This window comes from Alkalimarinus coralli (assembly GCF_023650515.1).
Classification (GTDB): Bacteria; Pseudomonadota; Gammaproteobacteria; order Pseudomonadales; family Oleiphilaceae; genus Alkalimarinus; species Alkalimarinus coralli.
Genome location: NZ_CP096016.1, coordinates 1,088,085 through 1,135,000, shown reverse-complemented (window position 1 = coordinate 1,135,000; position 46,916 = coordinate 1,088,085). Strand labels below are relative to the sequence as shown.

At 45.9% G+C, this 46,916-nt stretch carries 43 protein-coding genes (2 of these 43 cut by a window edge); 13 read left to right on the top strand and 30 right to left on the bottom strand.

From position 1 onward, the window contains the following. The 3 genes from purT to MY523_RS05025 form a co-directional block, all read right to left on the bottom strand. Positions 1–1,122 carry the 5' portion of a formate-dependent phosphoribosylglycinamide formyltransferase gene (gene purT / locus MY523_RS05035; RefSeq protein WP_250657715.1) on the bottom strand. 60 nt of this gene lie to the left of the window's left edge, so only the first 1,122 of its 1,182 coding nucleotides appear in the window; the start codon lies at positions 1,120–1,122; its stop codon lies off the left edge, out of view. Positions 1,123–1,191: 69 nt separating this feature from the next. After that, positions 1,192–1,377, bottom strand: a complete 186-nt coding sequence (locus tag MY523_RS05030) for a DUF1289 domain-containing protein (RefSeq protein ID WP_250657714.1) — start codon at positions 1,375–1,377, stop codon at positions 1,192–1,194. Between the two features lie 35 nt (positions 1,378–1,412). Beyond that, entirely contained in the window at positions 1,413–1,934 is a 522-nt protein-coding gene (locus MY523_RS05025; protein WP_250657713.1) for a gamma carbonic anhydrase family protein, read from the bottom strand. Positions 1,935–2,068: 134 nt separating this feature from the next. On the opposite strand from MY523_RS05025, the gene MY523_RS05020 reads away from it, so the two are divergent. Further along, positions 2,069–2,608 carry an NUDIX hydrolase gene (locus MY523_RS05020; RefSeq protein ID WP_250657712.1) on the top strand — a complete coding sequence of 180 codons (540 nt, stop codon included), beginning with the start codon at positions 2,069–2,071 and terminating at the stop codon, positions 2,606–2,608. Positions 2,609–2,622: 14 nt separating this feature from the next. Here MY523_RS05020 and MY523_RS05015 read toward each other — a convergent pair whose 3' ends face one another. Next, positions 2,623–2,934, bottom strand: a complete 312-nt coding sequence (locus MY523_RS05015; protein WP_250657711.1) for a YqfO family protein — start codon at positions 2,932–2,934, stop codon at positions 2,623–2,625. 496 nt (positions 2,935–3,430) lie between these two features. Further along, positions 3,431–7,333, bottom strand: coding sequence for a phosphoribosylformylglycinamidine synthase (gene purL, locus MY523_RS05010; protein ID WP_250658776.1), 3,903 nt, complete (start codon positions 7,331–7,333; stop codon positions 3,431–3,433). A 288-nt stretch (positions 7,334–7,621) separates the two neighbouring features. Here purL and mltF point away from each other — a divergent pair, with 288 nt between their 5' ends. Continuing rightward, positions 7,622–9,112: a membrane-bound lytic murein transglycosylase MltF gene (gene mltF, locus MY523_RS05005; protein WP_250657710.1), complete on the top strand. Its 1,491-nt coding sequence runs from the start codon at positions 7,622–7,624 to the stop codon at positions 9,110–9,112. 10 nt (positions 9,113–9,122) lie between these two features. Here the strand turns inward: mltF and MY523_RS05000 are convergent, their stop codons facing one another. Beyond that, a complete protein-coding gene (locus MY523_RS05000) occupies positions 9,123–9,614 on the bottom strand; it encodes a regulatory protein RecX (protein WP_250657709.1) in 492 nt (163 codons plus the stop codon). 258 nt (positions 9,615–9,872) lie between these two features. Between MY523_RS05000 and MY523_RS04995 the strand changes: the two genes are divergently transcribed. Next, positions 9,873–12,695 carry a DUF349 domain-containing protein gene (locus MY523_RS04995; protein WP_250657708.1) on the top strand — a complete coding sequence of 941 codons (2,823 nt, stop codon included), beginning with the start codon at positions 9,873–9,875 and terminating at the stop codon, positions 12,693–12,695. 163 nt (positions 12,696–12,858) lie between these two features. On the opposite strand, the gene MY523_RS04990 is transcribed toward MY523_RS04995, so the two are convergent. Then, positions 12,859–13,125 (bottom strand): late competence development ComFB family protein, encoded by a 267-nt coding sequence (locus MY523_RS04990; protein ID WP_250657707.1) that lies wholly within the window; start codon positions 13,123–13,125, stop codon positions 12,859–12,861. Between the two features lie 380 nt (positions 13,126–13,505). Here MY523_RS04990 and MY523_RS04985 point away from each other — a divergent pair, with 380 nt between their 5' ends. The 4 genes from MY523_RS04985 to MY523_RS04970 all read left to right on the top strand — a co-directional run bounded on the left by MY523_RS04985 (position 13,506) and on the right by MY523_RS04970 (position 20,539). After that, positions 13,506–14,714 (top strand): acetyl-CoA C-acetyltransferase, encoded by a 1,209-nt coding sequence (locus MY523_RS04985; RefSeq protein WP_250657706.1) that lies wholly within the window; start codon positions 13,506–13,508, stop codon positions 14,712–14,714. 71 nt (positions 14,715–14,785) lie between these two features. Beyond that, a complete protein-coding gene (locus MY523_RS04980) occupies positions 14,786–16,933 on the top strand; it encodes a 3-hydroxyacyl-CoA dehydrogenase NAD-binding domain-containing protein (RefSeq protein ID WP_250657705.1) in 2,148 nt (715 codons plus the stop codon). A 393-nt stretch (positions 16,934–17,326) separates the two neighbouring features. Then, the gene (locus tag MY523_RS04975; RefSeq protein ID WP_250657704.1) at positions 17,327–19,480 is read left to right on the top strand and encodes a carboxy terminal-processing peptidase; all 2,154 of its coding nucleotides are present in this window, start codon (positions 17,327–17,329) and stop codon (positions 19,478–19,480) included. Between the two features lie 198 nt (positions 19,481–19,678). Next, entirely contained in the window at positions 19,679–20,539 is an 861-nt protein-coding gene (locus MY523_RS04970) for a helix-turn-helix domain-containing protein (protein ID WP_250657703.1), read from the top strand. 47 nt (positions 20,540–20,586) lie between these two features. On the opposite strand, the gene MY523_RS04965 is transcribed toward MY523_RS04970, so the two are convergent. Both MY523_RS04965 and mtnA read right to left on the bottom strand, forming a co-directional pair. Next, positions 20,587–20,880: a hypothetical protein gene (locus tag MY523_RS04965; protein ID WP_250657702.1), complete on the bottom strand. Its 294-nt coding sequence runs from the start codon at positions 20,878–20,880 to the stop codon at positions 20,587–20,589. Between the two features lie 24 nt (positions 20,881–20,904). Then, complete coding sequence (gene mtnA, locus MY523_RS04960) at positions 20,905–21,951, bottom strand: S-methyl-5-thioribose-1-phosphate isomerase (RefSeq protein ID WP_250657701.1); 1,047 nt, start codon at positions 21,949–21,951, stop codon at positions 20,905–20,907. Positions 21,952–22,125: 174 nt separating this feature from the next. On the opposite strand from mtnA, the gene MY523_RS04955 reads away from it, so the two are divergent. The 4 genes from MY523_RS04955 to MY523_RS04940 are packed head-to-tail and all read left to right on the top strand — an operon-like array spanning position 22,126 to position 25,733. Then, positions 22,126–23,481, top strand: coding sequence for a TRZ/ATZ family hydrolase (locus MY523_RS04955; protein WP_338021736.1), 1,356 nt, complete (start codon positions 22,126–22,128; stop codon positions 23,479–23,481). Positions 23,482–23,540: 59 nt separating this feature from the next. Then, positions 23,541–24,254 carry a bifunctional 2-polyprenyl-6-hydroxyphenol methylase/3-demethylubiquinol 3-O-methyltransferase UbiG gene (gene ubiG, locus MY523_RS04950; protein ID WP_250657699.1) on the top strand — a complete coding sequence of 238 codons (714 nt, stop codon included), beginning with the start codon at positions 23,541–23,543 and terminating at the stop codon, positions 24,252–24,254. Between the two features lie 34 nt (positions 24,255–24,288). Further along, a complete protein-coding gene (locus MY523_RS04945) occupies positions 24,289–24,963 on the top strand; it encodes an HAD-IA family hydrolase (RefSeq protein ID WP_250657698.1) in 675 nt (224 codons plus the stop codon). 20 nt (positions 24,964–24,983) lie between these two features. Further along, positions 24,984–25,733: a YciK family oxidoreductase gene (locus tag MY523_RS04940; RefSeq protein WP_250657697.1), complete on the top strand. Its 750-nt coding sequence runs from the start codon at positions 24,984–24,986 to the stop codon at positions 25,731–25,733. Between the two features lie 145 nt (positions 25,734–25,878). Here the strand turns inward: MY523_RS04940 and ccmI are convergent, their stop codons facing one another. The 9 genes from ccmI to ccmA all read right to left on the bottom strand — a co-directional run bounded on the left by ccmI (position 25,879) and on the right by ccmA (position 33,283). Continuing rightward, positions 25,879–27,219 carry a c-type cytochrome biogenesis protein CcmI gene (ccmI, locus tag MY523_RS04935; RefSeq protein WP_250657696.1) on the bottom strand — a complete coding sequence of 447 codons (1,341 nt, stop codon included), beginning with the start codon at positions 27,217–27,219 and terminating at the stop codon, positions 25,879–25,881. A 3-nt stretch (positions 27,220–27,222) separates the two neighbouring features. After that, positions 27,223–27,693, bottom strand: a complete 471-nt coding sequence (locus MY523_RS04930) for a cytochrome c-type biogenesis protein (RefSeq protein ID WP_250657695.1) — start codon at positions 27,691–27,693, stop codon at positions 27,223–27,225. A 26-nt stretch (positions 27,694–27,719) separates the two neighbouring features. Continuing rightward, positions 27,720–28,256: a DsbE family thiol:disulfide interchange protein gene (locus MY523_RS04925; RefSeq protein ID WP_250657694.1), complete on the bottom strand. Its 537-nt coding sequence runs from the start codon at positions 28,254–28,256 to the stop codon at positions 27,720–27,722. A gap of 50 nt (positions 28,257–28,306) precedes the next feature. Further along, positions 28,307–30,331 (bottom strand): heme lyase CcmF/NrfE family subunit, encoded by a 2,025-nt coding sequence (locus MY523_RS04920; protein WP_250657693.1) that lies wholly within the window; start codon positions 30,329–30,331, stop codon positions 28,307–28,309. Positions 30,332–30,398: 67 nt separating this feature from the next. Continuing rightward, positions 30,399–30,875: a cytochrome c maturation protein CcmE gene (gene ccmE, locus MY523_RS04915; protein WP_250657692.1), complete on the bottom strand. Its 477-nt coding sequence runs from the start codon at positions 30,873–30,875 to the stop codon at positions 30,399–30,401. Continuing rightward, on the bottom strand, positions 30,872–31,051 hold the full coding sequence (gene ccmD, locus MY523_RS04910; protein ID WP_250657691.1) for a heme exporter protein CcmD: 180 nt from the start codon (positions 31,049–31,051) through the stop codon (positions 30,872–30,874). Before ccmD ends, ccmE begins: the two co-directional genes overlap by 4 nt. Beyond that, positions 31,048–31,794, bottom strand: a complete 747-nt coding sequence (locus MY523_RS04905; RefSeq protein ID WP_250657690.1) for a heme ABC transporter permease — start codon at positions 31,792–31,794, stop codon at positions 31,048–31,050. Before MY523_RS04905 ends, ccmD begins: the two co-directional genes overlap by 4 nt. 71 nt (positions 31,795–31,865) lie before the next feature. Continuing rightward, positions 31,866–32,573 (bottom strand): heme exporter protein CcmB, encoded by a 708-nt coding sequence (gene ccmB / locus MY523_RS04900; protein WP_370301366.1) that lies wholly within the window; start codon positions 32,571–32,573, stop codon positions 31,866–31,868. Then, a complete protein-coding gene (gene ccmA / locus MY523_RS04895) occupies positions 32,570–33,283 on the bottom strand; it encodes a cytochrome c biogenesis heme-transporting ATPase CcmA (RefSeq protein WP_250657689.1) in 714 nt (237 codons plus the stop codon). The genes ccmB and ccmA overlap by 4 nt, the downstream gene beginning before the upstream one ends. Before the next feature lie 233 nt (positions 33,284–33,516). On the opposite strand from ccmA, the gene fliK reads away from it, so the two are divergent. Together fliK and MY523_RS04885 are read left to right on the top strand one after the other, a co-directional pair. Continuing rightward, entirely contained in the window at positions 33,517–35,049 is a 1,533-nt protein-coding gene (gene fliK / locus MY523_RS04890; protein ID WP_250657688.1) for a flagellar hook-length control protein FliK, read from the top strand. A 148-nt stretch (positions 35,050–35,197) separates the two neighbouring features. After that, the gene (locus MY523_RS04885; RefSeq protein ID WP_250657687.1) at positions 35,198–35,521 is read left to right on the top strand and encodes an EscU/YscU/HrcU family type III secretion system export apparatus switch protein; all 324 of its coding nucleotides are present in this window, start codon (positions 35,198–35,200) and stop codon (positions 35,519–35,521) included. 207 nt (positions 35,522–35,728) lie between these two features. Here MY523_RS04885 and MY523_RS04880 read toward each other — a convergent pair whose 3' ends face one another. The 12 genes from MY523_RS04880 to MY523_RS04825 all read right to left on the bottom strand — a co-directional run. After that, positions 35,729–36,127 (bottom strand): DUF2802 domain-containing protein, encoded by a 399-nt coding sequence (locus MY523_RS04880; RefSeq protein WP_250657686.1) that lies wholly within the window; start codon positions 36,125–36,127, stop codon positions 35,729–35,731. Between the two features lie 37 nt (positions 36,128–36,164). After that, positions 36,165–36,653: a chemotaxis protein CheW gene (locus MY523_RS04875; RefSeq protein WP_250657685.1), complete on the bottom strand. Its 489-nt coding sequence runs from the start codon at positions 36,651–36,653 to the stop codon at positions 36,165–36,167. A gap of 257 nt (positions 36,654–36,910) precedes the next feature. Continuing rightward, complete coding sequence (locus MY523_RS04870; protein WP_250657684.1) at positions 36,911–38,098, bottom strand: chemotaxis protein CheW; 1,188 nt, start codon at positions 38,096–38,098, stop codon at positions 36,911–36,913. Then, the gene (locus MY523_RS04865; RefSeq protein WP_250657683.1) at positions 38,088–38,510 is read right to left on the bottom strand and encodes a hypothetical protein; all 423 of its coding nucleotides are present in this window, start codon (positions 38,508–38,510) and stop codon (positions 38,088–38,090) included. Before MY523_RS04865 ends, MY523_RS04870 begins: the two co-directional genes overlap by 11 nt. A gap of 182 nt (positions 38,511–38,692) precedes the next feature. Continuing rightward, positions 38,693–39,475 carry a ParA family protein gene (locus MY523_RS04860; RefSeq protein WP_250657682.1) on the bottom strand — a complete coding sequence of 261 codons (783 nt, stop codon included), beginning with the start codon at positions 39,473–39,475 and terminating at the stop codon, positions 38,693–38,695. A 261-nt stretch (positions 39,476–39,736) separates the two neighbouring features. Further along, a complete protein-coding gene (motD, locus tag MY523_RS04855) occupies positions 39,737–40,525 on the bottom strand; it encodes a flagellar motor protein MotD (protein WP_250657681.1) in 789 nt (262 codons plus the stop codon). 18 nt (positions 40,526–40,543) lie between these two features. Next, a complete protein-coding gene (locus MY523_RS04850; RefSeq protein WP_250657680.1) occupies positions 40,544–41,284 on the bottom strand; it encodes a flagellar motor protein in 741 nt (246 codons plus the stop codon). Beyond that, positions 41,284–42,516, bottom strand: a complete 1,233-nt coding sequence (locus MY523_RS04845; protein WP_250657679.1) for a protein-glutamate methylesterase/protein-glutamine glutaminase — start codon at positions 42,514–42,516, stop codon at positions 41,284–41,286. Before MY523_RS04845 ends, MY523_RS04850 begins: the two co-directional genes overlap by 1 nt. A gap of 156 nt (positions 42,517–42,672) precedes the next feature. Then, on the bottom strand, positions 42,673–44,982 hold the full coding sequence (locus MY523_RS04840) for a chemotaxis protein CheA (RefSeq protein ID WP_250657678.1): 2,310 nt from the start codon (positions 44,980–44,982) through the stop codon (positions 42,673–42,675). An 11-nt stretch (positions 44,983–44,993) separates the two neighbouring features. After that, positions 44,994–45,782 carry a protein phosphatase CheZ gene (locus tag MY523_RS04835; RefSeq protein WP_250657677.1) on the bottom strand — a complete coding sequence of 263 codons (789 nt, stop codon included), beginning with the start codon at positions 45,780–45,782 and terminating at the stop codon, positions 44,994–44,996. 14 nt (positions 45,783–45,796) lie between these two features. Then, complete coding sequence (cheY, locus tag MY523_RS04830; RefSeq protein WP_250657676.1) at positions 45,797–46,183, bottom strand: chemotaxis response regulator CheY; 387 nt, start codon at positions 46,181–46,183, stop codon at positions 45,797–45,799. A 175-nt stretch (positions 46,184–46,358) separates the two neighbouring features. Continuing rightward, positions 46,359–46,916: the 3' portion of an RNA polymerase sigma factor FliA gene (locus MY523_RS04825; RefSeq protein WP_250657675.1), read on the bottom strand. 174 nt of this gene lie beyond the right edge of the window; the window shows 558 of its 732 coding nt (coding positions 175–732); its start codon lies off the right edge, out of view; its stop codon occupies positions 46,359–46,361.

Here is a 46,916-nt window from a genome sequence, read left to right as displayed (position 1 = left end):
GCTATCTCCCTTTGCCAGCGCCACCCCCATCCGCCGCCGACCATCCAAGCCAGGCTTACCAAAAAGTCTTAGCTGCGTATCTTGTTCGACCAGAGCCCCCTCAATATTATTAAACACCGGAGAACCTGAACTTCCATCAACCAAGATAACCGATGAAGCTGATGGGCCATATTGCCTGATTACCGGTATGGGCAAACCTAGAATGGCGCGAGCATGCAGAGCAAACTCTGACAAGTCTTGTGATATCAACGTTACCAGCCCTGTATCGTGAGGCCGCGGCGAAACTTCACTGAAATAGACATCTTCGCCAGAAATGAACAACTCAACGCCAAACACACCATAACCACCCAAACTAGCAGTCACTGTTGAAGCGATTACCTTCGACTTTTCCAGCGCCACCTCATTCATAACCTGTGGTTGCCACGACTCTCTATAATCTCCATCCACTTGAACATGACCTATGGGCGAGCAATAAGAAACTCCACCACTATGCTGAATGGTTAACAGGGTTATCTCATAATCAAAGTCTACAAACCCTTCAACAATAACTTTGCCAGCACCCGCTCTACCACCCTCTTGTGCATAATCCCATGCAGACCGTATATCCGCATTGGACTTAATAACACTCTGGCCCTTTCCAGATGAGCTCATTATTGGTTTTACCACACAAGGAACGCCCACCTCATCTATAGCCGCTGTGAACTCTTCGAAGTCAGATGCAAACATATACGGAGAAGTCTTAAGGCCCAGCTCCTCAGCTGCCAGTCGGCGAATCCCCTCACGATTCATCGTGAGGTTTACCGCTTTCGCAGAGGGAACAATATTAAAGCCTTCAGACTCGAGCCTTGCTAGCTCTTCAGTCGCTATGGCTTCAATTTCAGGAACAACAAGATCCGGCTTCTCTTCAAGAATTACTTCACGCAGCTCCTTCGGAGAAAGCATATCGATAACGTATGACCGATGGGCAACCTGCATACCAGGCGCATTTTCATAACGGTCAACCGCAACCACTTCAACACCAAAGCGCTGTAGCTCTATAATGACCTCTTTGCCTAACTCGCCAGCCCCACAAAATAGAACTTTTTTCGCGCTTTTACTTAAAGGCGTACCAATTGCGACCACTGCATTCTCCTTCGTTTCAGTGCAAACAAACTATATAAGCATAGACCAATCAAAATTTAAGATAATGCTTTATATGTAGGATGATTTCTCTCTTTCTTTTACGAGTCTAAGGACTTCGTTCCTCTCACTAGCATCCATCCCTCCCCAATGAGATATTTCCAGCCCCGTTCTATAACACCCAACACATACATCATTTTCATCAAGCGCACATATACCAATACAAGGGGAAACTACTACGGACTCATCTTTAACCATACTTGCTATGCCTCAAAAAATTGCAACAGTGACCACTACCGTTTTATCAGCTGTTTATTATAACGCTCGGCATTTTGAACATAATGCACAGAGCTAGCTTCAAGAACCTTTTTTTCTATATCGGTGAGTTGCCTTCTTACCTTACCTGGGCTACCTACTACCAGAGAACCATCTGGAATCTCCATCCCCTCAGGCACCAGTGTATTGGCACCAATCAAACAGTACTTACCAATCTTCGCGCCATTTAGAACAACTGAATTAATACCAATTAAGCTAAAATCACCTACACTGCACCCATGCAGCATTACCTTATGCCCTATAGTAACACCATTGCCAATAACCAGTTTATAAGAGGCATCCGTATGTAAAACACTGCCATCCTGAATATTGCTGTTTGAGCCAATTATAATTGAGTCATTATCCGCACGTATCACAACATTAAACCAGACACTTGCACGATCACCCAACACCACAGAACCTATAAGCGTGGCATTAGGCGCAATAAAATGCCCCCCACCCTCAAAATCAACCTTTCTATCACCCAAATCATAAATCACAAAACTCTCTCCTATTGGTAATGCACTGTGCTTCTGCCAATTCTAGCAAACAACTATAGGCAAACATTCATTAAACATGACCCAGCTTTTCAATCGATATATACTAAATCAAACTAATTTTCCCGGTAATATTTATGAAGTTTTGTAGCGAGTGCGGCAGTCATTTAAGGCAAGCGATACCCAAAGGCGATAATCGGCTACGCCATATCTGCACTCATTGTGAGATAGTCCATTATCAAAACCCCAAAATTGTGGCAGGCACCCTTCCAGTATTTGATGGCAAGATACTACTATGCAAACGAGCCATTGAGCCAAGATTGGGATACTGGACTCTACCTGCCGGATTTATGGAAAATCAAGAAACAACAACAGAAGCAGCATTAAGAGAAACACTGGAGGAGGCAGAGGCCAAAGTCGAACTGGAGGGTCTTTACACAGTTATGAACGTACCTCAAATCGATCAGGTACACATATTTTTTAGAGCTCGCCTGATTAATGGCCATTTTGGTGCCGGAGATGAAACGCTCGAAACCAAACTCTTTGCTCTCGAAGACATTCCATGGGATCACATCTCATTCCCAACCGTATTTCAAACCCTCAAACATTATATAGCAGACCACCAACTTAATGATTTCCCGGTTCACGTAAAAGATATCGTAAGGAAAAAAGCATAACGTAAAGCCAGCCGTTACAACTGAATACATTCAACCACATCGAAAGCGGGCTCTTCATATGGGTGAGCCTGTCGCAGCGCCAACACAACACTTTTTACGCTCTGCTTTTCACAAACCATCTCTACTTTAAATTCGCTAACGCGCTCCAGACTACCAACCTCACCTATGAAAGGACTACTTCCCGCCATAGGTTTAAACTGGCCCTCCCCGCTCACCTGCCAGCAACACTTTTCATACGCTCCTATTCGGCCACCACCAGCATCAAACATGGCCTCTTTCACAATCTCAAGATAAGACTCAGGGACATAAAAACAGATCTTATACACGTCGGCCACCTCAACCCATTGACCTTTTGTTACACATCAAATAAGCCAGTCAGCATTGAAAACAGTTATCAACACATTCTGTGGATATCTTTGGGGATAAAACCTTGAAAAGCGACCTGAATCCCCGTAAACACTGACACCCTGTTAAATTGACGAGAATTTAACCTCAACAATATTCTTATTTATAATCAAGTGGTTAAATTTGTCAACACCACAAACATAAAAGATACTGGACAATTATTCACCCCATATATTGAAACATATAAAAATGTGCATAAATCAAAGCATCTTTATAAAAATCAAGCCTAAAAAGAGAAAAATTTGGAGAAAATTAAACCCAAAAACACCTCAATCTTTATATTTTAATCAAAACTTCACGCCATCAAGTTACATATATAATTATTCTGTAACAAATAATTACACACCAGAATTACTGCTGATAGCAAAAAAAAACCGCCTCGTGATTGAGGCGGTTTTTTAGGCATATACAGCGATTTTAATTCAACCACTTCCTGGCATTTCTAAACATCCTCATCCATGGAGCATCTTCTCCCCACTCGTTTGGATGCCAAGAATTTTGAACAGTTCGAAACACCCTTTCAGGGTGTGGCATCATTATAGACACCCTACCAGTCGCGCTGGTCACGCCAGAGAGACCTAAAGGAGAGCCATTCGGGTTTGCAGGGTATTTCTCAGTTACATTGCCACTATTATCAATATAGCGTAATGAAACTAATCCACTTGAATTAAGAGCCGAAAGCTTTTCCGAAGAAGCGAACTCTGCTCGCCCCTCGCCATGTGCCACAGCAATCGGAAGTCGAGACCCATTCATGCCCGCAAAAAATGCTGACGGGGAATCCTGAACCTCAACCATCGTCAAACGAGCCTCAAATTGCTCTGAGCGGTTTCTGACAAAGTGGGGCCACAACTCAGCCCCCGGTATCAGCTCATGTAGGTTGGAGAGCATCTGGCAACCATTGCAAACACCAAGAGCAAGCGTATCTTCTCGCTCAAAAAAGCCTGCAAACTGGTCTCTAGCTAAAGCATTAAAGAGTATTGATTTAGCCCAGCCCTCGCCAGCCCCCAAAACATCACCATACGAGAAACCACCACAAGCGACTAATGCTTTATAGTCTTGTAAGTCAACGCGACCAGATAGAATATCGCTCATGTGCACATCAACAGCGCTAAAGCCTGCCCGAGTGAACGCAGCCCCCATTTCTACCTGACCATTGACCCCCTGCTCTCTCAACACTGCAATCTTCGGTTTAACACCGGAGTTAATATAAGGCGCTGCGATATCATCGGCACAATCAAATGTTAATGTCGCGTTAAGCCCCGGATCTTCCTCGTTTGAAATTTGCTCAAACTCCTCCAGCGCACATTCAGAGTTGTCTCTAATAGACTGCATTCGATAACTCGTCTCTGCCCATACTCTCTGGTAAGAAGAGCGAGAATCACCTAATACCGTCTCACCATCGAAAAGGAAGCGTATTTGATCATCTTCGTTTAACGAACCAATAACCAATGTGTGCTCACCCAAACCGGCTGAATTAAATTGCTGGAGCACAAACTCTGTATCCTCTGCCCGCACCTGAATAACTGCTCCTAACTCTTCATTGAACAGCTCACGCGCAAAGTGCGTTTTGTCCTCTGCCAGCATATCAAGTTTTACATCTATCCCCGTATGTCCGGCAAACGCCATCTCACACAGTGTGACAAACATACCACCATCTGACCTGTCATGGTAAGCCAGAAGCTTCTCATCACTATTAAGCCCTTGTATAACAGCAAAGAAAGCCTTCAGGTCTTCTGCATCATCAAGGTCTGGGGCGACTGCTCCGACTTTTTTATAGACTTGAGCCAAGGCGGAGCCACCTAACCGGTTCTGTCCGTTTGCCAGGTCAATTAATATTAAGTCGGTATGCCCGGCATCGGTCTTTAACTGAGGTGTGACGGTTTTCCTAATATCAGCCACTGGAGCAAAACCACTGATAATTAAGGAAAGAGGCGAGGTCACCTCTTTACGGCTACCATTGTCGTCCCATACGGTTTTCATCGACATTGAGTCTTTGCCAACCGGTATCGTGATACCCAACTCAGGGCATAACTCCATACCAACAGCTTTAACTGTATCGTATAGGTTTTCATCTTCACCTGGGTGACCTGCCGCTGCCATCCAGTTCGCAGAAAGCCGAATATCTGATAGTTTTTCTATGTTCGCAGATGCGATGTTGGTAATCACTTCGCCAATTGCCATCCGCCCTGACGCCGGCGCATCAATTGTTGCAATCGGGGTTCTCTCGCCCATTGCCATAGCCTCTCCACTGTATGTATCAAATGAAGATGCAGTCACCGCAACATCTGCGACGGGAACCTGCCATGGACCAACCATCTGATCCCTGGCCACGAGCCCGGTTATTGATCTATCGCCAATAGTGATTAAGAAACTCTTGCTGGCAACACTAGGCAGTTTTAATATGCGCTCAGCCGCTTCAGAAATATCGATTTCCGTAGACTCAAAAACAGACTTGGTAAAGTTCTTTCGCTCAACACTTCGATGCATTTTAGGAGGCTTGCCAAATAGAATATCCATTGGCAAATCAACAGGATTATTGTTGAAGTGGTCATCTTTTAATCGAAGATGCATCTCTTCAGTCGCCTCACCAATAACTGCATAAGGGCATCTCTCCCTTTTGCAGATTTCGTCAAACGTATCGAGATTTTCCGGGGCAACCGCTAGCACATAGCGCTCTTGAGATTCATTGCACCAAATTGCCAGAGGCGACATACCGGGCTCATCACAAGGGATTTCTCTTAAATCAAAAACCCCGCCTCGCTCGCCATCCTTAACCAACTCAGGGAACGCATTTGAAAGCCCACCAGCACCCACATCATGAATAAACGCAACAGGGTTACCATCATCAAGTTGCCAGCATCTATCTATTACCTCCTGACAACGGCGTTCCATCTCAGGGTTTTCCCGCTGAACAGAAGCAAAATCCAGATCCTCCTGACTACTGCCTGAATCCATCGATGAGGCAGCCCCACCACCAAGACCGATCAGCATCGCTGGACCACCCAGCGCGATTAGCTTCGCTCCAACAGGAATTTCACCCTTTTCGACATGCTTAGCTTTTATATTTCCCAAACCACCAGCGATCATAATCGGCTTGTGGTATCCCTTGACCTCTTCTCCCTCAGGCCCAACAACCTTTTCTTCGAAGGTTCTAAAATAGCCGCACAGATTTGGACGCCCAAACTCATTGTTGAATGCTGCTCCACCAATGGGGCCATCGAGCATGATATTCAGAGCTGACGTAATGCGGTCAGGCTTGCCATAGTCACTTTCCCACGGCTGCTCAAAACCAGGGATTTTAAGATTAGAAACCGTAAAGCCATTAAGACCGGCTTTTGGTTTAGAGCCTTTACCGGTCGCTCCCTCATCTCTAATTTCACCACCAGAACCAGTCGAGGCACCCGAAAAAGGCGAAATTGCTGTTGGGTGGTTATGGGTTTCCACTTTCATTAAGATATGAATATCTTCTTCGTGTGCACTATATTCTTTAGTGACCGGGTCAGGATAAAAGCGCCCCGCCTTAGACCCTACGATTACTGACGCATTATCTTTATAAGCCGATAAAACGCCTTCACTATTCACCTCATAAGTGTTTCTAATCATGGCAAACAGTGATTTATCTTGCGCTTCACCATCAATATCCCAAGACGCGTTAAATATTTTGTGGCGGCAATGCTCGGAGTTTGCCTGGGCAAACATCATCAACTCTACATCTGTCGGGTTTCTTTCCAAGCCAATAAATGCGTTGGTTAAATATTCTATTTCATCATCCGCTAATGCCAGCCCTAATCTTCTATTCGCCTCTTCAAGAGCTGCCTGGCCACCCGTTAAAATATCAACCGAGCTCATAGGTTTTGGCTCAGCAACACTAAATAGCAACTCCGCTCCTGCCATTTCATAGAATACGGCTTCAGTCATGCGATCATGCAAGTAAGATGAGACGCTTTCGCGCTCAGACATATCGAGCTTTTTTGATGAACGAACATAATAGGCAATACCTCTTTCTATCCGCTTAATCTTACCGAGGCCGCAATTGTGCGCAATATCGGTTGCCTTGCTTGACCACGGTGAGATAGTGCCTGGACGAGGAACGACCAAAAACAGTAGTCCATCTGCTGCTTCAATGTCAGCCTTGGGCCCATACTTAAGAATACGATTGAGAGTATTTAGTTCTTCCGCTTTAAGCTCTTTTTCAACATCAACAAAATGCATAAATTCAGCATATACAGAATCAATAGCAGGTACCTGCGCCTTGATAGCCGACAACATTTTATTGTTACGAAAAGAAGAAAGTGCGGGTGCGCCTCGCAGTTCCAGCATCACTTGGCTTTGCCTCTTGGAAGGAGTGAAAAGAAAGTTGCGTATAATACTTGAAACAGGCCATCAGCAACAACATTGTTTTATCGAAATAGCGCCGCATCAGGAATATCCCAATAAATAGTTTTACAAAGTTTTTCACACTTACAAACTTGCACTATTGACTCTAAATCAGCTAACTGGAAATATGTACAGTTATAAAAAGGAAGGCTTATTAGTGTTAGCTCACATTTTCCTGCAGTGGAAAACGAGCTTAATAAGCCCTATAAAGCAACCAGAGAGTGTGGGTTTATGATGGCTGAAAAAATAGGGAAAGGCGTGTATACGCTCGGCTTTATGCCGCTCATATTTTCGATGCTTGTTGCTTTCTTCCTTACAGGTTGCTCGCGCCCTACAACCCTTGAAAAAATTGAGCAAGAGCAGGTGCTCCATGTTATAACCCGAAACGCTCCTGCAATTTATTTTGAGGACAAAGACGGACCTGCTGGCTTTGATTACGAAATTACCAAACTGTTTGCCGAAGAACTCGGCGTTGAGCTAAGGCTAAGAGTCGCTAGCAACTTGGGAGAGCTTCTATCCGTAATTGATCAAGGATATGCTCACTTTGCAGTGGGCGGCTTGGCTGCAACTGAGAACAGAAACGCTCGATTTGAGTACTCATCCCCTTATATGGAAGTGACCCCCAAAGTCGTATACAGGCTAGGAACATCCCGACCTAAAAAACTAGAGGATCTAGTTGGTAAAAGGGTCGTTGTTATTGCAGACAGCCACCACATAGACCTGTTAAAAAAGCTCAAAAAGGATTTACCCGAGCTAAGTTGGGAAGAATCAGAAGAGCTTGAAACCTCAGACCTGTTAAAAGAGGTCAGCGAAGGCACGATAGACTACGCCATTGTAGACTCCACTGATCTAGCGATTCACCAGGCATACTACCCCAAAGCCGCTGCCGCTTTTAGCTTGAGCGATCCGCTTAATTTCGTTTGGTATTTCCCCGCCAGTGAAGACAACTCCCTTAATCAAAAAGCCAAAGTATTCTTTGAGAAAATAAAACAGGACGGAACCCTGTTACAGCTAAAAGAGCGATATTACGGCCATCTCAATCAACTTAACTATGTCGGGGCCAGAACATTTATTCACCATATTAATAGACGTTTATCTCGCTATGAAGATACATTCAAGGCAGAAGCTGATGTCCATGAGCTGGACTGGCGTCTACTCGCTGCCATTGGTTATCAGGAATCACACTGGCGCCCAAATGCAACCTCACCCACTGGCGTGCGAGGCCTGATGATGCTAACCAGGGTGACTGCTAAAGAGCTTGGCATCAAAAACAGGCTTGACCCCAAAGCAAGTATCAAAGGCGGGGCCAAATACTTTGCAAAAATTAAAAACAGAATTCCTGAAAGAATTGGTGAGCCAGACCGAACCTGGATGGCGCTTGCATCATATAATGTAGGTTATGGACACTTGGAAGATGCTCGCATTTTGGCCCAAAAAGATGGTAAAGACCCAGACCAATGGCTGCATGTGAAAGAGTATCTGCCACTATTGCAAAAGAAAAAGTGGTACAAACAAACCAAGCATGGCTATGCAAGAGGCTCAGAGCCGGTTGTATATGTTCAAAACATTCGACGCTACTATGATGTTCTAACCTGGATGAAACAACCTCAGGTAGAAGAAGGCATTATTGCAAGTAAAGCGCCGAGTGAACAGTACAACGAAGAGCCTACAGACGACCTGATGCTCCCCGACACCCTGCAGGATATGCCACCCACTCTTTAATAAGAGCTGGCTAGATAACACTCTCCATCGCATGTGAAATCTGCTCATGGGTAAACCCCTTATTTTGCAAAAACCTCATTTGTTTAGCTTTTTGAGCAAAGTCTCGCACCTTACCATTACCAAACTTTTTCTCTCTCTGGGTCAATGCAGAGCAAAACCAATCATCCTCCGCGAGGTCAACATACTCGGCAATCAGCTTTTCCGAAATCTGACGCTCTTTAAGCTCTGAAGAGATTCTCAACGGGCCAAACCCTCTAGACTTTCGATGGTAGCAGTATGCTTCAGCAAACCTCTCATCGCTAACCAAAGCGTCAGACTCAAGCTGATCCAAAACCGCATCAATCAGAGCTTCGTCATATAACTTAAGTCGCATTTTACTCTTTAATTCATAGCGGCTGTGCTCTCGCCTCACAAGCGCCCTGATAATACTATTTTTTATTTTCAGCCGCTCATCATCGCCCTGGGATGAGCTTTCTTCAATTTCAGAACCAGGCTTGCTCACGAATCCCCCCAAAATATCTTCACGCACATATTTCGCATTTCCACAATCAGAGTTAGACTATGGCCCAAACTAATCGGCCCACTTTTATTGGGGGCTTGTTTCGACACTGAAAGCCAGCATCAGCAACCAACTTATTATGATTTAGTGTAAGCGGGTTAACGGTCGTAACTTTCAGAAAACTAAATAGATTGTTGTTTAACTAAGCCTAACAACAGTAAGGCGAAGATAAAACACAATAGTAACGGTGAAAATAATCTCATGTCTGCATTTCTTAAAAAGCTGTTTAAGCCTAAGTGGAAAAGTTCCAACGCTATTACGCGCAAAGAATATATCGCTACACTTAACCCCTCAACTGAAGAAGACAAAAATATTCTGCTTGATCTAGCAAGAAATGATTCAGACAACCAGGTAAGACGAGCGGCTATCAATAAGATCGACTCTATCAGCACGCTGCTAAACCTCTACCAAGAGCCATCAGAACTTATTAAACCAGCCGTAAAAGACCGCTTGGAAGGGTTGGCAAAATCCAATGCACTTCCAATTTACGAACTCATAACCGATGAAACGCTTTTAACTGAGCTTATTATCAACTCAGACAACGCAGAACAGTACCAGGGCGCACTCCTCAAGCTTTCCCCCTCTACCCTTGAAACCATCGCAGTCAGCGCCAAGCTGAGCCAACTCAGACTTGCAGCTGTTGAGCGGGTTGTTGAGGAAGCACATTTAGCATCCATCGAAAAACAGGCAAAAGCAAAAGATAAACGAGTCTATCAGCTCGCAAAATCAAAGCTAAAAGAGATCAAAGCCCATAAAAAACAACAGGCTGAAGTTAAAGAAAAGCAAGAGTCGGTTATCGAGTCTCTGGAAGCCCATGCAAAAAGCGAAACGGTAAAGCTCTACGGTGCGAAACTAACCTCTCTTTTAGACAGCTGGAACGATATAAGCGATGGTGCTGACGAGGCGTTGATCCGGCGGTTCGAAATCAGCAAACAAGCAAGTCTGGCAAAGGCCGCGCAATTAAAGCAGGATCAGGAGCAAGAAGCTTTAGTCAAGCAACAGTCACTGCAACAGAAAAACGAGCGGGATGAAACATTAAATATACTTGAGCAAACGGCCGAGCGGTTTAAACAAACACCCGTGGAGTCAGCAAGCGAACTTCCAGCACTTGACGCGATCATCAAGACACAAGAAACAAGATGGTTAGAGGCAACCAGAGAAAGCACCGTTGAAAAGTCGGAGCAGAAGCAATATCAACAACTGATGGGGGACTTAAAGCACTACCTTAAATCAGCACAAGCATTTATGAGTGGCAAGGATCAGTTTACTTCCCCAGAAGCCGGTGATGACCAAGCAACCCCCAACCGTCAGACAGCCTCCCACCACGAAATTCGTGCATTTATAGATAAGGTTAACTGGCCGGATGGTTTTGCCACTCCCCGGGAGCTTAAGTCACTAAGAAAATTTGCTGGCAACATTGCGGAGAAGAAAAAACAAACAATCCAGGTTTCAGACCAGCAAAAATCTCAAATTGAAGAGCAAATTACACGGCTGGAGCAACACCTTGGCAACCGGGCTTTGAAGCAGTCATCCCAAGGTTTCAAAGAACTTAACCACCTAATACACGGCCTGGACAAAGGTTTAGCATCCAATTACGCGGGAAGGCTCCAACTTCTAGGCAAACAGCTGAATGAACTTAGAGACTGGCACGGATATGCTGTAACCCCCAAACAAGCCGAACTATGCGAGCAAGCAGAGAAGTTGATTGAGCAACACCTCGCCCCCCAAGTCAAAGCCGATAAAATTAAAGCGTTGCAAGATGAATGGAAAAAGTTAGGTGGCTCTTCTGATCAGAAAATATGGCAGCGATTTAAAACAGCTTGTGACACGGCATACGCACCGTGCCGTGACTATTTTGACGAGCAGAGAACGGTCAAAAGAAACAATATAGAAAAGCGCAAAACCATTTGCACACAGCTGAGTGACTTCATATCTCAAAATGATTGGGACAATACCGACTGGAAAGCCGTTGAGAAAATTAACCGCGTCGCACGGGACGAGTGGAAAGAGTGCTACCCCGTTGAATTTAAAGAAAACAAGGCAGTACAGAAAATATTCAACGAGCTATTGGCTAAAATGGATCAATACCTCAATGATGAGCGCTCACGTAATAAAGCGCTGAAACAAGCCATTGTTGAAAAAACTCAAGCACTCGTTACCCATGAGCCACTTTCGGAAGCGATTGAACAAGCCAAATCCCTTCAGTCTGAATGGCAGAAAGTAGGCATTACACTCCATAAAGATGATAGAGCCCTATGGAAGGAGTACCGCGCAGCCTGCGATGAGATTTTTAAGCGAAGAGATGCGGAAAACGAAAGCAAGCAGCAGGCAATCAATGAGGCGATTGCACAAGCCGAGGCGATCTGTGCAGAGGCGGAACAAGCATCTAGAGATATCAATGAGAACTGCGATAAAACGCTGTCAGAGTTTCGCCAGCGTTTTAGAGGGGTCTCACCTCTTCCAAAGAAAGAGCTTGAGCGACTCAGTCAAAAACTTGAGCAGACTCTCAGCGACATTGCCTCGAACCAGGCCAAACAAAGAGTCGCGCAAGAGCACTCAACCTGGCTCGGACTTAACAAGAAATCAAAGCTAATCAGGGACGCGGCAGAAAAACTACAGTCAGGAGCGACTTTGGATAGTGCAGCGTTGTTTGCACAAGAGCTAACACCCCCTCAAAACGAGCAAATCAGTAACATTGAGCAGGTGTTGTTTGACACCTGGAAAATAGCAATATCAGCTGTTGACATAAACAGTGAATACGCCACTGCCGAACAAGCAAAAAGCCTATGCATTCAATGTGAAATTGCTGCCGAGATCGACTCACCGCAGGAAGACCAGGCGCTTCGAATGCAGCTTCAGGTCAACCGGCTGTCAGAGGGACTCAACCAAAAAGACAGCAGCAGTAAAAGAGATGAGCTGGAGAAATACTTATCTGAGTGGTTTCAACTTTGCCTCATACCCGCCGAGGTTAGAACAAACCTTGAAACCAGAGTTGATAGCGTTTTGGCCAAGGTAACGGCATAAATCTAAGGTAACGACATGAATCTAGGGTAACGGCATAAATAAAGTACCGCGCCGTAAAACGACAAGGTAAGCCGGCATATCACGCCCGGTTTACCTGCTTAGCTGAATTAGCGTTTAACTGAATCAGGTTTAACTGAATCAGGTTTAACTGACTTGGTTTTACCTACTCTCTCTGACCTTTATCAACGTAATCCAGGGCGTCTTCAACGGCTTTTTTTACTTTATCTCTCATTTCTTTTGCTTCAACCGGAGACAAATAATAGATCATATCGACTTCATGTCTTATATACCGTGGAGGAAGATGGTTCAACGCCACACAAACAACGTCCACTAAAAAGTCATCGCTATAGGATTTATCCCCCCTTAACTCAGCCAGAGTCTCGATAACCAAAGGCTCATAGTAGTTCTGAATATTATCCAAAATTGACATAAATATACCCACATCCTGATTGTTATAGCTAAAACGCTTTTGCAACAGCGGCTCTGATATGAATCTATAAAAAATATGAAAAAATAAATCCGTCAACTATAAAAGTAGTTAATTTGCTTGGATTTTCAAATGGATAAATCGCAATAGATCATTTCAATGACGCTTTTCGCTAACGTTTTTGTCAACAATCGCCATTTTTTCTGGTTTCTCGCTACTCTAAGGTAGAGCTACAACATTGTTCTCAACGCTGACACCAGTGGTTCAGGCAAGAGAGTAACAATAACGCGATGGAGGATAACAAGTCGCTCCGAATAGATAGCAGCGCGCACATAGATAACAGCGCATACTAAAACACCAGCGCAAACCAAGAGCAAACAATTATGACAAACGAAGCATTTATCTACGACGCTATTCGCACACCACGAGGTAAAGGAAAGAAAGACGGCTCTTTGCATGAAGTGAAGCCTATCACCTTGCTCTCGTCAGTTTTGTCTCAACTTCAATCGAGAAACGATCTGGATACCTCACAGATTGACGATATCGTAATGGGCTGTGTCACAGCAATCGGTGACCAGGGAGCCGATATCGCAAAAACCGCCGCACTGGTCGCGGGCTGGCATGAAAATGTCGCCGGTGTGACGCTGAATCGATTTTGTGCATCAGGGCTAGAAGCAGTCAATCTAGCCGCAATGAAAATACGTTCTGGCTGGGAAGATCTCGTGGTTGCCGGTGGCGTAGAGTCAATGTCGCGCGTACCAATGGGGTCTGATGGCGGAGCTTGGGCAATGGATCCAGCTACCAACTTGGCCACAGGTTTCATGCCACAGGGGATCGGCGCAGACTTAATCGCCACCATAGACGGTTTCAGTAGAGAAGATGTAGACCAGTTTGCGCTAAACAGCCAAAAGAAAGCCGCTTACGCTCAGGAGCAAGGCTATTTCAATCATTCAGTACTGCCTGTTTGCGATCAAAATGGTGTGACAATCCTCGATCGTGATGAGTTTATACGCCCTAATACCACGGCTGATGCGCTTGGCCAGCTTAAGCCCTCGTTTGAAATGATGGGGTCGATGGGGTTTGATAGCGTCGCAGCAAAAAAATATCACTACATCGAGCAGATAAACCACGTGCATACTCCTGGTAATTCATCAGGGATTGTTGACGGATCATCCGCAATATTGCTTGGAAGTGAAGCCAAAGGACAAGCCTTGAATTTAACACCTCGTGCGCGCGTTGTCTCAACCGCTGTCACCAGTACAGACCCGACAATAATGTTAACCGGGCCTGCCCCTGCAGCCCGAAAAGCGCTGGCTAAAGCCGGGTTAGCAATAGATGACATTGACCTGTTTGAAGTAAACGAAGCCTTTGCCGCAGTCGTCATGCGCTTCCAAAAAGAGCTTAACGTTCCAGACGAAAAAGTGAATGTTAATGGAGGGGCTATAGCTATGGGTCACCCACTCGGTGCGACCGGCGCAATGATACTGGGTACGTTATTAGATGAGCTGGAAAGGCGCCAAAAGAGATATGGACTTGCTACCTTATGTGTTGGCGGCGGAATGGGCATTGCAACCATAATCGAGCGCATATAGTCGGCACTGTATCTCAAAAAACAATATCCACCAATAAGCTCAACCCGGAACCTTATTTAGCGAGAAACGCCATGACAGCCATACGATACGAAAAAGACAGTGACGGCATATTAGTACTTACTATTGACATGCCGGGCCAATCAGCCAATACCATGAATGCTGAATTCAGAAGCGCATTGCAAACTACTGCAGAGCGGGTGACACAAGAGGTTGATTCACTCAAAGGAGTTATCATCACCTCAGCTAAAAAAACATTTTTTGCTGGGGGAGACCTGAATGAACTCATCAGCGTTGGCCCCGATCAAGCAGAACCATTTTTCCTTATGGTTCAAGCGCTGAAACAACATATGAGAACCATCGAAACACTGGGCATCCCGGTTGTTGCTGCCATCAATGGTGCCGCATTAGGTGGAGGCTGGGAAATCTGCCTTGCCTGTCACCACCGTATAGCCCTCAATGAAAAGTCAGTTCAAATCGGTCTGCCTGAAGTCACTCTTGGATTGCTCCCTGGAGGAGGCGGAATAGTAAGAACGATTCGCTTACTGGGGCTTGAGAAAGCACTGCCCTATTTAATCGAAGGAAAAAAACTCAAAGCCGAAGATGCGCTGAAGGCAGGGTTAGTTGACGCACTGGCAGATGATGTCGACGAAATGATGACCAAGGCCAAAAACTGGATACTGGACCATCCAAAATCAAAGCAACCTTGGGATATAAAAGGGTTCAAAATTCCAGGCGGAACGCCATCAAACCCAAAGGTTGCCCAAATGCTGGCTATCGCCCCTGCGATGCTAAGGAACAAAACCAAGGGGTGCTACCCCGCCCCAGAGGCCATAATGTCAGCGACGGTTGAAGGCTCCCAAGTAGACTTTGATACGGCACAGGCTATTGAGGCTCGCTATTTTACCGAGCTGGTCACCGGTCAAATCAGTAAAAATATGATCGGCACATTTTGGTTTCAACTCAATGAAATAAAAGCTGGAGCCAGTCGCCCGAACAGTATTGAAAAAAGCACGATCAAAAAATTGGGCGTGCTGGGAGCCGGTATGATGGGCGCCGGAATAGCCTATGCTGCTGCTATTAGCGGCATTGATGTCGTATTAAAAGACATTTCAGAAGAGCAGGCCGAAAAAGGAAAACAATATTCCGATACCCTGCTATCAAAACGTGTGTCACGTAAACGGATGAGTGCTGAGAAAAAGCAGCAAATTCTTGATCGCATTTTAGCAACCGATAAAGCGGACGACCTTGCTGGTTGTGACCTGATTATCGAAGCAGTATTTGAAGATAGCAAGCTTAAAGCCAACGTGACCGCTGAAGCAGAGCCTAAGCTGGCCGATGGTGGTATATTTGCGTCAAATACTTCAACCATTCCAATAAGCCAATTAGCCGAGGCTTCTGCAAAACCTGAAAACTATATCGGTCTCCATTTTTTCTCCCCAGTAGACAAAATGCAGCTGGTAGAAATTATTACCGGGGACAAAACGTCTGATGAAACACTGGCCAAAGCTTTTGATTTTGTCCTGCAGATTAACAAAACCCCCATCGTCGTAAATGATAGCCGGGGCTTTTTTACCTCTCGCGTATTCGGCACCTTCGTCAACGAAGGCATCGCCATGTTAGGGGAAGGATATAGCCCTGCCTCGATAGAGAACGCAGCTCAACTGGCAGGAATGCCCGTTGGCCCGCTAGCGCTAATAGACGAGGTTAGTTTAACATTGGTCAGGCATATCAGAGACCAATCCAAGCATGACGTAGAATCCGCAGGCGGCCATTGGGATGCTCACCCTGCCGAGGCGGTGATCGATACAATGCTAGACACCCATCAGCGAAAAGGGAAAGCAGCAGGAGAAGGTTTTTATCAATACCCGGACAAAGGCAAGAAGTATTTGTGGCCTGAGCTTGATCGCCTATTCGTAAACAAGGAAAAGGCTGTTAATGCAAACCTACAGGATCTAATTGATCGGTTTTTGTTTATCCAATCAATAGAAACAGTGCGATGCATTGAAGAAAAGGTGCTCACATCGGTCAAAGACGCGAATATCGGCAGTATCTTTGGCATCGGATATGCTCCATGGACTGGCGGGGCCATTCAGTACATTAACCAGTATGGCATTCAAGCCTTTAATCGCCGTGCGCAGGCACTATCCAATGAGCACGGTTCGCGCTTTTCACCGCCTACATTACTGGTAGATAAGGCCGAAAAGAACGAGATGTTCTAAGCCATTACAGCTAGGCTTTTCTAAGCCACTGCTTCTGTATAGCACGACCAAGTCGCTATCCATCGCTACATGCGGCTGATCAACAATCCACACTGGGAGTTGATCAGCCGCCTGCTTAGCACTCCTGCGCTTATTAAGCGATTTTCCATTCTGGCTACGAAACCCAACACGAATTAACAATAATTAATCCCAAATACGCTAGTCAGCGGGGGCCATGTACCCTACAATCGACATAACCACTATTTTAATGGGATCATTCACCGCAGAGCTAAGGCGCTCGCCTATCGTTGAAATCCCAACGTTTGACCTCATTAACGAGATATGATGAAACAATTCTTGTTAGCCCTCAGGGTCATTAAGATCATTTACAATGCGTGATACCAAATAATTATTATGATGACAAAAAAGACAGATTACCGCTTTTTCCCTTCACATAGCTTACGTACCACTTTTCTAGTTAGCGCATTGGCATTTACCTCATTGCTGACCAGCGGTTCTGCTTTTGCGTTGGCAACAAACACCGATGACTTCCAGCCTCTAATGCCCGATAAAGAGCAACAGGCAGCCAGTATTCATGTCTCCAGGCAACTACTGCTATCTCACTACCGCAAGCAGCCGATTGACCGAAACCTGTCTGAGCGCATATTCAATAAGTACTTAGATAGTTTAGACAGTCAGCGCATTTACTTTCTCGCCAGCGATATAGAAAGTTTTGAGCCCTACCGTTTCCGTTTGGATGGAGCACTAAAAACAGGCCAACTTTCGCCAGGCTTCAACATCTACAACACCTATGAGCAGCGGGTAATAGAGCGTCTCAGGTATCTTTTAACCATGCTGGATACAGGCATAGACAAACTCGATTTTGAAAAGAACGAATCACTGCTAACAGATCGTAAAGACAGCCCATGGCTAACCACCAAGGAAGAGATGGACGACCTATGGCGAAAACGACTCAAAAGTGCAGTACTTTCATTAAAATTAAGCGGTAAAACAGACAAAGAAATATTAAAAACCTTAAAAACCCGATACGAAAGCCAATTAAACAGGGTCTTACAAACCCGAAGTGAAGATGCATTCCAAGCCTACATGAATGCATTTACCGGTGTTTACGACCCTCATACAACCTATTTTTCACCTCGCACATCAGAAAACTTCAATATCAACATGAGCCTCTCTCTGGAAGGGATTGGTGCAGTGTTACAAAGTGACAATGAGTACACTAAAGTACTTCGGATGGTACCGGCCGGACCTGCTGATAAGCAAGGTCAGCTGCGACCTGCGGATCGTATTGTGGGCGTCGGCCAGGGTAAAGAAGGTGAAATTGTAGATGTTGTCGGTTGGAGGCTTGATGAGGTTGTCGACCTGATCAGAGGCCCCAAGCACTCTATTGTTCGGTTAGAAGTTATCCCAGCCGGTAACAAAGACGAAAACCAGACCAAGATCATTAATATCGTACGGGACAAGGTTAAGCTTGAAGAGCAAGCCGCACAAAGCCAGGTGATGGAAGTTGAGAAGAACGGCCAAAAACATCGTATTGGAATTATTGAGATCCCGGCCTTCTATGCTGACTTTAAAGCCATGCAGGAGGGTGATCCAAACTACAAAAGCACCACCCGCGATGTTAAAAAACTTCTTAAGGAGCTTGAGCAAGAAGGAATTGACGGCTTGGTGGTCGACCTGCGCAACAACGGCGGCGGGTCACTTCAGGAAGCAAACATGCTGACAGGCCTATTCATTGAAGAAGGCCCAACAGTGCAAATTAGAAATAGCCGTGGCGTTGACGTATTAAAAGACCCAGACCCCGAGCTGGTATACGGCGGGCCATTAGTTGTTTTGGTGAATAGAATGAGCGCTTCAGCCTCTGAAATTTTTGCTGGCGCCATTCAGGATTACGGCCGCGGAGTCGTTATGGGTAGCCAAACGTTCGGCAAAGGCACGGTTCAGTCTGTTCGTTCACTCAACCACGGCCAAATAAAAATAACCCAAGCGAAATTTTATCGAGTATCCGGCGCAAGTACACAGCATAAAGGTGTTATACCCGATATAGAGTTACCCTCGACCATCGATAAGACTGAAATTGGTGAAGATGCACTACCAGAGGCGCTACCATGGGATGCTATTGACCCAGTCGAACATACCAAATATACCTCAACCTCGGATGTTCTCAGCCAGCTGAAAGCGCGACATGAGCAGCGCTTTAACGCGACCGAAGAGTATAAGTTACTGCTCGAACAGATCGAATTTTTAAATGAAAGACGAGCAGCCACAACGCTGTCACTCAATGAAGCAGAAAGAACTAAATTGAAGACCGAGCTTGATCAAAAGCAACTTGAACTGGTCAACAAAAGCCGTGCAATAAAGGGCGAGAAGCCATTTAAATCAATAGAGGAAAAAGAAGAGCACGATGACCAACTAGCCGCCAACCCTGAAAAAGATAAAGAGCTTGATTTCATAGCAAAAGAGAGCGCTGAGGTCATACTGGATTTAATAGAATTCAACCAGCGCGTTGCAAACAGTGGCGAAAACGTAAGTTATACACTTAGGTAACACGCTCTTCAATAATACGACGGCTCCCGAGCGAGTGCATGATAGATAATTACATCCATCAAATGTAGCTCGGGAGCAAATTGACACCCTAACCTACCCACACTCCCATCTTACAGGCTAAACTAACCAGTAGTCACAGGCTTCTTTCGATTTCGACATGTCAATCCACACAACTGGTCATTAAAAGGATTAAAGCTCATGAAACAGGATAACCATGAAAAGCATAATGCGCTTGAAGAGTTTCTGGAAGACTCTTTCAACGACTCAGAAGAAGTCGATCATGGTGCCAGTATTCCTGATCAAGCGTATAAACCCACACCTGATGAGGGCACAGGAAACAGCGAAGATGATTCGGAAGATGAGGCAATAAAAAGCAAGCAAGAAAGCCGAACCAGACGAGAGCCTATTATAGACGATGAGATCGATGATGAGACCCTTATCGACAGGCTCAGCGGGCTTACCTCTTCAGCATTTAAGTTTGCCAAGCGCACGACTCAGACATCCTTCAAGGTAGGCAAAGCACTTATACACTCTCAAGACCAACTAAAGTTAATGCTGGCAGCGGGCCAATCTCTAAAAGACTTACGAGAGGTAGCAGGCCTTACCATATCCGAGGTCAACGAAGCCCTTAACCTTAAAGACAAGTCAATTCTTGAGGCAGCAGAAAACGGTACAGCAACCCTCTCTTTTGAGCTCATTTTAAGACTTTCTGCGCTACTGGCGCGTAACGACCCTATTCCCTTCATCATCAAATATACTCGCACCTATAACCCGGAAATATGGAAAATTTTAAGCGACTGGGGGCTTGGACGACTGCCTCTTCAATATGAGAGAGAGCGACAGTTTATCAATATATTCCGTGCTCATGATGAGGCCAGAAAGCTATCCGACGATGGCTACCGAAAAGTGCTGGAGTTCACTCAAAAAGCATTTGATATGTCTCTGCACTTCATAGCAGAACAGGAGAATGTCGAATTTGAAGAGAGTGAGGATAAGCCAAACAAAAAGAAACCAGATAACAGCAAAAAGTCATCTAAAAACAAGCGGCAAGAAAAGTAAAAGAGCCCGTACTTAAGGCTCTTTTAACAAACAGGTCAGCACAAATACTATTTAGGTTTTTTATGTTCAGGCTGGTCAAATTTGAGGCTGGGCAGATTTGCCTTAGCCATAATCATTAATGAAAAGCCAGTAAAGATAAAAAAGAAAAATGAGGCTAAAAAACTTGCCGTAATCGGGTCGGTTCCACCTAATTCCTGCGTCTTAATGTACAAAAAAATACCACTGATTGCCGCTAGTATATAGCTGATATAGGCGGCGTATAGTGCTACTTTTTGCATTTTGCCTTTGGGCTTAATCTCGATTGCGCTTTGGGTTTGCTCATCTTCATTCAATATATTCATTAACTACACTCGTCTATGTTGTTTTCAGCCTAATAACGCGTTCATTTTTTCCGTAGTAGGTTTTAGCACCACGCCCTGCTCTGTCACTATCGCATCGATCAGGTCGGCGGGCGTAACATCAAAAACAGGGTTAAATGCACCTACATTGTCCGGTGCCAATTGGTACTCCTTTATACACGTAACCTCTTCTCCCGCTCTCTCTTCAATAGGAATTAAGTCCCCTGAGGTCAGCGATAAGTCTACTGTACTGGAAGGCGCAACAACCATAAATTTAATACCATGAAAGCGAGCCAGAACCGCCAGGCTATAGGTTCCTATTTTATTTGCTACATCGCCATTAGCGGTTATTCTATCAGCCCCGACTACAACCCACTTCACATCCCCCTGCTTCATAATATGAGCGGCTGCTGAGTCTGCATTTAATGAAACCGGGATGCCCTCCCTCTCAAGCTCCCATGCCGTTAGGCGAGCCCCTTGAAGCCAAGGCCGAGTCTCATCGGCATAAACATGGTTTATAATACCTTCATTCCATCCCTGCCTTATGACACCTAACGCGGTGCCAAAACCACCTGTTGCAAGCGAGCCTGTATTGCAGTGAGTTAGGACGGCAAACGGGGAAGCGGACTCCGCCATTAGTTCAGCGCCTAACTTCCCCATCTTCTTGTTTGCGGCAATATCTTCAAGGTGGATTTTCTTCGACTCACTATTTAACGCCTCAAATGGGTTCTCGCTATCAGGCAGCGTAACAATTAACTTTTCCATTCGGTCTAGCGCCCAAAACAGATTTACCGCCGTTGGGCGCGAATTGGCAAGCTCTGCTATCGCTGTGGCAACATGTTCCTTCCATTTGTCCTGATGAAGTGTATAAGCAGCACTGCCGGCCAATACCACACCATAGGCGGCGCAAACACCAATAGCCGGTGCCCCTCTAACAACCATCTGTATTATGGCGTCTGCTACTTCACTTGAAGTGTGGCATGGAATGTACAACTCCTGACCAGGCAACACACGTTGATCCAGCAACTCTAGCCGACCATCCTGCCACCTTATCGCTTCAACACCGGGACTCATCAAACACCTCTACAACTGCTAATACATTTGGCTGAGCGTAGTTTACGGGGAATAGCGCGGTAATAGAACGATTAATACAAAAACAAACCTAATTCTTGTGCTGAACAAAAATCTGTCTTAAAGCCATAAGACAGATACCCTCATTCAAGGTATACTGATTAAAAATGTAACCGGATGCCCCTCACAGTTTTTATGCTTAATAATCAATCAGTAGACACCATAATAAACGCCCGTTGGGTGATTCCTGTGACCCCTCGGAACACGGTTCTTGAAAACCACAGTCTGGTCATATCCGGGCACAAAATAATAGATATACTTCCCTGCGAAAATGCCGCTGCAAAATACACTGCCAATGAGACATTCGAACTAAACACCCATGCGGTTCTGCCAGGCCTGATAAACGCCCACGGCCATAGTGCGATGAGCCTATTCAGGGGGCTGGCTGATGACCTTCCTCTGATGGAGTGGTTGAACGACCACATCTGGCCCGCCGAAGCGAAGTGGGTTAATGAAGATTTTGTTGCTGATGGCACCTTGTTGGCCATCGCAGAAATGATAAGAAGTGGTACAACCTGTTACAGCGATATGTACTTTTTCCCCAATATCAGTGCCAAAGTTGCAACGGAACACAAAATACGTACCCAGATATGCTTTCCAGTGTTAGATTTTCCTACTGCCTGGGCTCAAAACGCAGATGACTACATCCACAAGGGAATTGAACTGTTTAACCAATACCGAAACAGTGATTATGTAACTGTCGCCTTTGGGCCTCACGCACCCTACACTGTTTCAGATGCGCCTTTGAAGCAGATTGCAACACTGGCAGAGCAACTTAATGCCCAGATACAAATTCATTTGCATGAAACGGCTTTCGAGGTTCAGGAGTCAATAGAAAAAACAGGTATGAGACCGCTACAACGGCTCGCCAACTTAGGGTTGCTATCGCCTTCCTTGCAGTGTGTGCATATGACTCAGCTCAATGATGACGATATTGCCCTGCTGGCCGAAAGCAAAGCCCATGTTATTCACTGTCCTGAGTCCAACTTGAAACTAGCCAGTGGCTTTTCTCCGGTTGATAAGTTATTAAAATCAGGTATCAATGTTGCGTTGGGCACTGATGGTGCCGCCAGCAATAATGACCTTGACCTGCTTGGAGAGATGAAAACAGCCGCATTAATAGGCAAAGCTGTTTCCAGCGATGCCTCAGCGGTTAATGCGCACCAAGCATTAGAAATGGCAACAATTAATGGCGCTAAATCAATGGGGCTAGAGGACAAAATAGGCTCGCTGGAGGTCGGTAAACTGGCCGATATTATCGCGGTCGATCTTGGCTCTATCGATTGCCAGCCTGTTTATGACCCTTTATCTCACATCGTGTACGCCACCAATAGCCATCAAGTGACTCACAGTTGGATTGGTGGGGAGATACATATGAACAACCGCCAGCTTTCGATGATAGACACGCTGCATTTAACGGAGCGGGTGAGAAAATGGGCAGAAAAAATTAAAGCGGCTGATGCGGCCAATTAACCGAGCTATATCGCATTACAGTCGCAGCAAAAATTAACACGTATTAAGGTTAGATCACCATGAGCAACTCAGCATACAGAAACGTAGACAGTAACGAAATCGCAAAATTTGAAGCGTTAGCCAGCCGCTGGTGGGATAGAGAAAGTGAGTTCAAGCCGTTACACGATATCAACCCACTACGTGTTAACTATATTGATGAGCGCGCCAACCTGCCCGGCAAAAAAGTATTAGATGTTGGCTGTGGCGGAGGCATTTTGTCAGAAGGCTTATCTCAACGCGGCGCTCATGTTGATGGTATAGATATGGGGGAGGCCCCCTTGGCTGTCGCTCGATTACACGGACTTGAGTCCGGGGTCAGTGTAAACTACAGACAGATCACGGTTGAAGAGCTTGCCAGCCAGGAAGCTGGTACATACGATGTCGTCAGCTGCCTGGAAATGCTGGAACATGTTCCTGAACCCGCATCTGTTATCAAAGCCTGTTTTCAGCTGCTAAAGCCCGGTGGAAAACTCTTTCTATCAACGCTTAACCGCAACCCGAAGTCCTTTCTATTTGCTATCGTCGGTGCGGAACATATTCTAAAAATGTTGCCTAAGGGCACTCACGAATTTAAAAAGTTTATCCGTCCATCAGAGTTGGCCGGCTTCGTACGAGATGCGGGCTTTGAGCTAAATGACATCACCGGGATGACATATAACCCGATAACCAAGCGATACAAACTCGGTCGTGATGTAGATGTAAATTATTTAATGTATGCGGTAAAGCCGAGTTAACCCCTTATACATCGCTGAATAACAGGTAGAAACAGTGGCGCTAAACTTCATTCCTCAAGCAGTTTTGTTTGACCTGGACGGGACACTCTTAGATACCGCTCCCGACTTTATCCGGGTTGTAAACCAACAACGCCTAAGACACAACATGAGTACTCTGGAGCCTGATTTGATTCGGGCGACAGTATCAAATGGTGCTCGGGCGTTAATTAAGCTAGCCTTCGACCTCGACCAGGATGACAAAGCGTTTACAGATAAGCACACCGAGTTGCTGGCACTTTACGAAAGCTCGATAGCCGACGAAACTGTCTTTTTTCCGGGTATAGATCTATTTTTAAAACAGCTGGAAGAAAAATCTATACCTTGGGGCATTGTAACGAATAAGCCATCACGCTTTACCCTGCCCCTGTTGGAAAAACTAAATCTCGATCAGCGCTGCAGTGTAACCATCTGTCCTGATGATGTAGAGAACACTAAACCTCATCCAGAACCATTGTTTCTTGCTTGCGAAAAGCTCAAGTGTTCACCCGACAAATCCTTATATGTAGGTGATCATGAGCGCGACATAGAGGCGGGACGACGAGCAGGAATGACAACTATCGCTGCTCGCTATGGATACATCGATACCCCTGAACGAGTCGATGATTGGAACGCAGACCTCATTATCGATCACGGGAACGAACTCTCTGCATGGTTTGAAGCAATCAGCTAACGATAACAGGTTAAACAATTATGCAAGACTATAAAGCCCCAAAAGACCTTTTAAAAGGGAAAGTAATTCTGGTAACAGGCGCGGGAGCTGGCATCGGCCAGGCAGCAGCTAAAACTTTCGCGGCTCATGGCGCAACAGTTATTCTTCTGGGCCGAACGATAAAAAAGCTTGAAGACGTATATGATGAAATTGAAGCAGCGGGTTACCCGCAGGCAGCAATTTATCCTATGAATCTGGAGGGCGCAGTCGCAAAAGATTATGACGATATGGCTGCAACCATTGAGAAAGAGTTTGGTCGCCTTGACGGCATACTGCATAACGCCGCACTGCTCGGCAGTATTACCCCCATTGAGCAATACGATGTAGACGAATGGCTAAAGCTAATGCAAGTGAACCTGAATGCCCCTTTTATGATGACTCAGGCATTAATTTCTCTGCTTAGAGAATCTGATGATGCTTCGGTTATTTTCACCTCCTCCAGCGTAGGAAGAAAAGGCAGGGCTTATTGGGGAGCATACTCAGTGTCCAAGTTTGGAGTCGAGGGTCTGATGCAAGTGCTTGCAGACGAGCTTGATGACGAACATCACGATATTCGTGTTAACAGCATCAACCCGGGTGCGACACGCACAAATATGAGGGCGCATGCTTTTCCAGCTGAGAACCCTATTCATAACCCTCTACCCGAGGATATTATGAGCACGTATTTGTATTTAATGGGGAAAGACAGCGTTGGTGTTACCGGACAGACGTTTGATGCTCAGAAGAAGTAAATGGATTTGTCGCAGCAGTTCGGACATTAACCAGCTCATATAGGGTGTAACCTATGTCTCCGGTCTATACAACCTCGCCCCCACCTATAAATATAAATGGGTTCAAACGGTCACACTAATCTGTGTGACCGCCAACATAACTCCGCTACTTAACTTTCTCATCAATAAGAATCTTAACCACTTCACCGCCTCCCACTTTCACCGGTGACACGATTCCCTGAAGATCTCCGGGCATAGCGCCGGGCTGCCCGCTCTTGGAGACCCTTGCAACAATGCTAACTTCTTTTACCGATGAGAGCTTAGCCATTGGCCCCATTGCCATCGCATCATTCAGGCTAACCTGAACCGGTAAGTCCGCAACCGTTTGGCGGCTTGCTGCAAGTGGCATTGGAGGCCCATCGACAGCTCTAGCAAAAATAAAAATCGTATCGTCAGGGGAAACTTGCCCTGCGAAACCAGAATCCAACTCAACCAACACGTTAACTACCGCCCCCGCATCCTCAACGCCACTATTTTGCTCTGTAGCTTTTTTCTGGCCCTGCAATTGTTCGCTTTCTGGGCTCTGATACCGATCAGGCTGGGCAGGAAGCCCCATTGCTGAGCGCGCTTTATTGATCCCGGCAACAATAGCATCTCTACTCGGGTTATCTGGCTCAACTTCAAGAATACGCGCCCAGTGTTTTATTGCATCTTCATAGCGCCCACTTTCAAACGCTGCAATGCCCAATAACCCCAAGCCATTTGTTTCATCCGGGTTAATAGCAAACGCCTTATCCAATATGCTTTTTACTTGATCTGACATCTGTCCCTGTTCAGCGAAAAATTTGGCTTGAGCCGCCAAACCATAGATTGCAGATGGGTCTTGCTGCTCTTTTTCTAGCAATTCAGCCATTCGCATGAACGCGTATGATGCTTGCTCATACTTTTCAAGATTCATGCTTGAACGTGCCAACATAAACCAACCGTCGGGGTTATCCGGGTTTGCCTCAAGTTTATCCCTTAAAGCTGTGAGCAACTCTTCGATGTTTTTCTGCGGCATTCCCTCGCTAACAGCAGGAACTGAATTACCCCACTCCCGGTACTGAGCAACCCCGTCTAGTGAACCCCATTTAGCATACAGCGCATAACTCACGATCGGAATAGAAAGCAGCAGTAAACCAGTAACGCCCCATACAACAGGTGTGATCGTTACCGTTTTAGCGCGACTATTCTCGTCGTGGCTTAGCCCATCGACATCTGAAATAAGTCCTGCTTCAAGTTCGCCTTTAAGCTGCTGGTATTGAGACTCAGATAAATTGCCGGCCCGTTTTTCCGCAGAGATTTCCTCTAACCTATCCTTAAAAAAGGCAATGTTTTGTGAACGCCTATCAAGCCCGGCATCCTCATTGTTGCTGCCTTTCTTGCGATAAGCCTTAATCACCGGGTACAACACAAACCCAAACGTAAGAACAACCAAAACAACCGACACGAACCAAAAATCACTCATTGACTACTTCTCGTCTTCAGACAATATATTACTTAACTGGTTTTTTTCTTCCTGCGAAAGCGCTGAACCTTCCGTATCACTCGCCCGACGCTTTTTTCGTGCACTTATCACAACAATAACAAGGCCGAGCATAGCTATACAGGCAGGACCTAACCAAAGAAGATAAGTGGTCGTATCAAATTTGGGTTTATAGACAACAAAGTTGCCATAGCGCTCAACCATAAAATCTACAATCTGCTCTTCGTTATCACCCTCTAAGATCATACGATGAACTTCGTTACGCAAGTCTTTGGCAATCGGTGCATTTGAGTCGGCAATATTTTGGTTTTGGCACTTGGGGCAACGCAGCTCTTCAGTGAGTCGCTGATATTGTGAACGCTGTTCATCACTTTTGAATTCAAGCGTATCAGCCCCTTCATCTGCTATAGCGCTCATTGATAGCAGCAGACACAGCGACAATATAAGCTTTTTCATAAATTTAGCTCTCTTCAACTTAACCATTACCCTTCGTTTGAGTACTGCTTAACTCGCGGCTCAAGGATTTTTTTCCACACCTGATCGTCAACCACCCCAACGTGCCGATAGCGCACGATACCCTGGCTATCAACGATATATGTTTCAGGTGCACCGTATACCCCAAGATCCAGACCCAGCTTGCCCTTTTCATCATAAATATTGAACGTATAAGGGTCATCCAGCTTAATCAACCAGGCTTTTGCTGCATCCCTTTCATCTTTGTAATTCAAACCTATTACAGGTACCCCATACTCCTTGGCAATTTTCAACAGATACGGGTGCTCTACTCGGCATGATGGACACCATGTGGCCCACACGTTAAGAAGGGACACCTTTCCCTTCAAGTCTTCTTGAGAGAGAAATTTACCAGGATCCTGAAGACTGGGTAGCGTGAAAGATGGTAAGGGATCATCTATTCTGGCGGACTCAAGCTTGGTCGGGTCATTGCTCAACCCCCAAAACAAAATCACACCGATAATCGCCGCAAGAACGAGTGGAAGAAATAGTAGTGCTCGTTTCATATTAGTGTCTATACCTTTTAAAGTTCTCTAATGAGGCTTTTTGCTCTTTACTATGCCGTTCGTGGATCGCCATCGACCTTGTTATTGATCCCCCCGGCAAGTGCGGCTTCTGCTACAGGTTGTTTCTTGCGTATGCGATATCGTCTGTCACTGACAGCAATGAATCCCCCTGCCGCCATCATGAGTGCACCTAGCCACATCCAGCGAACGAAAGGCTTATAATGAACCCGAATGGCCCAAGCATCTCCATCCAGAGGCTCACCCATGGCAACGTACAGATCTCTAAAGAGTCCAGGATCAATAGCTGCCTCTGTCATCATACTACGTTGAGCGTTATACACGCGCTTTTCAGGCGATAGCGTTGCGATGCTGTCACCATCAGACCATACCGAAATGATTGCTTGGTCTGCCTCATAATTTGGGCCGATTTTATGGGTAAGCTGCTCAAACCTGAATTCATACCCAGCCACTACTACCGAGTCGCCAGGAGCTAACCTCAAGTCTCTCTCTTCCTCATAGTTTGATACCAGACAGATGCCGATAATACTTGCAGCCACCCCTAGATGACCGAGTACCATGCCAGTGTATGAGCGCCCAAGCTTGGACAACCCTTTCATGCGTCCTTGTTTGGATGAGGACTTGTTCCATACATCTTTAAGCGTTACCGCTGTTAACCAAGAGGCTATCCAAATTCCAAGAAATACGGACGCGTTAAACTCACCGGTAGATGCAAACATATAGGCTGACATAAATGGAAATAACAATGCCAACCCAGTGCTCAGTATGGCGGCCAACCACAGTTGCTTAACCAAGTGGTCGAGTTTGGTATCCTTCCAGCGGCTGACGATCCCGACTCCCATAACCGCGACCAAAACAGACACTATAGGAACAAAGAGCTTATTAAAATAAGGCGCGCCAACAGACAGTTTGCCAGCGCCAATAAAGTCCATTAACAGCGGATACAACGTGCCCAGAAATACGGTAACGGTCGCAACCATCAGGAAAACATTGTTCAACAGTAAGAATGTTTCTCTTGAAAGCAAGGTGTGCGATGCCCTGCTGCTGACTGCGGGCGCTCTGACAGCATACAGCGTTAATGCACCAACCAGTGTCACTGCAAGCAGCCCCAATATAAATGCCCCGCGAGCTGGATCAGAGGCGAAAGCATGCACGGAGGTCAAAACCCCTGAGCGGACTAGAAATGTACCTAAAAGGCTCAATGAGAACGCGATAATTGCCAACAGCACAGTCCAGCTCTTAAACACTCCACGTTTTTCGGTAACTGCTAATGAGTGCATTAACGCAGTGCCCACTAACCACGGCATAAACGAAGCGTTTTCAACCGGATCCCAGAACCACCAGCCGCCCCAACCAAGTTCGTAGTACGCCCACCAGCTACCAAGCGCAATACCTAACGTTAAAAACGCCCAGGCAACCGTTGTCCAGGGGCGAGACCAGCGCGCCCAAGCCGCATCAAGACGGCCGCTCATTAATGCAGCTAATGCAAACGCAAATGCAACGGAGAATCCAACATACCCCATATACAGCATCGGCGGATGGAGAATTAAGCCGATATCCTGTAGCAACGGGTTTAAATCTGCCCCCTCTTGAGGAAATTCGGGCAAGTAACGATTAAATGGATTAGACGTCGCCAAGATAAAAAGCGTGAAACCAACACTGATCATCCCCATGATAGAGAGCACCCGTGCAACCATATCCTGAGGCAGGTCACGACTAAATACTGCAACGGCAAAGCTCCAGCCAGCCAGAATCAAGGCCCATAAAAGTAGTGACCCTTCATGCCCTCCCCATACCGCGCTCAGCTTAAAGTAATAAGGTAGGTGAGAGTTTGAGTGGGCTGCAACATATTGCACAGAAAAGTCATCAGTGACAAAGGCATAGCCCAAACATATAAAACTAAGCATCAAGAATACAAACTGACCAGTCGCCATGGGGCGTGCAAACCCCATCCACAGCTCACTTTTTGTAAGGGTGCCGACAAGCGGAACAAATGCCTGAATAATGGCAATGGCAAATGCGAGTATTAACGCAAAATGGCCTAGCTCGGGTAACATATGTGTTTCCTGTTATTAGCGTTGTGCTTTCTTCAATATCACCGGGGAAAGACAACTGTTTAAATCATTAATAAGTCTGTTTTTCAGTGTACGATTTTACATCTTGTCCATCTGCCGTTTTGCCTGACTTATCCAAGGCATCCTGCACTTCAGGCGGCATATAATTCTCATCATGTTTTGCCAGAACTTCATCAGCCTGGAAAATACCATTTGCATCGACATTTCCCATTGCAACAATACCCTGCCCCTCTCTAAATAGGTCTGGCAGAATGCCAGTATAAGAAACCGGAATGCTGGCATTAAAATCGGTTAACTCAAACTTAACCAGCAAGCTTGACTCGTCCCTCTTGATACTTCCATCAACAACCATTCCGCCTGCTCTTATTCGAGCACCTTCAGGGGCTTCGCCATTTGCAATCTGTGTGGGGTTATAGAAAAGGTTTATATTCTCTTGCAAAGCAAATAAAACCAGACCGACAACTGAAGCAAATCCAAAGACTAGAAACAGCACCAAGATTAATCGTTGTTTACGTTTTGGGTTCATTGAGCCACTTTCTCCCGCTTAAGCCTTTGCACATGTTTCTTAACAATATCTTTTTTCTTTCTCATCGGTAATATGACATTGGCGACAAAAATCAACATCGCAACGCCGTAGGATAGCCAGACGTATAGTCCATGCCCCCCCATGGCCAAAAAATCAGAGAAATTTTCGAAGTTCATAAAGCAGCTCCTTTAGACACCAACTTCTTAACCCAGTTCGTTCGACGCTCACGCTCGAGAATCTCATTTCTGGTGCGAAGCAAAATGACCGTTGCGAAAAAACAATAAAAACCAATCATCATCACTAATAGAGGAATCCACATTTCAGCTGGCATTGCTGGCTTTTCAGTCAACTTGAACGTGGCTGGCTGGTGGAGCGTGTTCCACCACTCTACTGAATACTTGATTATCGGAATATTGACCATACCAACCAGCGCCAGAACGGCACTCGCTTTAGCGGCTGTAGCAGCGTCTTCTATCGCAGACTGCAGTGCCATAATACCAAAATATAAAAACAGCAATATTAACATTGATGTGAGTCGTGCATCCCACACCCACCAGGTTCCCCAGGTTGGCTTACCCCAAACAGCGCCTGTTAGCAGCGCCATAAATGTGAAAGACGCTCCTATTGGTGCTGCGGCTTTAACGAACATATCGGCAAGTTTCATTTTCCAAATCAAACCAATAGCACCAGCAATGGCCATCATCATAAAGCATGACTGAGCAAGAATGGCCGAGGGTACATGGATATAAATAATCCGAAAGCTATTCCCTTGTTGATAGTCTGCTGGTGCGAAGGCAAGTGCCCATATACTGCCGACAACAAGCAGAATGGCCGACGCTACAGCGAACCAGGGCAGCCATTTACCGGAAATATCATAAAACCATTTAGGGGAGCCTAGTTTGTGAAAAAAAGTCCACATCTATTATTTCTCGTACTTTAAATTAAAAATCGTATCTATTGCCGAATAACCGGGCACAACATCTGTATCAATTAATTCGACAGGCTAATTCTTAGTGCCGCAGCCGTCGCTATTGGCGACATCGTTAATGACAGCGCGAAAATCGCCCCCATCAGCGCAATATACCCATCAATAGGCAACATATTTGCCGCCGCCTGAACTGTCCCGGTGCCAAAAATTAACACAGGTATGTATAGCGGCAGAATAAGCAGCGAAATTAACACACCCCCAACCCTTAACCCAACTGTTAGTGCGGCACCAATAGCACCAACAAGACTAAGTACCGGCGTTCCCAGCAACAATGTCAGCATTAATACTTTTATGGTTTCAAATTCAAGATGCATCATAACGCCTAACATTGGCGATAAAATAAGCAGCGGAACACCCGTAACTAACCAGTGGGCAAATATTTTTGCCAATACCATAATGAACAAAGGTTGAGGTGTCAGGATAATCTGCTCTAAAGAGCCATCTTCAAAGTCTGATCTAAACAGGCTATCCAGTGATAGCAGTGTCGCCAGTAACGCAGCAACCCAAACTACCCCGGCCCCCGCTTCTTGCAAGAATGACTTTTCAGGGCTGACACCAAGAGGAAACAAGCTAACCACAATAACAAAAAAAATCATGGGGTTAACAAGGTCTTGCCGCCGACGGTAAGAGAGAGTCAAATCTCTTTTCAATACGGTGATAAATATATGGGAAACAGAAGGCGCCATTGTCGCTTGAATTTGCGTATTCATCCGACCTCTCCAACGGGTAGTTCACCGTCACACAGTGGTGCCTGAACCCCTTTCCTCTGGCCAAGCGTCAGTTTTCTAAAACCTTGCTCAAGCTGAAGCTCGTGATGAGTCGTTAGCAGCACCGCGCCACCTTTCTGAGCACGCTCTTGCAACAGCGCTTCAAGTTCTTTTACGCCCTTCTTATCGATTGCGGTGAATGCTTCATCCAGTATCCAAAGCTCATCGTTGGATAAGTAGAGTCGAGCCAGCGCAACGCGTCTGTGCTGACCCGCTGACAAATTATGGCAAGGCACATCTTCATAACCGTACAGCCCAACTTTCTCCAGGGCGTTGTGAATGTCTTGATCGGTTACACTCTGCCGCATGCCCATTAATGCTCTTAAGTTTTCAACAGGGGTCAAAATTGCCTTTACACCAGGCTTATGACCGAGATATAGCAGGTTTGATAGAAAGTCGATTCGGGTTGAGGCGATCGGTTCGCCTTTCCAGAACATGCTGCCTTCGTAAGCGCCCGACAAGCCACTCATAATTCTAAGAAGCGTCGTTTTGCCCGAGCCATTTGGGCCTTCTACCTGTACGATTTCACCGGCATTGATAGAGAAGCTCAAATCTTCAAATAACACCCGCTCATCACGCTCACAAAATAGTGATTCAGCGCGCAATAACTCTCGGCTGGTAGTATGAATAGACGCAGGTGAAACAACAGACATTAAAAACCTTCAACAACAGTGTGACTAATCAGCTTGCAACACCAATAGCCTTTTGGGGCGCACAGTATACACAAATGGAATAAACTTCCCTAATGGTTAACGCGAGCCTATTATATAGTAAGGATTTAAACAAATCCCTTGACTTAACTCACGTTAATTTGGGGCAAAGATTACAACTCGTTAAGGTTGTAGATCACCGGCTGGAACAGTAGAAACGAGGTCACAACATTTTCATGTCGATAGATGCGCCAAACAACAGAAAAGCCGATGTAACGCTGCCACCACAAACGCCATCACCCCGACCAACGGGGGGAGCAAACGCCGCATCAAGCTCAAGCCAGACATCTACAGCACCAGCTCAACCAGCGACAAACCTTGACAGCATCAACATAAAAGTCGGCCAGGCCTTACAGGCCAAGGTATTAGAAGTGATCAATGTTGTTTCAGCACGAACTGCACAAAACAGCTTTAATGTCACACTTGAAATCGGCGGAGAACGACTTGCAGTTAAGACCAGCATTCAGTTACAACCTGGCCAGGTTATCAATCTTAGCGTAAATGCCAAAGGCGAACTCATCCTTCCCAAGCCAACAAGCAGTGATACAGCGACACTCATTGCAGGCTTATCGAAGGTTCTGCCCTACCAGCAACCGGTTGGAAAAGTCATTAGCGCACTTCTGCAAAGTTTGCCTGCTATTGGCGCTGAGAATAATCAACTGAAGACGCTGCTGAACCAACTAACCACGCTATTACCAAAATCTGAAAACTTCTCCCAAGGCTCAGCAAACACCAACCAGAGCCCGGGTTTGCAACCTAACTCTGGCCAGTTAGTGAAACAAGCATTATCTCAGTCTGGTATCTTTATGGAGAACACCCTGGCCAATACTGCCAAGTCAGCGTCTCAAACCCTGGCACAAAATCAAGGCTTGCAACCCACCACGGCTCAGGCATTAACCCAAGCGGTCAAATCTGCCATTTCTTCGCCGTTGCCTTCTGCTAGCACTTCGACGGCGAATACCAGCAACGTAAGCCTTTCTGCCGCTATGCCAACAACGCTCTCAAGTCCGGCAGCAGCGATTCCACAAGGAGACTTGAAGGCCACCATTAGTCAATTAATTGACACTCTTAGTGCTTTATACTCTGCCAAGCACTCCCCATCAGGCCGCACGCCCCAATTCATGGCTGAGCCTGACCCTAGCTTGTTAGTTAGTCCGTTTAACTTTCCTGCTGCACTGGGCGGAGGAAAGTCCGCAAGCCAGCCCGAAAAAGAGTTATCGGTTGGAGACCTGCTTAAACGACTGGCAGGCGCATTAAACCGTATACAGTTTCAGCAGTTGAATAGCCTTTACCAAGCACAAACAGCCTCTTCAGAGACGACAAGTATTCAAACGTGGCAGATAGAACTCCCCTTCTTGTCGCCTCAAAATCAAGTAGATTCGGTGCAAGTAAGGATCGATCAGGAAAAGGAGAAAAGTGGTGACAAGCAGGAGTCTGAAAAGAAATCAAAATGGAAACTGTCACTGACCTTTGACTTGGAAGAACTTGGTCCAATGTTTATCCAGGTTAACCTTTCTCCGCCTACAGTTTCATCAACGATTTGGGCAGAGAATCAGCATACATTACAGTTAATTAATAAAGAAGCACATAATTTACGCGAAAGCTTTTCCGAACTGGGGCTGACTGTTGAAGAGATAACCTGTCGCCAGGGGCAACCCAACATGAAAAAGACCCGAATAGATCAGCAAATCGTTGATATAAAAGCCTGATATTTTAACCTTGCTCCACTACGTTACCTGCACAACTAACACAAAGTAACAGACAAGGTAGTAGCGGATGAAAGAATCGCTGATGAAAATGAGAGGCCACTCTTCATCGGCACCGACCAACAATGATAAAACTCAGTTCAAATAAATTATGCCAGAGTCAAAACAGAACATAACCACTGCCGTCGCGCTGAAATACGATGGAGAGGATGCGCCTACAATCTCTGCAACCGGAGAAGGCTCTGTTGCAGAGGAAATTATTAGAATCGCCAAAGAGGCTAATGTCCCTCTTTACGAGAACGCAGATTTAGTTGAACTTCTGTCAAAACTGGAGCTGGGAGAAAATATTCCCGAAGTGCTATACCGTGTCATCGCTGAAATTATTGCATTCGCGTATCACATACAAAATAAAGTACCGGAAGGTTTCAATACTGAGCGTGGCGAAATGGAGAGAAAAGAGAAGCCGATTAACTGATCAACGGTATTGATTGACAACCACGTGAGTTTTACCTCTCCTTAGTGGCAATAGTGGAATAGTGGAATAGTGGCACTTGCTGGTTAAGCAGAAACCATAGCAATATGATGGTTAAGTATTAGTTGCAACATTTGATGAGCAGAAGCCTCAGCAACGGCTATAGAGCGGGTACTGAGGTTTACATTGGTAGATTCGCTGTTTCGGGAATCAATTAACCGTGACATCACACGTCTGGCTTTTTTGACTTAATGCGGTCACCAGTTCAGCTTCTGGCCTGGAGATGCCACAACTGTTCATCAAGTCTTCGACATCGGCACCTAACTCGACCAGTCGGGTAGCCTCTGTATACGATACTCTATTGGGGTCATTTCTAACCATCTCTTCCTGACTGTTCTTCAGTTCAGCAATCTGCTTTTCGAGTACAATCAGCTTTCTGCCTACCCCCATAGAACCGCTGCCAATGGCCTGTAGTTCTTGACTAATGGCTTTTATCTGTTCGCTATATTTGGCAGCCTGTTTACTCATCGAGAACCTGAGAAAAACAACATACCCTGCCAGTAATATCGTTGATACTAAACTCAATAATGGAGCATATTGCTCTAACATCGCGTTACCCTCACTACTAGACCTTACAAGACAACGCTTATAAGGCCGACATATCTGCCCACTCTTCTTCGCTGAGCATTTTTTCAAACTCAACCAGAATAATAAGCTCGCCGTTTTTATTGCAAACGCCCTGAATAAAGCGCGCACTCTCTTCATTGCCGACGTTTGGAGCAGTCTCTACTTCTGACTGTTTCAGATAAACCACTTCTGCAACGGAATCAACCAACACCCCAACAACCTGACCCTCTATTTCCAGCACTACGATACGTGTATGGTCAGAAATATCAGACTGGCTAAGGCCAAACCGCTTGCGGGTATCGATCACGGTAACCACATTACCTCGAAGATTAATTATCCCCAATACATAATCTGGCGCTCCAGGCACCGGCGCTATCTCGGTATAACGCAGCACTTCCTGAATCTGCATGACGTTAATACCGTAGGTTTCATCGTCTAACCGGAAGGTTACATACTGGAAGATAGGATCTTCTGTTGTTTGACCACTATGCCCTGTACTAGATGCCATATTCCGAACCTCTTGATCCTATTTTAATTATCGGGTGTCAAAAAACTCTTTGCCAAACGCCATTGAAATTACCAATAGCGATGCTTGTCAAAAAATCATCACTCAAGCCATCTTAACCTTTTATTATCACATTCCATGCCAGGTTAATGACAAAAAGCTATAAATCGTTAGCTATAGTATAGCCAGAGTTTAGATAAGTGACAGAATCTTAATAGGAATAACCCGTAAAGAGTAGCAAATTCAACATGCTTAAGGGTTTATATTGGGGAGTGGTTTGTTTTCTGGGCAGTATCAAGCAAGTGGGCAACGGCCGCCACATCCATCAATGCACACATATGATCGATTACCGTACCCGCAAGCCATGGCCTTTTGCCTCGGTCGGTTCTCCATCGCACTTCTTCTGGCGAGAGGGAGAAAGACTGTGCAACAGAGTCGCAGGCCATCCCCCACTCGCTATTATCAAGCCTGATGACAAATCGATACCCCTCTTTAGCAGCCTCGTTATAACGCTCCGGCATTATCCACAGCGCAGAATCGACCACCTTGATATTTTTTTCGCCTACCGGCAACAAGCCAAGAAACCATGGGGGCCTACCCACTAGCGGTGTCAGTTCCCGATCCATAGAGTGAATCGCCCCCAGCGAAACCAAAGGCACGGCTAGTTTCAACCCTGCCACAGTAAAAATCAGACACTCAAACCGACCTTGAGCCCAGTTTGGCCGGCCATTATCCAACCAGCTATCCAAATACGCACTACGTTCCTCAGCAGCCGCTGTCGCCTGTTCAGACTCAACCGATTGCTCAGCTGCAGGCGCATTAGGGGTCGTTTTAGTTTTTTCGCTAACATCCTGAGTTTTACCAAGAGGTTCAGCCTTAGCCGTTGTCAAATTATTATCTGCAACAACGCTCTCGGTGCCAGCGTTCTTAGGGCTGCTTTCACAAGAAGTGGCAGGGGAATCGAGTTCACCGACAACCTGTTCAGGGATATTTTTGGCGACCGCCACATCAGCTTTAGTTTTAGTTTTAGTTTTAGGCAGCTCTAATGCCGGGCTCGTGCTCTGCACAGCGTCTGGTATAGCGCTAAGCATACCACTAATCGAGGGTGACTTAAGAGTCAGCGGCTCCCGGAAATCCCTCGGTACCGCTCTGGCCAGCGCTCTTTTCTTTTCCAACCGTTGCGCAGCCAGTGACGTTTCTCTGCCAGCCGTGTAATTGTGGCTGCCACTTCCGGCCATTGGTATTACTGGTTTCTGTTCACGCTGTCTGTGACCGCGACCTTCTGAGAGTTTTCTCGCGCGTTCACTGGCTAGCGCAGCTTCACGCTCTTCAGCCTCCCTTAGCTCATCCAACGGAGATGTTGATGGTAACTTTTGTAGCAAGTCATCAAGGTAGTCCTGTACCGCAACCTGAGGGTTGATCGTATCACTATACCGCTTACGACTCATTGAACCTCCTTGTTGCGGAAGGCAACCGAGTGATCTTGCAGAGTAAGCGGTACTCCATCATCCTCTCATGACACTGCTCAACAACAGCTTCGCGCACACGGCCGCTAATAGGGCATTTCAGCAATAACAGCCCTGATAAAAGCAGGGCAAATGACGCATTCAGGGAACGCTGAGGGCGCGACAAGTCCAATCGATAATGATCTAAATTAGTCAGAGGAATCAACCAGAAACCTGGCTTAATGGTATTTGAAAGAGACTGGAGTTTAGCGGTAGTAGTATTAGTAGTAGTGACCGATAAGTTATCAGGTGCAACACGCTGTTCCTCTTCGCTTTCAGACCAAAGAAGATCGCCAATATAACTGTTAATGGCATCATTGGGCGATGCTACAAATTGATTGTGCTTACGACTCATTTCGAACCACTCATCTCGAACTGCCCTTTTACTACTTGATCTATATACAACTTGATCTATATACAACTTGATCTATATACAACTTGATCTTTTACAACTTAATCTAAACAGTGCCCACGCTGAGCAAACGATATCACCTTGGTTGTAGCAAGGTATTCGTCGCCCCAACATTAGACCGCCAATCAAATATTGACGGCTTCGTTTTCCCTAATATTTTCCAGTAATTTTTTATACGCCCTAACTCCGTGAGTTGCTTCATCAAGCTCTGAGGGAACAACCCCCATTCTACTCGCATCTCTGAATTTAGTATCCACAGGAATGGCATACTTCCAGACCTGTGAACCCCAGGTATTTTTTACTGACCTCAGACTTTGTACCGACGCCTGAGTCCTTCTATCAAACATAGTTGGAATGATGGTATATGTTAATTTACTCTTTTGAGATTTAATCACCATATCCAATGTGTGCATCATCCTCTCAAGACCTTTAAGCGCCAAAAATTCGGTCTGAACCGGCACCATCAAGTGCTGACTCGCAGCTAATGCATTGATCATCAGAACACCGAGAGAAGGCGTGTTATCGATCAGTACGTAATCAAAGTCATCCCACAATATGGCAAGCGCTCGGGAAATAATTAATCCCATGCCTTCAACGCCAACCATTCGTCGCTCCAGTGTTGCCAGTGCCGTAGACGCGGGCAGCAGCTTTAACCCTGGCATCGATGTTTTGACAATTAAGGTGGCGGGTAGATCTTGGGGCACTTTGCCTTGATGTAAAAACAGATCAAATGCGCTGTGCTCAATAGTATCAGGGTCATATTTAAAATAACTGGTGAGGGAGCCATGAGGGTCAAGATCCATCATCAGCACTCGCTTGCCTTCTTTGGCCAATAGACCACCCAAGGCTACAGTTGTCGTTGTTTTCCCTACTCCACCCTTCTGATTTGCAATTGCCCAGATACGCACAGCGGTACCTCTTATCTTTATGTTTATTAAAATCAACAGCCTGAGGTAGTTATATCGACAAAGATGGCAATAACTTAATGATTGAATTAGCAATAAAACAACTCATATCACAACCACAGCACCCTAACAGCCAGGCACACTTTTGCCGGTTTTGCTATTTTAGACCTACTTTAGGCCTACTTTAGGCCTACTTTAGGCCTATTTTAGACCTAACAAGCAGGAATAATGCCATAGAAAAATGTAACGAAACGTTGAAGTTGATTAACCTTTATTGCGCAAGGTGACACGCACATTTGGGTCTTTTGAAATCACCAGCACAATCCTGCGGTTGCGACTTCTTCCTTCAGGCGTGTCATTCCTCGCAACAGGCTGATATTCCCCGTAGCCTACAGCAGCCATTCTGGAAGGGTCGACACCTTCATGCGCCAGTAAACGAACAACCGCCGCCGAACGCGACGAAGATAACTCCCAGTTTGAAGGGTGAGAGCGAGTACGAATGGGAATATTGTCGGTAAAACCTTCTACTAAAAGCGCATTATCATGGGATTTAAGTATAGTTGCGACCTGCTCAAGAATAGGAAATGCCTCGTCATAAGGTTCAACATCTCCACTTTTGAATAAAATTTTGTTTGATAACGAGACTTCAATCCAGTCTTCATTCTCATTCACCGAGACCAGCCCATCGGTGATCAAGCCAGAAAACTCTGCGGCGAATTTATCTGCAATTTCGCGCATCCCTTTGGTTCTATCTTTTATTCGCCCCTCACTCCCTCTTGGAATGGATTCAACAGGCTGTATTTTTTGTTCACCCTCATTTTGACCACTCGAGCGTGGAATGTGATCGCCAATCTGTATCGGCTTGGTCGTTCTCTGGGCAGAGTTGAAGGCTCCTTCAAGGGTTTCTGAGAGAACTTTGTATTTGCCTTCATTGACCGATGAAACCGAATACATCACCACAAAAAATGCAAAAAGCAATGTAATGAAGTCTGCGTAGGAAACGAGCCACCGCTCTTTACTGTGAGACTCATCCTCTTCCAACTGTCGTCTCATATTAAGCCCGCCTGAGTATTAGTGAAGAAAACCTCTAAGTTTCAATTCGATTGAGCGGGGGTTTTCCCCTTCAGAGATCGAGACCAAACCTTCGATCATCAACTCCCGATATAGCGATTCAAGCTTTATGACCGCTTTAAGTTTATTCGCAACTGGGAACAAAAACAGGTTGGCAAATGCGACGCCGTAGATCGTGGCGACAAACGCTGTAGCAATGCCCGAGCCTAAAGAGGCAGGGTCTTCCAGGTGACTCATAACATGAATCAACCCCATTACCGCACCGATGATACCAATCGTAGGAGAATAGCCTCCCATACTCTCATAGACTTTAGCACCTTCGATATCTCTGTTTTCCTTAGCGATAAGCTCAAGCTCCATGACACTTCGAATGGTATCAGGCTCGGCTCCATCAACCAGCAGCTGTAACCCTTTTTTTGCAAACGCCTCCTTCTCTTTTCCGGCGATTGTTTCCAGTCCTAACAGCCCTTCTTTTCTAGCCCTCATACTCCATTTGACGACCTTATCAACACCATCTTCCAAGTTGACATATGGCGGCATAAACACCCAAAGAAACATTCGGCCAGCATGCTTTAATAGCTTTAACGATGTTTGCAGCATGATAGCGGCAAAGGTTCCGCCAATTACAATAATCGTCGCTGGCAGGTTGATCAGGGCATCAACCGTACCACCTTCGAGAAAGTTGCCTCCAATAACTGCACCAAAGGCTAAAATAACACCAATAATACTCAATAAATCCATTACTTGACCCCGGACACAATACGTCCTGCAACATCTCCCAGACTCAGCACTTCATCCGCCAGACCGGCTTTTACAACGGCCATTGGCATTCCATAGATGACACTACTTTTCTCATCCTGCGCCCAAACCGTTGAGCCGGTTTGCTTCATCAAGCGGCAACCGTCTTTTCCGTCTGCACCCATGCCAGTCAAAATAATGCCTAAGGTTTTCCCTGGAAAACACCTGGCTGCTGAACCGAAGGTTACATCAACACACGGCTTATAGTGCAATCGGTCATCCCCTTCAAGAATCTTCACTCGGGCACTTCCCGAGCGGGATTCAATAATCATCTGCTTGCCACCAGGAGCCAACAAAGCCAAGCCGGGCCTAAGCATGTCGCCATCTTCTGCTTGCTTAACAGTAATCTGACACTGCCGATTCAATCGCTCAGCAAACGCCAAGGTAAACGATGCCGGCATATGCTGAATCAGCACAATGGGCTTGGAAAAGCTTGAAGGCAGCTTTGTCAGAACTTTCTGCAACGCAATCGGCCCACCTGTAGACGTACCAATTGCCACCAAATTCACCGGGTGTGATATCTTGCTGTTCGAAACAGGCTCTTCAGATAAGTCCTTCTGGCTCATTGAGCCTCGTGCCGATGCTTGGGAACGGTTAAGCCCTCCTGTATCAGATTTTACAACTGGGCCAGGCCTTGCTATTGGCTTCACTCGCTCAGTGCGCTTACCCACCGGACTTTTACCTGCCGGGCTTTCCGTGCCGCCCGATTGATGCGTACCGGCTGTGGAAGAGGAAGACTGCGAAATTGCGGAGGGTCGAGCAGGAGTGCGCTGCTTGTTAGTAGCAGCAACGGCTAGAATACGCTGCTTAAGAACTTCCTGCATTCTGCTGGAGTCCCTCGCAATGTCTTCAAAGTTTTTAGGTAGGAAATCGACGGCTCCGGCTTCCAGTGCATCCAGCGTTACGCGTGCACCTTCGTAGGTGAGCGAAGAAAACATTAATACAGGCGTGGGTGACTCACGCATAATCTGTTTGACCGCTGCCACACCGTTCATAACAGGCATCTCGTAGTCCATGGTGACTACATCGGGTTTAAGCTTTTTAACCAGCTCAAGCGCTTCCTGTCCGTTGCTTGCGGTGCCAACTACTTTTATTGTGCTAACTGACTCTAGAATTTCACAGACTCTTCGCCTGAAAAACCCCGAGTCATCAACGACTAAGACGGAAACCGCCATTCATGAATCTCCAGATAGAAAAATGCCTTCAGTTCAACGTTTTCGCTGAAGACTCTACTGCACCGACTCTACTCATCTAGTTAACAGTATTACGAATAGTCAATAAATAACGCAATTGCGAGCGCCTTGTTTCAGAGCACTCACAACGGCTGGATGTTATGCATAACGCTGTAGCAAACTAGGGATATCAAGAATCAGTGCTATTCGGCCATCACCCGTTATCGTCGCACCGGACATTCCGGGTGTACCGTGCAGCATTCGCCCTAGCGGTTTAATAACCACCTCTTCCTGGCCGACAAGCTGATCAACGACAAAACCGACTCGTTTGGTCCCTACTGAGACAATCACCACATGGGCTGAATCACTTTCAGACTCATCTGGAATATTATCAACCAGCCAGCGCTTAATATGAAAAAGCGGGTATACATTGTCTCTGACCACTACACATTCCTGGCCGTCGACAATATTAGTACTCGATAGGTCAAGGTGAAAAATCTCTACCACGCTTACCAGAGGGAACGCGAACGACTGATCGTCGAGCAGTACCATTAACGTCGGCATAATCGCCAGTGTCAAAGGTACCTTGATAATAATGTGAGAACCTTTACCTTTTTCTGAATCGATCGATATCGTGCCATTGAGCTGCGTGATTTTGGTCTTAACCACATCCATGCCGACGCCTCGTCCAGAGACATCAGAGATTTCGGTTTTTGTTGAAAAGCCAGGTGCAAAAATAAGATTGAAGCACTCGGTATCGGTCAGTCTTTCAGCCGCATCCTCGTCGTATAAGCCTTTTTCAACCGCTTTTCTGCGAAGGACGTCCGGATCCATTCCCGCGCCGTCATCTTCAATCGACAGCAGAATATGATCACCTTCTTGTTCTGCGGCTAAAATAACACGTCCTGTTCTTGGTTTACCGCTCGCCTCTCTTACATCCGGTAATTCAACACCATGATCCACAGCATTTCTTACCAAGTGGACAAGAGGGTCAGAAAGTGCTTCAACCAGGTTTTTATCCAAGTCAGTATCTTCACCACGCAAAACAAGGTTAACTTCTTTTTTAAGATTGCGAGCCAAGTCCCTTACGACTCTTGGGAATCTTCCAAATACCTTTTTGATTGGCTGCATACGGGTTTGCATCACTGCAGACTGCAGGTCACCCGTCACGACATCAAGGTTCGATACCGCCTTTTGCATTGACTCGTTTTCACTCTCATCACCTAGGCGCTTCAAGCGATTTCTAACCAATACCAGCTCTCCAACCATATTCATAATGTCATCAAGACGCTTGGTATCAACCCGAACGGTGGTTTCGGTAGCAATTGACTGCTCTTTGCCAACCGCCTTTTTAGCTGCGGGCGAGGCCGGTGCAGAGGTCTTTGGTGCCGATACAGGCTCAGGTTTAGGTTTAGGTTGAGGCTCAGGTTTAGGTTGGGGTTTTGCCGCCGGCGGAGGTGTTGGCGTACTGGCCGCAGGCGAAACAGCGCCGCCACCTTCTGTTGGCCCCTTTCCTTTACCATGAAGATCATCAAGGAGTTTATCAAACTCACTGTCATCAATTAGGTCAGAGTCACCCGCTGCAGCTGTTTCGGGAGAGGGAGAGAGAGAGGGTGACACTGAACCGCCACCCGCAACTTCGCCTGTAAACTGGCCTTTTCCGTGCAGGTCATCCAGCAGTTTTTCAAATTCGTCGTCAGTAATTTCGCCTGAATCAGGCTCTTGAGGTTTTTCGGCTTTTTCTATGCTGCCATGCTTACCTGCTCCATGCAGGTCATCCAACAGTTTTTCAAATTCATCATCAGTGATTTCATCGTCAGAGCCACCTGTTGATGGAGCCTCATCAAACAACTCAACATTGTCACTGGAAGAAGCAGTTGAGGCTTGTGTAGATTCCGCAGCCGTAGTGCCTTCAGGCGCATCGAGTGCACTTAAAAGTTGTTCGAACTCATCGTCGGTAATGTCGCCCTTCTCTTCAGCGTCATCTTCAGTCTGCACAGAGCTTTGCTCAACGGGGGGTTCGTTCATGTCGGGAGCTGTCTCTGTGGCTGGAGCCTCAGATGCTCGCTCGCCTTCAGTTTCAGGAACGGCAAGCCTTGCCAGCGCTTGAATCAAAGCGGGGTCTGCGGGAACCAGCTCTTCCCGATTTCTGCACTGTTCGAACATTTCATTAACGGCATCTAACGCCTGCAGTACCACGTCCATCAATTCGGCAGTAACTGTACGCTTACCATTTCGAAGAATATCGAAGACGTTCTCTGCCACATGGCAGCACTCAACTAACGCATCAAGCTGTAGAAAACCAGCTCCGCCCTTCACCGTGTGGAACCCACGAAATATCGCGTTAAGCAAATCCGTATCATCCGGATTCTGCTCCAAATCCACCAGTTGTTCTGACAGAAGCTCGAGAATTTCACCTGACTCGACTAAAAAGTCCTGGAGAATCTCTTCATCCGCTTCAAACCCCATGCAAGCACTCCTCAAAAACCTAGACTGGAGAGTAAATCATCCACATCATCCTGACTCGAAACCACATCGACACGTTCTTCCGCGTTCATCTGAGGCCCCTCACCACGTTCAATATTCTTTTCTTTTTCTTGTTCTAATCCTTCGTGAACGGTACCTGTAATCTGATCTACCTTACCGGCCATAGCCACTAGGCTTACTAGGTTTTCCTCCACCTCCTGCACCAACCCTGTCACTCTCTTAATGACTTGACCGGTGAGATCCTGAAAATCTTGTGCTAACAATATGTCGGACAAATTACGATAAACTTTATCCGATTGATTGCTTAATTTATCAAGAAACAAGTCCATACGTTTATAAAGCTGACGAAACTCTTCAGGCTTCATCTCTCTGCGACGTAGTTTTGCCCAATCACCTTTTAGAATATCTGCTTCTTCCTTCATTTCCGAAGCAATAGGCATACTCTCTTCTACAAGGTCTAAGGTCTTATTTGCAGCCTTATTGGTCATGTCGACAACATAAGACAAGCGATCAGTCGCATCATCAATTTTGGAAAGCTCTTCCTGACCCGCCCCTCTTGCCGTATCAATATGAAAATTTCTAATTGATTCGTGTAAGGTTCGCGTTAACCGCCCAACTTCCTGGTAAAGACTTTGATCTCGGGTGGCATTTAAGTCTGAGATTACTTTCAACGCTTCTGAAATGTTACCGGAATCAACCAAATCTTTGAGATCAGCGGCCTGGTTTTTAAGCTGCGTTTCAAATCCTGCCATATCCTGCGAGTTTTCTTCTTTATTTGTCATGCACTAACCTGCGCTCAAGAATCGATACGCTCAAAGATTTTATCAATTTTTTCTTTCAGCACCGCCGCAGTAAACGGCTTTACAACATAACCATTTACACCCGCCTGAGCTGCAGCAACAATCTGATCCCGCTTCGCTTCAGCAGTAACCATCAGTACGGGTAAACCTTTCAGATTATCATCAGCTCTTACTGCCTTAAGCAGTTCGATACCCGTCATGCCAGGCATATTCCAATCTGTCACGAGAAAGTCATATTTACCTGTCTGAAGCATTGGCAATGCAGTATTCCCGTCATCCGCTTCATCAGCGTTTGTAAAGCCCAGATCTCTTAACAGGTTTTTTATAATTCTCCTCATAGTCGAAAAATCATCAACTACCAGGATTTTCATATTTTTATCCAAGTCGACCTCCAAAATGCCGAAGCTGGAACCCTTAACAAGCCAGAACTCGATTCAGGCTCATGGTATGAATGTAAGTCTAGCTTGAGTTCGACGGGTATCCAGTTTTTTTTAATGTTAAGCAAAATAACTGCTATCATTTTTCTAAAAAATTCAAGCAGCTATAAGCATGTCAATTTTAGTGCCACTCTATTAACCTAGATCTTAAGCGCAATGCTGCCTGACTGTGTATTTGGCTAACTCGTGATTCACTCACTGAAAGCACCGCCCCAATCTCTTTAAGGTTTAGCTCTTCATCATAGTAGAGCGATAGCACTAATCGTTCTCGTTCGGGTAGTGAGGCTATTGCTTGCACCAACCCCTCTTTAAACGCGTCATCTTGCAATTCTGAATAAGGCGTTTCAGAGGATGCAGCCAACTGATCAACAGCCCCCTCTCCCCCTTCCAGAATTTCTTCAAAGCTAAATAGCTTTCCACTGGCACTATCCTTAATACAGGCATAATACTCGTCTAAGTCCATGTCGAGCTCTGCCGCTACCTCATGATCTTTTGCATCACGACCTTCACGGTCTTCAACCGCTTTGATCGCTTCAGATATCTTACGGGTATTTCTGTGAACAGACCGGGGAACCCAGTCTCCTTTGCGAATTTCGTCCATCATGGCACCACGAATTCGAATCCCGGCGTAGGTTTCGAACGATGCCCCTTTTGATGGCTCATATTTTTTAGAGGCTTC

Bases quoted from the DNA above. Each gene is read 5' to 3' on its own strand.
- MY523_RS05030 (WP_250657714.1), bottom strand. From the start codon at position 1,377: ATGGTTAAAGATGAGTCCGTAGTAGTTTCCCCTTGTATTGGTATATGT.
- MY523_RS05020 (WP_250657712.1), top strand. From the start codon at position 2,069: ATGAAGTTTTGTAGCGAGTGCGGCAGTCATTTAAGGCAAGCGATACCC.
- purL (WP_250658776.1), bottom strand. From the start codon at position 7,333: ATGCTGGAACTGCGAGGCGCACCCGCACTTTCTTCTTTTCGTAACAAT.
- mltF (WP_250657710.1), top strand. From the start codon at position 7,622: ATGATGGCTGAAAAAATAGGGAAAGGCGTGTATACGCTCGGCTTTATG.
- MY523_RS04995 (WP_250657708.1), top strand. From the start codon at position 9,873: ATGTCTGCATTTCTTAAAAAGCTGTTTAAGCCTAAGTGGAAAAGTTCC.
- MY523_RS04990 (WP_250657707.1), bottom strand. From the start codon at position 13,125: ATGTCAATTTTGGATAATATTCAGAACTACTATGAGCCTTTGGTTATC.
- MY523_RS04985 (WP_250657706.1), top strand. From the start codon at position 13,506: ATGACAAACGAAGCATTTATCTACGACGCTATTCGCACACCACGAGGT.
- MY523_RS04980 (WP_250657705.1), top strand. From the start codon at position 14,786: ATGACAGCCATACGATACGAAAAAGACAGTGACGGCATATTAGTACTT.
- MY523_RS04975 (WP_250657704.1), top strand. From the start codon at position 17,327: ATGATGACAAAAAAGACAGATTACCGCTTTTTCCCTTCACATAGCTTA.
- MY523_RS04970 (WP_250657703.1), top strand. From the start codon at position 19,679: ATGAAACAGGATAACCATGAAAAGCATAATGCGCTTGAAGAGTTTCTG.
- MY523_RS04965 (WP_250657702.1), bottom strand. From the start codon at position 20,880: ATGAATATATTGAATGAAGATGAGCAAACCCAAAGCGCAATCGAGATT.
- mtnA (WP_250657701.1), bottom strand. From the start codon at position 21,951: ATGAGTCCCGGTGTTGAAGCGATAAGGTGGCAGGATGGTCGGCTAGAG.
- MY523_RS04955 (WP_338021736.1), top strand. From the start codon at position 22,126: ATGCCCCTCACAGTTTTTATGCTTAATAATCAATCAGTAGACACCATA.
- ubiG (WP_250657699.1), top strand. From the start codon at position 23,541: ATGAGCAACTCAGCATACAGAAACGTAGACAGTAACGAAATCGCAAAA.
- MY523_RS04940 (WP_250657697.1), top strand. From the start codon at position 24,984: ATGCAAGACTATAAAGCCCCAAAAGACCTTTTAAAAGGGAAAGTAATT.
- ccmI (WP_250657696.1), bottom strand. From the start codon at position 27,219: ATGAGTGATTTTTGGTTCGTGTCGGTTGTTTTGGTTGTTCTTACGTTT.
- MY523_RS04930 (WP_250657695.1), bottom strand. From the start codon at position 27,693: ATGAAAAAGCTTATATTGTCGCTGTGTCTGCTGCTATCAATGAGCGCT.
- MY523_RS04925 (WP_250657694.1), bottom strand. From the start codon at position 28,256: ATGAAACGAGCACTACTATTTCTTCCACTCGTTCTTGCGGCGATTATC.
- MY523_RS04920 (WP_250657693.1), bottom strand. From the start codon at position 30,331: ATGTTACCCGAGCTAGGCCATTTTGCGTTAATACTCGCATTTGCCATT.
- ccmE (WP_250657692.1), bottom strand. From the start codon at position 30,875: ATGAACCCAAAACGTAAACAACGATTAATCTTGGTGCTGTTTCTAGTC.
- ccmD (WP_250657691.1), bottom strand. From the start codon at position 31,051: ATGAACTTCGAAAATTTCTCTGATTTTTTGGCCATGGGGGGGCATGGA.
- MY523_RS04905 (WP_250657690.1), bottom strand. From the start codon at position 31,794: ATGTGGACTTTTTTTCACAAACTAGGCTCCCCTAAATGGTTTTATGAT.
- ccmB (WP_370301366.1), bottom strand. From the start codon at position 32,573: ATGAATACGCAAATTCAAGCGACAATGGCGCCTTCTGTTTCCCATATA.
- ccmA (WP_250657689.1), bottom strand. From the start codon at position 33,283: ATGTCTGTTGTTTCACCTGCGTCTATTCATACTACCAGCCGAGAGTTA.
- fliK (WP_250657688.1), top strand. From the start codon at position 33,517: ATGTCGATAGATGCGCCAAACAACAGAAAAGCCGATGTAACGCTGCCA.
- MY523_RS04885 (WP_250657687.1), top strand. From the start codon at position 35,198: ATGCCAGAGTCAAAACAGAACATAACCACTGCCGTCGCGCTGAAATAC.
- MY523_RS04880 (WP_250657686.1), bottom strand. From the start codon at position 36,127: ATGTTAGAGCAATATGCTCCATTATTGAGTTTAGTATCAACGATATTA.
- MY523_RS04875 (WP_250657685.1), bottom strand. From the start codon at position 36,653: ATGGCATCTAGTACAGGGCATAGTGGTCAAACAACAGAAGATCCTATC.
- MY523_RS04870 (WP_250657684.1), bottom strand. From the start codon at position 38,098: ATGAGTCGTAAGCGGTATAGTGATACGATCAACCCTCAGGTTGCGGTA.
- MY523_RS04865 (WP_250657683.1), bottom strand. From the start codon at position 38,510: ATGAGTCGTAAGCACAATCAATTTGTAGCATCGCCCAATGATGCCATT.
- motD (WP_250657681.1), bottom strand. From the start codon at position 40,525: ATGAGACGACAGTTGGAAGAGGATGAGTCTCACAGTAAAGAGCGGTGG.
- MY523_RS04850 (WP_250657680.1), bottom strand. From the start codon at position 41,284: ATGGATTTATTGAGTATTATTGGTGTTATTTTAGCCTTTGGTGCAGTT.
- MY523_RS04845 (WP_250657679.1), bottom strand. From the start codon at position 42,516: ATGGCGGTTTCCGTCTTAGTCGTTGATGACTCGGGGTTTTTCAGGCGA.
- MY523_RS04840 (WP_250657678.1), bottom strand. From the start codon at position 44,982: ATGGGGTTTGAAGCGGATGAAGAGATTCTCCAGGACTTTTTAGTCGAG.
- MY523_RS04835 (WP_250657677.1), bottom strand. From the start codon at position 45,782: ATGACAAATAAAGAAGAAAACTCGCAGGATATGGCAGGATTTGAAACG.